Below are 56,732 nucleotides of genomic sequence, written 5' to 3' on the forward strand. Positions count from 1 at the left end.
CTTCGCCCAGCTCGATGGTGGGCATCAGCCGCACCGCGCCGCTCTGCGCGTAGCTGGCCAGCAAGCGCAGCCGCGGGTGCTCGTCGGCGCCGGCGCCGGCCAGGTGGTAGATGGTGCCCTGGTGCGCCTGCACCAGCGGCGTCAGCTCGGTCAGCAGCATCTGGCTGACGGTCTGCAGCTCGCGCTGGCCTTGCAGCATGCCGGTGAACTTGGCGAGGTTGGTCTTCAGCCAGTCCTGCTCGCGGTTGCGCTCCGTCGTCTCGCGCAGGTTGGAAATCATCGTGTTGATGTTGTCCTTCAGCTCGGACACCTCGCCCTTGGCCTCCACCTGAATGGCCCGCGTCAGGTCGCCCTGCGTCACGGCCGTGGCCACCTCGGCAATGGCGCGCACCTGCGTCGTCAGGTTGGCCGCCAGCAGGTTGACGTTGCCGGTCAGGTCCTTCCATGTGCCCGATGCGCCCGGCACGTGCGCCTGGCCGCCCAGCCGCCCATCCACGCCCACCTCGCGGGCCACGTTGGTCACCTGCTCGGCGAAGGTGGCCAGCGTGTCGGTCATGTTGTTGATGGTGTCGGCCAGCGCCGCGACCTCGCCCTTGGCTTGCACCGTGAGTCTCTGCGTCAGGTTGCCGTTGGCCACGGCCGTCACGACCTTGACGATGCCGCGCACCTGCTCGGTCAGGTTGGAGGCCATGAAGTTGACGTTGTCGGTCAGGTCCTTCCACGTGCCGCCCACGCCGGCCACCTTGGCCTGGCCGCCCAGCTTGCCCTCGGTGCCCACCTCGCGCGCGACGCGGGTCACTTCACCGGCGAAGGCATTGAGCTGGTCGACCATGGTGTTGATGGTGTTCTTCAGCTCCAGGATCTCGCCGCTGACGTCCACCGTGATCTTGCGGTTCAGGTCGCCACGGGCCACGGCGGTGGTCACCTCGGCGATGTTGCGCACCTGGGCCGTCAGGTTGGCGCCCATGGTGTTGACCGAGTCGGTCAAGTCCTTCCACGTGCCGGCCACGCCCGGCACCACGGCCTGCACGCCCAGCCGCCCTTCGGTGCCCACCTCGCGGGCCACGCGCGTCACTTCGGACGCGAAGGAGCGCAGCTGCTCCACCATGGTGTTGATGGTTTCCTTCAGCTGCAGGATCTCGCCGCGCACGTCCACGGTGATCTTCTTGGACAAGTCGCCATTGGCCACCGCGATGGTCACCTCGGCGATGTTGCGCACCTGGTTGGTCAGGTTGGAGGCCATGGAGTTGACGTTGTCGGTCAGGTCCTTCCACGTGCCCGCCACGCCCGGCACCTGGGCCTGGCCGCCCAGCTTGCCTTCCGTGCCCACCTCGCGCGCCACGCGGCTCACTTCGGAGGCGAACGCGCCGAGCTGCTCGACCATGGTGTTCATGGTCTCCTTCAGCTGCAGGATCTCGCCCTGCACGTCCACCGTGATCTTGCGGGACAGGTCGCCGCGCGCGATGGCGGTGGCCACGTCGGCGATGTTGCGCACCTGGCCCGTCAGGTTGGACGCCATGGAGTTGACGTTGTCGGTCAGGTCCTTCCACACGCCCGCCACGCCCGGCACGGCGGCCTGGCCGCCCAGCTTGCCCTCGGTGCCCACCTCGCGTGCGACGCGCGTCACTTCGGACGCGAAGGCGCGCAGCTGGTCCACCATGGTGTTGATGGTCTCCTTCAGCTGCAGGATCTCGCCGCGCACGTCCACGGTGATCTTCTTGGACAGGTCGCCGTTGGCCACCGCGACTGTCACGTCGGCGATGTTGCGCACCTGGCCTGTCAGGTTGGAGGCCATGGAGTTGACGTTGTCGGTCAGGTCCTTCCACGTGCCCGCGACGCCGGGCACCTGGGCCTGGCCGCCCAGCTTGCCTTCCGTGCCCACCTCGCGCGCCACGCGGGTCACTTCGCCGGCAAACGCGTTGAGCTGGTCGACCATGGTGTTGATGGTGTCCTTGAGCTCCAGGATCTCGCCGCGCACGTCCACCGTGATCTTCTTGGACAGGTTGCCGTTGGCCACGGCGGTCGTCACCTCGGCGATGTTGCGCACCTGGCCCGTCAGGTTGGAAGCCATGAAGTTGACGTTGTCGGTCAGGTCCTTCCACGTGCCGGCCACACCGGGCACCTGCGCCTGGCCGCCCAGCTTGCCGTCGGTGCCCACCTCGCGCGCCACGCGGCTCACCTCGGAGGCGAAGCCGTTGAGCTGGTCCACCATGGTGTTCAGCGTGTTCTTCAGCGCCAGGATCTCGCCCTTGACCTCCACGGTGATCTTCTTGGACAGGTCGCCGCTGGCCACGGCCGTCGCCACGTCGGCGATGTTGCGCACCTGGCCGGTCAGGTTGGAAGCCATGAAGTTGACGTTGTCGGTCAGGTCCTTCCACGTGCCGGCCACGCCGGGCACCTGGGCCTGGCCGCCCAGCTTGCCGTCGGTGCCCACCTCGCGCGCCACGCGGCTGACTTCCGACGCAAAGCCGTTGAGCTGGTCCACCATGGTGTTGAGGGTGTTCTTCAGCTCCAGGATCTCGCCCTTCACGTCCACCGTGATCTTCTTGGACAGGTCGCCGCCCGCCACGGCCGTCGCCACGTCGGCGATGTTGCGCACCTGGCCCGTCAGGTTGGAGGCCATGGAGTTGACGTTGTCGGTCAGGTCCTTCCAGGTGCCCGCCACGCCGGGCACCTGGGCCTGGCCGCCCAGCTTGCCTTCCGTGCCCACCTCGCGCGCCACGCGGCTCACCTCGCCGGCAAAGCCGTTGAGCTGGTCGACCATGGTGTTGATGGTGTTCTTCAGCTCCAGGATTTCGCCGCGCACGTCCACGGTGATCTTCTTGGACAGGTCGCCGTTGGCCACGGCCGTCGTCACGTCGGCAATGTTGCGCACCTGGGCCGTCAGGTTGGTCGCCATCGCGTTGACCGAGTCGGTCAAGTCCTTCCAGATGCCCGCCACGCCGCGGCCCTGGGCCTGGCCGCCGAGCTTGCCGTCCGTGCCCACCTCGCGCGCCACGCGGGTCACTTCGGAGGCGAAGCCGCCGAGCTGGTCGACCATGGTGTTGATGGTGTTCTTCAGCTCCAGGATTTCACCGCGCACGTCCACGGTGATCTTCTTGGACAGGTCGCCGTTGGCCACGGCCGTGGTCACCTCGGCGATGTTGCGTACCTGGCCCGTCAGGTTGGAGGCCATGAAGTTGACGTTGTCCGTCAAGTCCTTCCACGTGCCTGCCACGCCGGGCACCTGCGCCTGGCCGCCCAGCTTGCCGTCCGTGCCCACCTCGCGCGCCACGCGGCTGACCTCGCCGGCAAAACCGTTGAGCTGGTCCACCATCGTGTTCATGGTGTTCTTGAGGGCAAGAATCTCGCCCTTGACCTCCACGGTGATCTTCTTGGACAGGTCGCCGCTGGCCACGGCCGTCGCCACGTCGGCGATGTTGCGCACCTGGTTGGTCAGGTTGCTGGCCATGGAGTTGACGTTGTCGGTCAAGTCCTTCCATGTGCCGGCCACACCGGGCACGCCGGCCTGGCCGCCCAGCTTGCCCTCGGTGCCCACCTCGCGCGCCACGCGGGTCACTTCGGACGAGAAGCTGTTCAGCTGGTCCACCATCGTGTTGATGGTTTCCTTCAGCTCCAGGATCTCGCCCTTCACGTCCACCGTGATCTTGCGCGAGAGGTCGCCACGCGCGACCGCCGTCGTCACCGTCGCGATGTTGCGCACCTGGGCCGTCAGGTTGGTCGCCATCGCGTTGACCGAGTCGGTCAAGTCCTTCCACGTGCCGGCCACGCCCGGCACCACGGCCTGGCCGCCCAGGCGGCCGTCGGTGCCCACCTCGCGCGCGACGCGGGTCACTTCGGACGCGAACGAACGCAGCTGGTCCACCATGGTGTTGGTGGCTTCCTTCAGCTGAAGAATTTCGCCGCGCACGTCGACCGTGATCTTCTTGGACAGGTCGCCGTTGGCCACCGCGATGGTCACGTCGGCAATGTTGCGCACCTGGGCCGTCAGGTTGCCGGCCATCTGGTTGACCGAGTCCGTCAGGTCCTTCCAGACGCCGGACACACCCTTCACCTGTGCCTGGCCGCCCAGCTTGCCCTCGGTGCCGACCTCGCGGGCCACGCGGGTCACTTCACTCGTGAACACCGACAGCTGCTCGATCATCGTGTTGACCAGCCGCGCCGAGCGCAGAAACTCGCCCTTCAGCTCGCGGCCGTCCACCTCCAGCTCCATGGACTGCCCGAGGTCGCCTTTGGCGACGGCGCCAATGGTGCGCGCGATCTCGGCAGTCGGCCGCACCAGGTCGTCCATCAGCGTGTTGATCGACTCCACCTTGGTGGCCCAGCCGCCCAGAGAACCCGGCAGCGACATGCGGTGCTTGAGCCGCCCTTCCTTGCCCACCGTGGCCGACAGGCGCGACACCTCGGCAGCGATGCGCGCCTCCTGGGCCGTGATCTGGTTGAAGGCAGAGGCGATCTGGCCGTCCACGCCGTCCCAGCTGTTGGGGAGGCGGATCGAGAAATCGCCGTCACGCAGCGCCGACAGCGCGGCCAGGATCTGGCGCGAGCGGGCAGCACCCGGTTCGGCGGCCGTGTCGTGCGCCGCAGCGTCAATGGCGTTGGTGGGGTTGACGCGCTTCTTGCGAGGTTGCTGCGCGGTGGTAACAGTCATGGCCCGCCCAATAGAGAAATGAACAAGGATTCTGCGGCGTGAACGCCCTCGGTTCACTCCGGATGCGCCCGAATCCGCCTCGAAAAAAGTGCTCGCTCAGCGGGAATCGGCGGGGGGTGGATCATCGGCTTCCTGACGCCGAGTTCCAACGACAAATCGAAGACGCTCAGCGCGGTTGCGCGTTGCGCGCATGCTCCACGGCATAGCGGATCAGTTCCGCCTGCCCGTCCAGCTCCAGCTTGCGCTTGATGCTCTGGCGGTGCGCCTCCACCGTGCGCACGCTCAGGTCCAGCTCGCGGGCGATCTGCTTGCTGGAAGCGCCCTGCCCCAGCTTGGACAGGATCTCGCTCTCGCGCGGCGTCAGCACCGGCTTCGGGCTCTGGCCGCGGAACAGCCGCCCCGACACGGCGGCGCTGAGGAAGGTGCCGCCTGCCGCAACCGCGTCGATGGCCGACACGATCTCGGTCGCCGGCGCATCCTTCAACACGTAACCGCGCGCGCCGGCGGTCAGTGCGCGCTGCACGTACTCAGGGTTGTCATACATGCTGAACATCAGCAGCTTGATGGACGGCTGCGCCGCCAGCATGTCGGCGCCCAGCGTGATGCCGTTGCCATCCTTCAAGCCCACGTCCATCAGCACGACATCGGGCGCCGTGCGCGCCAGCTGCGCCAGCGCGTCGGCGCGGCCGCCGGCCTCGCCGACGACCTCGAAACGCGGCACGGCCTGCAGGCGCGCCACCAGGCCCTCGCGCACCATCGGGTGGTCATCGACGATCAGGATGCGGATGGGTGGGGTCATGCGGTAGCGCGGGCGAGGTCGGCGGCCGATAGTTTGACCGCCAGCCGGCTGCCGCGGCCGGGCACGGTGTCCAGGCTCAGCCGCGCGCCCAGCGCATCGGCGCGCTCGCGCATGCTGCGCAGGCCCAGCCCGCGGTCCGCCACCGCCTGGGCGGCGTCGGCATCGAAGCCCTGGCCGTCGTCGTCTATCTCCAGTGCCAGCCCGCCCTGGCGTTCGAAGCGCAGCGTCACGCCCACCGTCGCCGCATGCGCGTGGCGGGCCGCGTTGCTCAAGGCCTCCTGCGCGATGCGGAACAGCGCCGTCTTCACGGCCTCGGGCAGGTCGACCTCCTCGCCCGCGATGACCGCCTCGAAATGCGTGCCGCCGGCCGCGTCGAACTCGCCCGCCAAGTGCTGCAGCGCTGCCGGCAGGCCCAGCGTGTCCAGCAGCGCCGGGCGCAGCGCGTGCGACAGGTGGCGCACCTCGGCCAGCGTGCTGTTCAAGCGCTTCAGCGCCAGCTCCTGCAGCCGGGCGGCCGACGCCGGCTCGTGCTGTGCCGACTCGATCAGCAGCTTGGTCGCCACCAGCGCCTGGCTGACGCCGTCATGCAGCTCGCGCGCAAGCCGCGCGCGCTCGTCCTCCTGGCTTTGCACGACCTCGCGCGCCAGCGCGCGCAGCTTCGCCTCGGCACTGCGGTGCTCGCTGAGGTTCAGCGCCAGCGCGCCGGCGCTGATCAGCGCCACACCGAACACGGCCACCGCGCCCACCCACAACATGGTCGCCGTGATGTTCTGGCGCGCGCCCCGCTCCAGCTCGCCCATCGTCGCCTCGATGCCGTCCAGATACAGGCCCGTGCCCAGCATCCAATCCCACTCGGGCACGGCGACGACATAGCCCAGCTTGGGCGCCAGCAGGCTGCTGGACGGCTTGCGCCACAGGTACTCGACATAGCCACCGCCGGCCTTGGCCTGGGCGATCAGCTGCTGGATCGTCGGCCTGCCCTGCGGGTCGCGCAGTTCCCACAGGTTCTGGCCGATCAGCTCCGGCTGGCGCGAGTGCATCAGCACGTGGCCGTCCAGCGCGTAGACGAAGAAGTAACCGTCACGGCCGTAGTCCAGCGACGACAGGATGGCCAGCGCCCGTTCCTGCCCGCCGGGCTGGCCCAGCAGCGGCTTGACGGTGCTGACGGCCAGGTCAACGTAATGCTTGAGCTCGGTGCGGCGCGCGTCCATGTAGCTGGCGCGCACGAGGGCATGCTCACGCGCCGCCAGCTCGCTCTCCTGCTGGCGCACGGCCAGCGCGATCAGCGCCAGCGACGCCAGCAGCGGCAGCAGTGCGAGCAGGAACAGGCGGCCCCGCAGGGACAGGGCCGCCCAGGCCTTCACGATCAACGGCCCAGCGTCGCAGCGGCAGGCGCCGCCTTGCGCTGGATCGGCTTCCAGCCGTCCAGGCGCTTCAGCACATCCGCAATCGCGGCGTCCAGTTGCGTGTCGTCACCACGGTTGACGGCGGCCGGGTCCAGTTCGACGTCCATGTCCGGCGCCACGCCTTCGTTCTCGATGCGCCACTCGCCTTCCGGCGTGTAGAAGCGGAAATAGGGCACGGTCAGCATGGCGCCGTCGATCAGCGGCGGGTTGGTCGAGATGCCGATCAGGCCGCCCCAGGTGCGCTTGCCGATCAGCGGCCCCAGGCCCACGCGCTTGAACGCGTAGGGCATGAAGTCGCCGCCCGAGCCGGCGTCCTGGTCGATCAGCATGGCCTTGGGGCCGTAGATGGCACCGCCCGGCGTGTCGAACACCAGGCCGTCGCGGTCCTTCCAGCTGCCCAGATACGGCCGCGCCAGCAGCTCGGTCACGTAGTTGGCCGCCTGGCCGCCGCCGTTGCGGCGGTCGTCGACGATCAGCGCCTGCTTGTCGACCTGCGCGAAGAACATGCGGTTGAAGTGCTCGTAGCCCTGGCCGGCGGTGTCGGGCATGTAGACGTAGGCGATCTTGCCGCCGCTCTTCTGATCGACCTTCCTGCGGTTGCCGTCGATCCAGGCCCAGCGACGCAGCTGGCCCTCGTTGGCAATGGGCTCGACCGTGATGTCGCGGCGGCCCTTGCCGGCGGCATCCTGCGCGAGGGTCACAACGACCTGCTTGCCGACGGTGTTCTCCAGCAGCGCATACAGGTTGGTCTTGGCGTCCAGCTCATGGCCACCGATGGCGAGGATGAAGTCGCCCTCCTTCACGCCCAGGCCCGCGACCGCCAGCGGCGAGCGCAGGTTGGGGTTGAGGCGGTCGCCGGCGTACAGCCTGGCGATCTTGTAACGCCCCTGCTCGATGGCGAAGTCCGCGCCCAGCAGGCCCACGGCGACCGGCGCCTCCTGGTGCACGTCGCCGCCGCCCAGGCGGTTGTGGCCCACCTGCAGCTCGGCAATCATCTGCACCAGCAGGTCGTTCAAGTCCTCGCGGCGCTGCACATGCGCCAGCTGCGGCAGGTAGCGGTCGTAGACGGCCTGCCAGTTCAGCCCATGCATGCCGGGGTCGTAGAAGAACTCGCGCTCCATCCACCAGGCCTCGTCGAAGATCTGCTTCCACTCGGCCTTGGGGTCAACGCGGGCGCGCAGGCCCGACAGGTCCAGCGGCTTGCTGTCGCCCTTGTCGTTGGCGTCGCCCACCTCCAGCTTGCCGCCGGCCACGGTAAGCAGCAGCTTCTTGTGGTCTTCGCTCAGCGAATAGTCGGCGATGCCGGTGCGCAGCAGCTTGGGCTTGCGCTCCTCGAAGTCGAAGCGCCACAGCTCGGCCGTCGCGCGGCGTTCGGCCTGCGGCGCCTCGTTGCTGACGCCGGGCTGCGGGCGCTGCAGGTAGTACAGCGCGCCGTCAGAAGCGACGGCCAGGCTGTCGTAGTTGCGCTCGGCCACCGGCAGCGCGACGACGCGGTCGGCCAGTCCGTCGAGGTCGACCTTGATCGGCTTGACGGGCTCGGGCTTCGTGTCGTCCTTCTTGGCGTCGGCGGTCTTCTTGTCGTCCGCCTTCTTGTCATCCTTCTTCGCCTCGTCCTTCTTGGCGTCGTCTTTCTTGTCGTCTTTCTTGCCATCCTCGTCGCCCGCCTTGGGCGCCAGCGGCGACTTGCCGTCGGCCGCCAGCACCAGCGCGTACAGGCCCGCGCGGCGCGGGCGTTCCTGCGTGGACAAGTCCAGGCCGACCTGGCCGGGGCCCGAGTTGATGGAGGCCGTGAAGTACAGGTAATCGCCCTTGGCCGAGAAGGTCGGGTTGCCGACATGGGCCAGGCCATCGGTGACCGCATGGTTGCGGCCCGTCGTCAGGTCGTGCAGCCAGATGCGGCCGAAATAGTTCTCGCCCGAGGTCGTGTAGGCCAGCCAGCGGCTGTCCGGCGAGATGGAGACGGCGTAGCCATCGGCACCGAAGCGGCGCACGTCGGTCGCGATCTTGACCAACTGGCCGCGCTGCGCGCCGGCCGCCAAACCCATGCGGTACAGGTTCAGGTGGTTGTCCTGCAGCACCAGCTGGTGGCCGTCGGGCGACCATTCCTGCAGCGTGAAATAGCCGTCCTTGGGCAGCAGGAAGCGCTCCTTGGCGCCCAGGCCCGTCTGCGCCTGCAGCACCAGCTCATGGCGCATGCCGGGCGCGTCGGAGATGTAGGCGACGCGCTGGCCGTCGGCGCTCCACAGCGCGTCCTTCTCGCGCACGCCGGTGGTCTCGGTCAGGTTGCGCACGCTGCCGTCCTTGACCGGCACCGTGAACACCTCGCCGCGCGCGCTCACCACCACCCGCTTGCCGGTGCTGGACAGCCGCGCCGAGCTCAGCGCCTTGCCGGCGTCCTTCCACTGCGTGCGGGCCTGCGGCGCGGTGCTGGCGAGCTGGATGTCGAGCACCCGAGGCTCACCACCGGCCAGCTCGATCTGCTTGATGCGGCCGCCCGACTCATAGACCAGCGTGCTGCCGACAGCGTCCACGCTGCGCACATCCCACTGCGTCTCCCTGGTGAGCTGGCGCAGCGATTGCGTGGCTGGGTTGAAGGCGAACAGGTTGGCCGCGCCATCGGCGCGGTCGGAGATGAAGACGACTTCGCCGCCCGCCCACACGGGCGCCGAGTCGCTGGCGTTGACGTGGGGGATCTGCTGCCACGTCTGGCTGGCCATGTCCATGACCCAGACCGGCGGCGTCGAGCCGCCACGGCTCTGGCGCCAGCCGCTGGCGCCGGCATAGGCCGCGTTGTAGGGCCGGTAGGCCAGTTGCTTGCCATCGGCGGACCACGATCCCTCGAAGGCGACCGCCTTCATGACCTGCTTCTCGTAGCCGCCGTCGACGCTGACCTCGTAGAGCTGGTTGCTGCGGTTGTTCAGCACCTCGCGCGGCGACGCGAACAACACGCGCTTGCCGTCCGGGCTCCAGCCGCTGACGACGTCCGGCGTCGGATGCCAGGTCAGGCGCCTGGGCGCTCCGCCGTCCAGGCCCACGACGTAGACATCGGTGTTGCCGTCATAGCTGGCCGAGAACGCGATCTGCTTGCCGTCGGGCGAGAAGCGCGGCGCGAATTCGCTGGCCGCGTGGCTGGTCAGGCGCCGGGCATTGCCGCCGGAGCGGTCGGCCAGCCACAGGTCGCCGGCGTAGACGAAGGCCAGGTGGTCCTTGGAGACGGCGGGCTGGCGCAGCATCAGCGTCGGCTCGGCGGCGTTGGCCAGGCCGGAGGTCATCCAGGCGCAGGCCAGAGCAAGGGCAGACCGCGTAAAGCGGGCAAGGCGGGACGGGGACATCGGGATCTCCGACAGAGTCGCAAAACCCACGACTCTAAGTCCCGGGACGCCCCGGTCGGAAAGTCAGCCCGGCGCGCGCTTGAAGCGGCTCTTGATGCCGCCGGCGATGACGACGACGCCCGGGATGAGGATCATGGCCCAGATGATCTTGTCCAGATTGGCCTTGACCCAGGGCACGTTGCCGAACAGGTAGCCGATGAGCGTGATGCCGCACACCCAGAGCACGCCGCCGGTCACGTCGTAGAAGGTGAACTTGCGCCGCGTCATCTGCGCCACGCCGGCCACGAAGGGCGCGAAGGTGCGCAGGAAGGGCATGAAGCGCGCCGCGATCAGCGTGAAGCCGCCGTACTTCTCGTAGAAGGCATGCGCCTTGTCGAACGCGGCCTTGTTGAAGAAGCGCGAGTTCTCCCACTGGAACACGCGCGGCCCGAAGTGGCGGCCTATCGTGTAGTTGCACTGGTTGCCGGCGATGGCCGCCAGCGTCAGCAGGCCCATGGACAGGCCCAGGTCCATCAGCCCCACGCCGCACATCGCACCGACGACGAACAGCAGCGAGTCCCCGGGCAGGAAGGGCATCACGACGACGCCGGTCTCCACGAAGATGATCAGGAACAGCAGCGCGTAGACCCAGGCGCCGTAGGCCTGCACAAAAGTGGCCAGGTGCTGGTCGACGTGCAGAATGAAATCGATGAGGAAGTGAATCAGGTCCATGGCGCGGCATTATCCCGACGCCTCGATGACAGCCTGGGGGAAACGATAATCACCGGGATGGATTCCCCCCTGCCCGAGGTTCCCGCTTCCCGCGCCATCCGCGAACTGCCCGATGAGCTGATCAGCCAGATCGCCGCCGGCGAGGTCGTCGAGCGCCCGGCGTCGGTCGTGCGCGAGCTGGTGGACAACGCGCTGGACGCCGGCGCGCGCAACGTGCTGGTCAAGCTGATGGCCGGCGGCGTGCGCGGCATCGTCGTCGAGGACGACGGCTGCGGCATCCCCGTGGCGCAGCTGCCGCTGGCGCTCAAGCGCCACGCCACGAGCAAGATCGCCTCGCTGAACGAGCTGGAGTCGGTCGCGACCATGGGCTTTCGCGGCGAGGCGCTGGCCGCCATCGCCTCGGTGTCGGAGATGTCGGTCGCCAGCCGCACGGCCGACGCCAACCACGCCCACCGCCTGGACGCCCGCAGCGGCGAGCTGTCGGCCGCGGCCCGGTCGCGCGGCACCAGCGTGGAGGTGCGCGAACTGTTCTTCGCCACGCCCGCGCGCCGCAAGTTCCTGAAGACCGATTCGACCGAGCTGGCCCACTGCGTGGAGGCCGTGCGCCGCCATGCGCTGGCACGGCCTGATGTGGGCTTTGCGATCTGGCACGAGGGCAAGCTGGTCGACCAATGGCGCGCGGCATCCAGCGAGCAACGCATCAGCGATGTGCTGGGCGAAGACTTCATTGCCGAGAGCCGCCCTTTCGGGCTCAGCTTCGGCCCGCTGGCCCTGACCGGTCGCGCCGGGCTGCCCGAGGCCGCGCGCTCGCGCGCCGACCAGCAGTACGTCTGGGTCAATGGCCGCTACGTGCGCGACAAGCTCATCAGCCACGCCATACGCTCGGCCTACGAGGACGTGCTGCACGGCCAGCGCCAGCCCAGCTATGTGCTGTTCATCGAGATCGCACCCGAGCTGGTGGACGTGAACGTGCACCCGACCAAGATCGAGGTGCGCTTCCGCGACGGCCGCGCCATCCACCAATCCGTGCGCCGCGCCTTTGTCGAAGCCCTGGCCCAGTCGCGCAGCGCCGACCCGGCCGGCCCCGACTCGGTGCTGTCGCCGCTGGCCTTCGAGCCGACGATGCCGGCCACGCTCTACGTCGCCGAGTCGCGCCCCAGCTACACGGGCTATGTGCCGCCGGTGCCCGCCTCGGCCGAGCAGGTGCGGCTGTCCCTCGTCGAGCACGAGACGCTGTGGGATCCGGGTCAGGCACAGCCGCCGGCGCCCTCGCCCACCGGCGCGGTCGTGCCCACGCTCAAGCTGCCCGACCAGGACTGGCCGCTGGGCCGCGCCATCGCGCAGATCCAGGGTGTCTACATCCTGGCGGAGAACAAGCAAGGCCTGGTCATCGTCGACATGCACGCGGCCCATGAGCGCGTCGTCTACGAGCGGCTCAAGGCCAAGCTGGGCGCGACGCAGATCGAGAGCCAGCCGCTGCTGATCCCTATCAGCTTTGCCGCCACGGCCGAGGAAGTGGCGGCCGCCGAGCAGCATGCCGCCACGCTGACCCAGCTGGGCCTTGACGTGGCGCCGCTGTCCGCCCGCACGCTGGCCGTGCGCTCGCGCCCGGCGCTGCTAGCCGCCAGCGACCTGGTCGCGCTGACGCGCGAGCTGCTGGCCGAGATGGCGCAGTTCGACGCCAGCTCGGTGCTGCAGCGCGCCCAGCATGAGATCCTGGCCACCATGGCCTGCCACGGCGCCGTGCGCGCCAACCGGCAGCTGACCCTGGACGAGATGAACGCGCTGCTGCGCGACATGGAAGCGACCGAACGCGCCGACCAGTGCAACCACGGCCGCCCCACCTGGCGACAGCTCGACATGCGCGAGCTGGACGCCCTATTTTTGAGAGGCCGCTGAAGCCCGTTATGGCCACCATCACCCTGAAGGGCAAACCCAAGCCCGCCGCTAAGACCCGCAACGCCGAGGGCGAGAAGCGTGCGCCGCTGCGCGGCAAGGGCGTCTCCAAACCCCGGCCCTCGCTGGCCAAGGCGCAGGCCGAACGGGCCGAGCGCGAGGAGCAGTTCCAGAAGGCTCAGGCGCAGCGCAACGAGCGGCCGGCACCCCAGCGGGACGAACGCGCGGCCCGGCCCGGTCCCAAGCCGGGCGGCTTCAAGCCCGAGCGCCCGCCGCAGCGCAGCGAGCCCTTCCGGCGCGACGAGCGCCCCGACCGGCCGCGCGATGAACGCCAGGGCCGCCCCGGTCCCAAACCCGCTGGATTCAACCCCGACCGCTCGCCGCAGCGCGGTGAACCGGTGCGGCGCAACGAGCACCGCGACGAGCGCCCCGCCGACCGCCCGCGCGACGACCGCCCGCCGCGGGTCGACCAGCGCCGCGCGTCCAACCGCGGCCCCGGCTTCGAGCCGCCGCCGCGTCCGCAGCGCCGCCTGAGCCCCGCCCGCGAGATCGACGCCGAGGACGGCGAGCGCCTGTCCAAGCGCATGAGCGAGCTGAAGCTGGCGTCGCGCCGCGAGGCCGACGAGTGGATCGCCGCCGGCTGGGTGCGCGTGAACGGCAAGGTCGCCGTGCTGGGGCAGCGCGTGCTGCCGGACGCGCAGATCGACATCGACCCCGCCGCACGCCAGCAGCAGGCGTCGCTCGTCACGGTGCTGCTGCACAAGCCCATCGGCTACGTCTCCGGCCAGGCCGAGGACGGCTACGAGCCGGCCGTGGTGCTGTTCCAGCCCGAGAACCGCTGGACGGAAGACGCGTCCGGCATCAAGCCCAACGCCGGCCACCACCGCAACCTGGCGCCCGCCGGGCGGCTGGACATCGACTCCACCGGCCTGCTGGTGCTGACACAGGACGGCCGCATCGCCCGCGTGCTGATCGGCGAGGACTCCGACGTCGAGAAGGAATACCTCGTCCGCGTGGAGTACGTGGGCCTGCCCGGTGCCGACCCGGTGCCCGAAGGCACGCTGCCCAACGCCGCGCTGTCGAACAACAAGCTGGCGCTGCTCAACCACGGCCTGGAGCTGGACGGCGAGGCGCTCAAGCCCGCCAAGGTCAGCTGGCAGAACGAGCAGCAGCTGCGCTTCGTGCTGCGCGAGGGCAAGAAGCGCCAGATCCGCCGCATGTGCGAGCTGGTCGGCTTGAAGGTCGTGGGCCTGAAGCGCGTGCGCATCGGCCGCATCCCGCTGGGCCATCTGCCGGTTGGGCAGTGGCGCTATCTCGCTCCATGGGAGAAGTTCTGAACACACCGATTTGCCTGGCCGGCCCGACCGGCTGCGGCAAGACGGCGGCGGCGCTGGCGATCGCCGAGGTGCTGCCGGTCGAGATCATCAGTGTTGACTCGGCGCTGGTGTATCGCGGCATGGACATCGGCACGGCCAAGCCCACGGCCGCCGAGCAGGCCGCCGTGCCGCATCACCTGATCGACATCCTCGACCCGACGGACAGCTACTCCGCCGCCGAGTTCGTGCGCGACACGAAGCGACTGGCTACCGAGATCAGCGCGCGCGGCCGGCTGCCGCTGCTGGTGGGCGGCACCATGCTGTACTTCAAGGCGCTGTTCGATGGCCTGTCGACGCTGCCGCAGGCCGATGCCGAACTGCGCGCCGCCATCGACGCCGAGGCGGCCGAGCGCGGCTGGCCGGCGATGCATGCCGAGCTGGCAAGCCTTGACCCCATCACCGCCGCTCGCCTGGCGCCCAACGACAGCCAGCGCATCCAGCGCGCGCTGGAGGTGATCCGCCTGACCGGCCAGCCGCTCAGTGCGCTGCATGCCGCGTCGCGCCAGGACGACGACATGAAGGGCGTCGACTGGCCGCTGTTCTCGCTGGAGCCCGTAGACCGCGGCTGGCTGCACGCCCGCCTGGCCCAGCGCTTCGAGCAGATGCTGGCCCAGGGCCTGGTCGACGAGGTCAAGGCCTTGCGCGCCCGCGGCAACCTGAGCCTGGCGCTGCCGTCCATGCGCTGCGTCGGCTACCGCCAGACCTGGGAGGCGCTGGATGCCAACGACTTCAAGGACCTGCCGGCGCGCGGCATCGCGGCCACCCGCCAGCTCGCCAAGCGCCAGATCACCTGGCTGCGCAGCATGCCGCAGCGCCGCGTTATCGCCTGCGACGGACCGCAGCCCACGCCCGAGCTGCTTGCGGGCCTGCAGCGCCTGTTCGGTTGATTTCCCTTGCAACCCTTTCGAGACACCGCTAAAGTGATATCACTTTGATTCACTTTTGAGACAGGTCCAACCATGGTCAACCCCTCTCCGTCGCGCGTCACCGTGGCCGAGCGCCCCGCCCGCTCCGGCAATGGCTATCTGATGGCCGTGGTGGGCCTGGCCCTCGGCGGACTGGGCGTGCTGGCGCTGACGCGCGGCCTGCCCATCTACGGCTTGCCCCTGGTGCTGGCCGGCGTGCTGGTGCTGGCGGGCCTGTACATGCTCAACCCCAACCAGGCGGCCGCGCTGACGCTGTTCGGCGCCTACATCGGCAGCGACCGCGGCGCGGGCCTGCGCTGGGCCAACCCCTTCTCGCTGAAGAAGCGCATCTCCCTGCGCGACCGCAACCTCAATGCGCCGGTGCTGAAGGTCAACGACCAGCGCGGCAACCCCATCGAGATCGCCGCCGTGGTCGTCTGGCGGGTGCGCGACACCGCGCAGGCGCTGTTCCAGGTGGACGACTACGAGGCCTATGTGCGCGTGCAGGCCGAGGCCGCCATCCGCCACCTGGCCGCCTGCTACGCCTACGACCATTCGGACGACGCCAGCGAGACCAGCGTGACGCTGCGCGGCGGCCAGGACGCCGTGGCGCTGGCGCTGCGCGCCGAGCTGCAGGCCCGCTTCGCCGATGCCGGCGTGGACGTGCTGGACGCCAAGATCAGCCACCTCGCCTACGCGCCGGAAATCGCCCAGGTCATGCTGCGCCGCCAGCAGGCCGAGGCCATCATCGGCGCCCGGGCCAAGATCGTGCAGGGCGCGGTGACCATGGTGGAGACGGCGCTGCAAGGTCTGAGCGAACGCCAGATCGTCGTGCTGGACGACGAGCGCAAGGCGGCCATGGTCAGCAACCTGCTGGTCGTGCTGTGCTCCGACCGCGAGACGCAGCCGGTGGTCAACACCGGCACGCTGTACACGTGAGCCCCTCGCCCGGCCCCGCGGCGCTGAACGCGCGCAAGCCCAGTCGGTCCCCCGAGGGGACGGCGATGCTTGCTGGCGCGACCGGCAAGCACATCGCCAACGCGGGCCGGCTTGGGAGCGGCCCGGCGCCAGTCCCGCCATACGACGGCGGCATTCAAGTGTTTGACTGATGGCCAGCCCCGACAAGAAGTCCTTCCCGCTGCGCGTAGACCCTGCACTGTGGGCCGAGGTCGAGCGGCTCGCGGCGATGGAGCTGCGCAGCGCCAATGCGCAGGCCGAGCTGTTGCTGCGTGAGGCCTTGAGCCGGCGCGGCATCAAGCTCGCGCCGCCCAAGGGTCGCGCGGCCTCCTCACGCAGTGACCCAGAATCCAGCGCATGAGTCTTCTGAGTGCACGCGGGCTGTCCAAGTCCTATGGTGAGGTCGCGGTTTTTTCCGGCGTGGACCTCGATCTCGCCCCCGGCGAAATCGTCGCGCTGCTGGGCGAATCCGGCAGCGGCAAGTCCACGCTGCTGAACTGCCTGGCGGGGCTGGACGAGGCCGATGCGGGCAGCATCCAGCTTGCCGGGCAGGACCTGCGCGCCATGGACGATGACGCACGTTCGGCATTGCGGCGTCAGCAACTGGGCTTCGTCTTCCAGGCCTTTCACCTGCTGCCGCACCTGAGCGTGGCCGACAACGTCGCGCTGCCGCTGCGGCTGCTGGGCCAGCGCGACGACGGCCGCGTGCAGCAGATGCTGGCCGCCGTCGACCTCGCCCACCTCGGCGCACGCATGCCGCGCCAGCTGTCGGGCGGTCAGCTGCAGCGTGTGGCGATTGCGCGCGCGCTGGTGCACCGGCCGCGGCTGGTGCTGGCCGACGAACCCACCGGCAACCTCGATGCACGGCATGCCGTGGAGGTGCTGGACCTGCTGCGCCGCTGCACGCACGAGGCGGGCGCGGCCTGCCTGCTGGTCACGCATTCGGAGCGCGCGGCCGAGGCGGCGGACCGTCGGCTGCGGCTGGACGCGAACGGCCTGCATGCCGCATGAGACCGGCCGCGAGACCTCACGCATGACCCTGTGGCGCCACTTCTGCTGGCCCGCGTGGCGCGACCAGCCCGGCCGCGTGCTGCTGGCCATCGTGGCCGTCATGCTGGGCGTGGCGCTGGCCTTCGGCGTGCACCTGCTCAACGGTGCGGCGCTGACCGAATTCGCCCGTGCGGCGCGCGGCGTCAACGGCCAGCCGGACATCGTGCTGCGCGCCCGCGCCGGCCCGCTGACCGATGCCGACCTGGCCGAGCTGCTGAACCGCAGCGACGTGGCCGCGGCCAGTCCGGTGCTGGAAGCCCAGGCGCTGTGGCCCGGCCAGGCCGGCCGCGACGGCCGCGCGCTGTCCATCCGTCTGATCGGCCTGGACCCGCTGGCGCTCCTGGCCTCCGCCGCCGGGGCGCGCCCCCTCGCGCCAGAACTGCTGCCCCAGGTGGAAGGCGGCTGGGCCGCGTTGCTGGGTGCGAACACCGTGCACCTGAATGCCGCCGCACGCACGCTGCTGCCGGCCGACGCGACAACGCTGAAACTGCGCCTGCCCGTGCCCGGCAGCGCCACGCCGCGCGACATCGAGCTGACCATCGGCGGCCGTGTGGCTGCCGGCAGCACGCCGCTGGGCGTCATCGACATTGCCGACGCGCAGGCCTTGTTCGGCCGGCTCGGCGCGCTGGACCGCATCGACGTGCAGTTGGTGCCCGGCGTCGATGCCGCCGCCTGGATCGCCCGCCTGCCCGCACGCTGGCGGGCCGCGCCGCCCGACGACGAAGGCGCGAGGCTGGCCGACCTGACGCGCGCCTACCGCGTCAACCTCGGCCTGCTGGCGCTGATGGCCTTGTTCACGGGCAGTTTCCTGGTCTACGCGGTGCTGTCGCTGGCCACCGCGCAGCGCCTGCCGCAGTGGGCGCTGGTGGGCGTGCTGGGCGTGTCGGCGCGCATGCGCTGGCGGCTGATCCTGATCGAGGGCCTGGTCATCGGCGTGCTGGGCACGGCGGCCGGCCTGGTGCTGGGCCTGGGGCTCGCGGCGGCGGCGCTGAAACTGCTGGGCAGCGACCTGGGCTTGCACGGCGCCAGCGATTCGTCGGCCGAGCTGCTGTTCAATCAGCCGCTGCTGCTGCCGGCCGTCGTCTACGCCGCGCTGGGCCTGGCCGCGGCGCTGGTGGCCGCGCTGGCGCCGGCGCTGACGGTGCGCCGCATCGCGCCCGCCCTGGTGCTGAAGGGCCTGGGCCTGCCCGCCAGCCGCACGCTGCCGGCCTGGGCGGGCCTCACGCTGCTGGCCCTGGGTGCGGCGCTGGCCTGGCTGCCGCCGCTGAAATTGGGCACGGGGGGCGACACGCCCATCGCCGCCTACCTGTCCATGCTGTGCCTGCTGATGGGCGGGCTGGCGCTGGTGCCGGCGCTGGTGCGCGGGCTGGGCGCGGGGCTGGCACGACTGCCGGCAACCCGCGGATCAGGGGCGCTGCTGCTGCTGGCCCGCGAACGCAGCCGCGACCAGGCGACCGAGGCGCGCCGCTCGCTGGCCGGTGTGCTCGTCGCACTGGCACTGGCGGTCGCGATGACGGTCATGATCGGCAGCTTCCGCGAGTCGCTGCTGCGCTGGCTGGACGACGCGCTGCCGGCCGACCTGTACGTGCGCAGCACGCTGCGCGGCGCCGACGGCCTGCCCGCCGCGCTGCCACCGGCGCTGCTGGATGCCATCGGCCGCCTGCCCCAGGTTGCGCGCACCGCGCCGCAACGCACGACGCGGCTGCGCCTGGCGCCCGGCGCCGACGCGGTGGCGCTGACCGCGCGCGAGATGGCCACCGGCAGCCTGCCGCTGGTCGAGCGCTGGACCGGCGCTGCCGCGGCCGACGCGTATGCCGTGTGGGTCAACGAGGCCGCGAGGGACCGCGACGGGCTCAGGCCTGGCCGCGTCTTCCAGGCCGAGCTGGTCGACAGCGGCCGCGTCGTCAAGCTGCAGGTGCGCGGCATCTGGCGCGACTACTCCCGCCAGAGCACGGCGCTGTGGATGGCCTTGCCCGACTACCGCCGCGCCAGCGACGACGCGACGTCGACCGAGATGGCATTGTGGCTGGCGCCGGGCCAGACCCTGGACGACACGCGTGCGGCTGTGCGCAAGCTGGCCCAGGACGACGCCGAGATGGCCGCCGCGGGCGAGCTGCGCGCGCTGTCGCTGCAGCTGTTCGACCGCAGCTTCGCCATCACGCTGTGGCTGCAGGCCGTGGCGCTGGCGGTGGGGCTGTTCGGCGTCATCGCCAGTCAGTCGGCGCAGGCGCTGGCGCGCAAGCGCGAGTTCGGCCTGCTGCGCCACCTGGGCCTGTCGCGGCGCCAGCTGATGCGGCTGCTGCTCATCGAGGCCAGCCTGCAAGGCGGCGCCGGCGCACTGGCCGGGCTGGCGCTGGGCCTGGGCCTGAGCGTGGTGCTGGTCTACGTCGTCAACCCGCAGAGCTTTCACTGGAGCATGGAGATGCACTTGCCGCTCGCCCGCCTCGCCGCGCTCGTGGGCCTGGCCTTCGCGGCCGCCGTCGGTGCCTCGCTGCTGGCCGGCCGGCGCGCGCTGGGCGCCGACGCGGTGCGCGCCGTGAGGGACGACGCATGAAGCGCCGCACGCTGCTGCTCGCCGCGCTGCCGCTGCCCGTGCGGGCGGCGCTGAACTTCCCCGCGGACTTCGGCGCCCACCCGCTGCAGGCCATCGAATGGTGGTACCTGACCGGGCTGCTCGGCGACCGCGACGGCGCGCCACCCCGTTTCGGCTACCAGCTGACCTTCTTCCGCCTGCCCGGCCCGGCCGACGCCGAGCACCCCAGCGCGCTCGCGGCCCGGCAACTCATCCTGGGCCATGTGGCGCTGTCCGACCTGGCGGCCAAGCGGCAGCGTCATGGCCAGCGCCTGCTGCGCGCGCTGCCCGGCGCCGTCCACGCCACGGTGGGTGACTGCGACCTGAAGCTGCGCGACTGGATGCTCAAGCGCGATGGCGACGGCCACCGCGCCGCCTTCAGCGGGCCCGGCTTCAGCCTGGAGCTGGAATTGACCACGCCCGAGCTGCCGCTGCTGCAGGGCGACGCGGGCCTGTCGCGCAAGGGCACCAACCCGGCGCAGTTCAGCCACTACTACTCCCGCCCCCAGCTCGCCACGCAGGCCGCGCTGATGCTGGACGGCCAGCGCCACAGCCTCGCCGGCCGCGGCTGGCTGGACCATGAATGGAGCGACAGCGTGCTGGGCAGCGCCGTCGGCTGGGACTGGCTGGGCATCAACCTGCACGACGGCGGCGCGCTGACGCTGTTCCAGCTGCGCCGTAAGGATGGCAGCCGCGACTGGGCCGGCGGTAGCCTGCGCAGGCCGGGCCAGGCCGACCGCAGCTTCGCGCCAGGCGACGTGCAGATGACGCCCACGCGGCACTGGACCAGCCCGACCACCGGCGCGCGCTGGCCCGTCGAGTGGCGGCTGCAGAGCCCCGCCGGCGAGATGCTGCTGGCGGCGGCGTTCGACGCCCAGGAGATCGACGCGAGGCGCAGCAGCGGCCTGGTCTACTGGGAAGGTGTGGCTCGGCTGTTCGACCGCGAAAAACGGCCGTTGGGCGCCGGCTACCTGGAGCTGACGGGCTACGCAGGCAGACCGCCACTTCTGTAGCCCACAATCCGCGCCCCATGGCCTCACATCTCGCCCGCCAGCCCACGCGCCCCACGTTCGGCTGGGACAACCTCGGCGGACCGCGCGCCGCCGGCCTGCCCGCCGTCGACGACCTGCCCCACCAACGGCTGCTGACCAGCGGACGCGCGGCGCTCTTCGCGGCGCTGAAGGCGCTGGGCGTGCAGCCCGGCGACAGCGTGCTGGCCCCCAGCTACCACTGCCCCACGCTGGTGGCGCCGCTGCGCGCGGCGGGTGCGGCGGTGCAGTTCTACCCGCTGGGGCCGGACGGTCTGCCGGCGCTGGACGCGATCGAACCCGCGCCGCGCACACGGGCCGTCGTCGTGGCGCAACTGTTCGGCCTGCCGCGCTCGCTGGCGGCCGTGCGAGCCTGGTGCGACGCACGCGGCATCGCGCTGGTGGAGGACTGCGCGCACAGCTTCTTCGGCCAGGCCGGCGAGCGGCCCGTGGGCCACTGGGGCGACCTGGCAACGGCCAGCGTGTCCAAATTCTTCCCGGTGTCCGAAGGCGGCCTGCTGGCGTCGGCCCGACCGCTGCCCGCGCAGGCACTGCAGCCCGCCGGCGCCGAGCAGCAGGTCAAGGCCTGGGTGGACCTGCTGGAGCGCGCCAGCGAACAGGACCGCCTGACCGGATTGAACACTGCCTTGCGCGGCCTCTTCCGCCTGAAGAACGGCCCGCCGCGCCCGCCGTCGTCGCCCGGCACGCCGCGCGACATGAGCGAGGCCGAGATGATGGTCGACTGCGACCTCGCCCGCAGCGAGCAGGCGCCGCCCGCGCTGACGCGCCGCCTCTTCGGCCTGCCGCGCGGGCGCATCGTCGCCCGCCGCCGCGCCCACTACGACACGCTGTACCGCGCCACGCAACAACTGCCCGGCGCCCGCCCGCTGCTGGGCGCGCTGCCCGCGCAGGCGGCGCCTTATGTGATGCCGCTGTGGGTCGATGAGCCGGAGCCCGTCTATGCCGCGCTGCGTGCCGCCGGTTGCGCGGTGTTCCGCTGGGACCGGGTCTGGCCTGGCGTGCCCGCCTTCCACGACGACCATGGCGCGCGTTGGCGCACCCATGTGTTGCAACTGCTCTGCCACCAGGACTTGAGCGAGCCCATGCTTGCCCACACCTGCGCCGTGCTGAACCGAACCCTGACCTCATGAGTGCCACCACCGATCGCCCCGCGTCCAAGCAAGCCCGCTCCCTCAGCGGCCTGGCGCCCTTCCTGCGCCCCTACCGCGGCAGCATCGTGTTGGCGCTGGTGCTGCTGGTACTGGCCGCGCTGGCCACGCTGGCCTTCCCCATTGCGCTGCGCGGCCTCATCGACGCCGGCTTCGGCGCGGCCAACCCCGGCGAGCGGCTGATGGCGCTGCGCGAGCATTTCCTGGCGATGTTCGGCGTCGGCGTGGCGCTGGGCGTGTTCTCGGCATCGCGCTTCTACATGGTCACGTGGCTGGGCGAACGGCTGACGGCCGACCTGCGCAACGCCGTCTACAAGCACGTGCTGCGCCAGAGCCCTGAATTCTTCGAGACGACGCAGACCGGCGAGGTGCTGAGCCGCATCACCACCGACACGACCGTCGTGCAGACCGTCGTCGGCTCCAGCCTGTCCATGGGCCTGCGCAACATGGTCATGGGCATCGGCGCGCTGGCGATGCTGGTCATCACCAACCCCTATGTGATGGGCCAGGTGCTGGGCATCCTGGTGCTCATCGTCGCGCCGGCGCTGTACTTCGGCCGGCGCGTGCGCAAGCTGTCGCGCGCCAGCCAGGACCGCGTGGCCGACACCTCGGCCATCGCCGCCGAGGTGCTGAACGCCGTCACCGTCGTGCAGAGCTACACGCAGGAGCAGGCCGAGAGCCGGCGCTTCTCCGCCGCCAGCGAAGAGGCTTTCGACACCGCCCGCAAGCGCACCCGCGTGCGCAGCTTCATGGTGGCCTTCATCATCACCGCCGTCTTCGGCGCCATGCTGTGGGGGCTGTACCAGGGCACGCAGGCCGTCATCGCCGGCAAGATCAGCGCGGGTCACCTGGGGCAGACGGTGGTCTACGTGACGCTGCTGGTCAGCAGCGTGGCCGTGCTGGCCGAGGTCTGGGGTGACGTGCTGCGCGCGGCCGGCGCCACGGAGCGCCTCGTCGAGCTGATGGACGCCCGCTCGCCAGTGGCCGACCCGGCAACGCCGAAAGCGCTGAGCACCGCCACCGGCGGCAGCCGCGTGGAGTTCGACGCGATCGGCTTCCACTACCCGTCGCGGCCGCTGACGGCGGCGCTGGACGGCTTGTCGCTGACGGTGCAGCCGGGCGAGACCGTGGCGCTGGTAGGCCCCAGCGGCGCCGGCAAGACGACGGTGTTCCAGCTGTTGCTGCGCTTTTATGACCCGCAGTCGGGCCAGATCCGCCTGAACGGCGTGCCCACGCGCGAGCTGAGCCTGGCCGACCTGCGCACCAACATCGGCCTGGTGCCGCAAGACAGCGTCATCTTCTCGACAACGGCGATGGAAAACATCCGCTACGGCCGCCCCAGCGCGACGGACGACGAAGTCATCGCCGCAGCCAAGGCTGCGTTTGCCGACGACTTCATACGCGCGCTGCCCGAGGGCTATGCCAGCTTCCTGGGCGAACGCGGCGTGCGACTGTCGGGCGGCCAGCGCCAGCGCATCAGCATCGCCCGCGCGATGCTGAAAAACCCGCCGCTGCTGTTGCTGGACGAAGCCACCAGCGCGCTGGACGCCGAAAGCGAACGCGTCGTGCAGGCCGCGTTGGAAGCGGCCATGCAGCACCGCACGACGCTGGTCATCGCGCACCGATTGGCGACGATCCAGAAGGCCGACCGCATCGTGGTGCTGGATGCTGGCCGCATCGTCGACATCGGCCGCCACGACGAACTTGTCGCGCGCGGTGGGCTGTATGCGAAGTTGGCGGCGATGCAGTTTGGGCTGAAGGCCGAGACCGAGTCCGACGCCAAGGACTGAGCTTCAAGCGCGCGGGTCAGTCCGCGCTCTTCGCCAGGCGAGCCACCAGCTTCATGAGCGTGGGAACGCGCTTGCGGCCGTGCATCGCACGCAGGCGCGCCTTGGCCGCGCCGATGTCGAGGCCCACGCACGTGACGATCAGCGGCTTCGTCTCCTCTTCTCGCATCACCTCGAATTGCGTTGACAGGCCAGGCCGGCTCGTCTTGGAGACGCCGACGATTGGCGTGGTGCCGCCCAGGGCTTGAAACAGGTGCTGGCCCAGGCCCGGTGTTTCATCACCATCGAGATGGACGAAACCGTCGATGAGGATGAGCTCCGGTTCCAGCTTGTGCTCGCGCAGCAGCTGCATCACGCAGGGCAGCTCGCGGAGGTCGAGTTCCCCGCGCTCGGGCTTCTCGACATGGGCGATGTGCGACAGGTACGTCTTCGTCGCTTCCGACGCATCCCAGGCGTCGAACGCGACGGCAGCGGCTTGCGCTTGCGCGCCGTTGATATGAACAGCGATGGCGAGTTTCATGAAGGATGTTGAGTGCGATCTTTCTCGCAGTCTCGGTCATCACGTGCCGGAGGCTGAGCCGACAGGCAAGGCCGGAGCCATCGACATGCCAACCGGTCCACGTGGGCTCCTGCAGGGGCTGGGCGCCGCGGGGCATTCATCGCCTGTCGGAGAATGGCGCCATGAGCACCCCGCCCCGCCCTCCCCAGCAATACGAAGACTTCATGCGCCATGTGTTCGAGCATGGCGTGCAAAAGAGCGACCGCACCGGCACCGGCACGCGCAGCGTGTTCGGCCACCAGATGCGCTTCGACCTGGCCCAGGGCTTCCCGCTGGTGACGACCAAGAAGGTGCACCTGAAGTCCATCGTGCTGGAGCTGCTGTGGTTCCTGCGCGGCGACAGCAACGTCAAGTGGCTGCAGGAGCGCGGCGTGACGATCTGGAACGAGTGGGCGCGCGCGGACGGCGACCTCGGCCCGGTGTACGGCGTGCAATGGCGCAGCTGGCCGACGCCGGACGGCGGGCACATCGACCAGATCGCCGACGTCATCAAGACGCTGAAGTCCAACCCGGACTCGCGCCGCATCATCGTCAGCGCCTGGAACGTGGCCGACCTGCCCAAGATGGCGCTGATGCCCTGCCACGCGTTCTTCCAGTTCTACGTGGCCGACGGCAAGCTCAGCTGCCAGCTCTACCAGCGCAGCGCCGACATCTTCCTGGGCGTGCCCTTCAACATCGCGTCCTACGCGCTGCTGACGATGATGCTGGCCCAGCAATGCGACCTGCAGCTCGGCGACTTCATCTGGACCGGCGGCGACTGCCACATCTACGACAACCACGTGGAGCAGGTGCAGACCCAGCTGGCCCGCGAGCCGCGCGCCTACCCGACGATGACGATCAAGCGCAGGCCGGCGTCCATCTTCGACTACGAGTACGAGGACTTCGAGCTGAGCGGCTACGACCCACATCCGGCGATCAAGGCGCCGGTGGCGGTATGAGCCGCATCACGCTGGTCGCGGCGGTGGCACGCGACGGCGCCATCGGCCGCGACAACGCGCTGCTGTGGCATCTGCCCGAGGACATGGCGCGCTTCAAGGCGCTGACCATGGGCAAGCCCGTGGTCATGGGCCGCAAGACCTGGGACTCGATACCGGCTAAGTTCCGCCCCTTGCCAGGGCGGCGCAACCTTGTCGTCAGCCGCCGCGCGACCGACCTGCCCGGCGCCGAGGTCTTCGGCAGCCTGGACGCGGCGCTTGCGGCCTGCGTCGACCCCGAAGTCTGCGTCATCGGTGGCGGCGAGATCTACGCGCTGGCCCTGCCCCGGGCCCACAAGCTGGCACTGACCGAAGTCGATGCCGCCTTCCCCGACGCGGACCGGCATTTCCCCGCCTGGCCGCGGGATCAATTCACCGAAGCCGCCCGCGAGACGCGCACCAGCGCCGCCGGCGTTCGCTTCGATTTCGTCGACTACGTTCTCAAGGATTCTTGATATGTCTTCAGGTGGCTTCCACGTCCACGGCCCGCATGACCACGAGCTGGAGCACGCGGCCCAGCACGAGCCCAAGGGCTTTGCCGGCCAGCTGGCCGTCATCACGGCCATCCTCGCCACCGTCGGCGCGTTCTTCTCGTACATGGGGGGCGCCACGCAGGCCAACGCCGGCCTCTACAAGAACGACGCGGCCATCCGCAAGACCGAGGCCAGCAACCAGTGGAACTACTACCAGGCCAAGAGCAGCAAGCAGAACCTGTCCGAGCTGGCGCTGGACCTGAGCAACAACGAAGAGCAGAAGGCCAAATACCGCGACAAGATCGCCCGCTACGAGAAGGAAAAAGCCGAGATCAAGGCCGCGGCCGAGAAGCTGGAGGCCGAGTCCAAGCACTTTGACGAGCAGAGCGGCGAGCAGATGCACCTGCACCACCGCTGGGCCCAGGCCACGACGGCGCTGCAGATCTCCATCGCGCTGGCCGCCATCACGCTGCTGACCAAGAAGCGCTGGATGGAAGCCGCCACGCTGGCCGCCGGCGCCATCGGCATCGCGCTGGGCGGCGCGGCCTGGCTGCATCTCTGAGTGGACGCACGCGCACCCGAGGACCCGATGGCGTCCTACAAACAGGCCATCGCTGCCCTTGGATCATGGGCTCTCCAGGAGATCGGAGACCACCATGACGCATGCATTCCCATGCTCCCGTCTGGCTGAGATTGCCGAAGCCGCACCCGTCCAGCCTGTGTCGTTTCCGGCGGCTGCGCAGGTCCACGTCATCCGGGTCACCTTGCACCGCATCCGCGAGATGCTGGCGAACCAGAAGGAAGGCGGTCGCGCCGGTGCGCCTGCGACACGGCGCAGGCAACGCTGACACCCAACGGCCTGCGCGGCTCCGGGATCAGGCGCTCGCGCGGCCCAAGGCCTTTTCCATGGCGGCAACCAGCGTCGCCGGCGTGCAGGGCTTGGGCACGACGTCGAGCCCCAGCGCACCCGCCTCGGCCGCGGATTCCGAGTAGCCACTCATCAACAGCACCGGCAGCCGCGGGAAGGCACTCAGGACGTGGCGCGCCAGCGCGAGACCGTTCAAGTTGCCCGGCATCACGATGTCGCTCAGCAGCAGGTCGTAGCGGTCGGCACTGCGCTGCAGCGCCTGCAGGGCCTCGTCGCCGTTGACGGCGTGATGCACCGTGCACCCCAGCGACTCGAGCACCGCCACGCTCGCGCTGGCCACGTCGAGGTTGTCCTCAGCCAGCAGCACGCTCAACGTCAGTGTCTTGCGTGGCGCAATCTCCTGCGCGGCCGCCTCGCTGGGCACCTGGCTGCGCGCGGGAAAGAAGAGTTGAACCTGCGTGCCCTCACCTTCGCGGCTGACGATGTGGACCGCTCCACCGGCGCGCTGGCAGAAGCCGTAGACCTGGCTCAGCCCCAGGCCGGTGCCATGGCCCGCGGGCTTGGTCGTGAAGAAGGGTTCGAAGACCCGCGCGAGATCCTCGGCGCTGATGCCCTCGCCTTCATCGCTGACGGTCACGCGCACGAACGCCCCGGTCAGCCCGGTGGGCACCTCTGCGGCAGTCGCGTCGGCGGCCTCGATCTGCAGCTTGCCGCCGCCGGGCATCGCATCCTTGGCGTTGATGGCAAGGTTCAGCAGCGCCAGTTCCAACTCGGCCACGTCCACCTCGATGGGCGCGGTGAGGGGCGCCACCTCGCCGGCCACGGGCACCGACGCGCCCAGCGCCGGCCGCACCAGCTCCAGGATCGCCGGCAGGCGCTCCTGGAGCCGGATGATCTCGGGCCGGAATGGCTGGCGGCGTGAGAACGACAGCAGTTGCCGCGTCAGCTTGGCGCCGGAGGCGATGGCGTGTTCGATCGACGCCATGGGCCGGCTACCCTGCAGTTGCGGGTGCAGCCTGGCGAGGATGTAGAGGCTGTTGCTGACGATCATCAGCAGATTGTTGAAGTCGTGCGCCACGCCGCCGGTCAGGCGTCCCATCGCCTCCAGCTTCTGTGCCTGCCGCAACGTCTCCTCGACCTGCTCGCGCTGGCGGACCTCGACTCGCAGCTTTTCAGCCGCTTCCAGGGAGCGCCGCGTCTTCTGCAAGGCGACGCGCGCGCTCAGCACGAGCCCGATGGTGACCGGGATCATCAGCGCCGCCAGCAACGCGGCCTGGTGCAGCCAGATGGCGCGGATCGCCGCATCGTCTATCCACGTCGCCACGTAGACCGGGTAGCCGCGCAGCTGGCGCGATGCCAGGAGGCCGCTCACGCCCTCGGGCAGGGACACGGGTTCGGCACGCACCTCGCCGGTCGTCGCCGTGATCTTCATGTGCGAAGGGGTCTTGCCCGGCACGTCGCTCGCGGTCGGTGGCTTGGGCCAGCGCGCCAGCACGGCACCATCGGCACGCAGCAGCGCGATCTTGAGCTCCCCGTCGTTGCCGGTCAGCTCGCGGTAGAACTCGGCGAAGTACTTTGGCGTCATGCTGGCCGACAGGGTGCCGCCGAACTGCCCGGCCGCATGCGACCGGCGCACGCTCATGTCGAAGAACTGCTCCCCCGTGGCACGGCTGGTCAGCAGCTCACTGATGAAGGGCTGCGCGCCATTGGCGCGGTGATGGCTGAAGCTGACGCGGTCGCTGTAGTCGATGTCGCGGGGCGCCGGGAAACGGCGGTCGGTGGCGATCATCCGCCCCGCCGAGCCGATGACGTAGATGCCCTGCATTTGCGGCAGCCCCTCGGTCATGCGGCGCAACTGAGCGTGCAGCACCGCCTCGCGGGCCTGCAGTTGCACGTCAGGCTGGTCGCCCAGCAGGTCCAGCGTGCGGCTGAGCAGGGCCGTGTTGGTCTCGAACACCTTGAGCGCATGCTCTTCGCTGACGCGTGCCGCCCGCTCGATGCGAAAGCCGGCAGTCGCCTTTGCCTGCTGATGCAGGTACCAGATGGCGCCTGCAAACGTCAGCATCGGCAGCACCGCAGCAGCAGCGATGACCGCTTTCAGCCAGACCAGCGTCTCGACGCGTTCATGATTCAACCTCAAGCCTCGCTGGGTAGTTGCTCTCGGGGCGGCCCTGCGCATCCGCCGCCCGCCGGCATCGCGGCAGTCTAGCCGGGCTGCCGGCGCGCGTTGACTGCCCGTCGGGCAAGAAAAAACCCGCCCGGCCTGAGGCCGAACGGGTTCGTCTGGTGGGCGGTGCAGGGTTCGAACCTGCGACCCCTGCCGTGTGAAGGCAGTGCTCTACCGCTGAGCTAACCGCCCGGATTCTTGGCTGCGCATTCAGGTCACCAGAGGCCTGGTGGGCGGTGCAGGGTTCGAACCTGCGACCCCTGCCGTGTGAAGGCAGTGCTCTACCGCTGAGCTAACCGCCCTGACTTGCAGCCCCGCTTTCCGGGAAGCCCGCGATTATGCCACGGGTTGTGCGGGCTCCAGCGAACGCCACTTGCACGCGCCGCCCGCCGCCTTGTCCAGGTCGGCCAGCAGCTTGGCGTGGGCCGCCACTTCGGCTTCGCTGGCGCGCAGCACGGGCAGCTCGAAGCGGCTCAGGTCCACGGCCTCCACGGCGGCGTGGCTGTCGCCACCACCCGAGTCGCCATGCTCGTCCATCAGCAGCGCGTCCTGGCCGCGCGTCAGGCGGATGTAGACATCGGCCAGCAGCTCGGCGTCCAGCAGCGCGCCGTGCAGCACGCGCTTGGTGTTGTCCACTTCCAGGCGGCGGCACAGCGCATCCAGCGAGTTGGCCTTGCCGGGGAACAGGTCGCGCGCCATCAGCAGCGTGTCGCGCACGCCGCCGACATGGTCGGTCAGCACGCCGCGCTTCAGGCGTTTCAGCTCGGCGTTGATGAAGCCGATGTCGAAGGGCGCGTTGTGGATGACCAGCTCGGCGCCGGCCAGGAAGCTCAGCAACTGGTCGACGATCTCCGCGAACTTGGGCTTGTCCGACAGGAAGGCCTCGGTCAAGCCGTGCACGCGCAGCGCATCCTCGTGGCTGGCGCGCTCGGGGTTGATGTACAGGTGCAGGTTGTTGCCGGTCAACTGCCTGTTGAGCATCTCCACGCAGCCGACTTCGATGATGCGGTCGCCCTTGTCGGCGTCCAGGCCGGTGGTTTCGGTGTCGAAGAAGATCTGTCTCATGCGGCCCGCTCGTTGCGTTTGGTGGCCCAGACGAGGATCGCCAACCCGGCCAGGATCATCGGCAGGCTCAGCCACTGGCCCTGGCTCCAGTTCAGCGCGCGCAGGCCCAGGAAGTCGTCGGGCTCGCGGAAGTACTCGGCCGCGAATCGAAACACGCCGTAGCCCATCATGAAGACGCCCGAGATCTGGCCGGGCGCGCGCGGCTTGCGGGCGTAGAACCACAGGATGACGAACAGCAGCAGGCCTTCGCCGGCCGCCTGGTAGAGCTGGGACGGGTGGCGGGCGAGCCCGCCGTCGTTGGCCTGCGGAAAGATCATGGCCCAAGGCAGATCGGCCGGCGCCGGCCGGCCCCACAGCTCGCCGTTGATGAAGTTGCCCAGGCGCACGGCCATGATGCCGGTCGGCACGCAGGGGGCGATCAGGTCGGCCACCTCGAAGAAACCACGCCCGCGCCGGCGCCCGAACAGCCACAGGCCGAACAGCACGCCCAGCAGCCCGCCATGGAAGGACATGCCGCCCTTCCAGACGGCGAACACCTCGGCGAGGTGGTCAACGTAGTAGTCGGGCTTGTAGAACAGGCAATAGCCCAGCCGCCCACCCAGCACGACGCCCAGCACGCCGTAGAACAGCACGTCATCGACATCCGCCCTCGTCCAGCCGACGGCGGCGTGCTGCGGCATGCGCGCACGCTTGGCCGCCAGCCACAGGAACAGGCCGAAGGCGATCAGGTAGGTGATGCCGTACCAGTGCACGGCCAGCGGGCCGAGGCGGATGGCAATGGGGTCGAACTGGGGGTGAACCAGCATGGCTCGGAGGGAAAGCGGAAGCGGCGCGCATCATAGCCAGCGCCCTCCCGCCGGGGCCGGCGGCGGCCTCAGGCCAGGTTGGCCAGCAGCTTCTTCGCTTCGTCGACGTTGCGCGGGTTGGCGCGCTTGTTCTGCACGAAGCGCTCCAGCACGACCTTGGCACCCGCCTTGTCACCCTTGGCGATCAACGCCTGACCCAGGCGATGGTCGATGGGCAGGCGCTCGGCGCCTTCCAGCGCCCGGGCGTGATCCAGCGCCTTGACGGCTTCGTCGACCTGACCCATCTCGGTCAGCACGCGGCCCAGGCCGTACGGCCCGGCCGCGTGGGCGGGGTAGTCGCGCTGCAAGGCCTCAAAGATGCCGCGGGCCTTGGACAGGTTCTTCTGCTCCATGAACTCGAAGCCCAGGCGTGTCCACTGACCCCGCAGCTCGCGGGCCACCGTGCGGTCGTCGCCGGGCCTGGCACTGGCCAGCTCGCGTTCGGCGCCAGCCCAATCCTTGTCGTTCATCGCGAGCATGGCGCGCAACACCTTGGCCTGCTCGGGCTGGCGCGGCTGCACCTCGGCGGCCAGTTCCTTGGCCTTGGGCACGCTGCCGCCGGCAAAGCCCGGCGCCATCAGATAGAACTGCGTCAGGCCGCTGCGCGCCTCGAACAGCTGCGGGTCCAGCTCGACGGCCTTGACGAACTGCTCCTTGGTCTTGGTGGCCAAGCCGGGCATCTTGAAGACGCTGGCCGTCATGGCCTGCTGGCCGTAAACGCGGCCCAGTGCATAGCTGCAGACGGCCTGGGGCCGCTTGTCGGCACAGGCCTGCAACGCCGGTACCGCGGCTTCCAGGCGCGCCCCATCGTTGTCATCCACCGCGGCCAGCGCCAGCGCCACGGCGGCCTGGTCGTCATCCGGCTGCGCCTTCGCGCGGGCCTGGGCCGCACGGGCCAGGTCGGCGGATTTGCCGGCGTCCAGCCAGGCCTGCCACTGCGGGTCCTTCAGCAGGTCGGCTTGCGCGGCACCCGCCAACAGGGTCAGCGCGAGGGGGATGAGACGAAGGGTCATGCAGGGGATCTCCAAAGGGGTGCGCATTGAACGCGAGCACCTCACCTGCCGATGCCCGGGTTTGCACCAATGACTTCAGGCACGGTGGCGCTTCACGTGGTCCACGAAGCGCGCCACGACGGGCGGCGCGTCGGGGCGCCAGATCAGGCTGGTCTCCACCTCGGGCGCACCGGCCATGGCCCGGTAGACCACGCCGGCCCGCTGCAGGCCTTGCAAGCTGGCGGGCACCCACGCCACGCCGATGGCCGCCGACACCAGGTTGATGATGGTCTGCATCTGGATGGCCTCTTGCGCGATGGCCGTGCTGCCGTGGTGGGCCAGGATGGCGTCGTACAGCGACGGCGCCACGTCACGCGGGAAGACGATCAACGGCGCCGCGCGGCATTGGGCGTCGCTGGGCACCTGCTCGCTGCTGGGCAGGGCCAGCACCAGTGGCTCCACGCCCACGGACAGGCGCTCGAACCCGGGCGGCGCCTGGCCCGGCGTGTGGTTGACGAAACCGGCATCGATGCTGCCGGCGGCGAACTCGTGCAGCTGCACGTCCAGCGTCGCCTCGCGCAGCGCCAGTGCCACCTGCGGGCAGGCCTCGCGGAAGGACCGCAACCACTGCGGCAGGCCTCCGAAGCCGACCGTCGACACGAAGCCCAGCCGCAGCCGCCCGGCCAGGCCGTCGGCCACGGCGCGGATCTCGCCGGGCAGCGCGGCCGCGTCGGCCAGCAGCCGCTGTGCGCTGGCCTGCAGCGCCACACCGGCGGGCGTCAGGCGCACGCTGCGGCTGGTGCGCTCGAACAGCGGCGTGCCCAGCTGCGCCTCCAGCTTGCGCACGGCCTGCGTCAGCGGCGGCTGGCTCATGTGCAGGCGTTCGGCAGCGCGCCCGAAGTGCAGCAGCTCTGCAACGGCGAGGAATTGCTGGAGGGGACGCAGCTCGATCATTGATTCACCCGGCATATGAATACACAGTGAACAATATATTTGAAACGCTGACCGTCGCGCGCCACACTTCCGGCTTCACGAGGAACCGACCATGAGCTTCAACCGCCGCAGCAAGAACATCACCGAAGGCGTGGCCCGCGCGCCCAACCGCTCCATGTACTACGGCATGGGCTACCAGGAGAGCGACTTCGGCAAGCCCATGATCGGCATCGCCAACGGCCACTCGACGATCACGCCGTGCAACTCCGGCCTCCAAAAGCTCGCCGACGCCGCCGTCATCGGCCTCAAGGCCGCCGGCGCCAACGCCCAGCTGTTCGGCACGCCGACCATCTCCGACGGCATGGCCATGGGCACCGAGGGCATGAAGTACTCGCTCGTGTCGCGCGAGGTCATCTCCGACTGTGTCGAGACCTGCGTGGGCGGCCAGTGGCTTGACGGCGTCATGGTCATCGGCGGCTGCGACAAGAACATGCCCGGCGGCATGATGGGCATGCTGCGCGCCAACGTGCCGGCCATCTACATCTACGGCGGCACCATCAAGCCGGGCCACTACAAGGGCCAGGACCTGAACATCGTCAGCGTGTTCGAGGCCGTGGGCCAGTTCAGTGCCGGCAAGATGAGCGAGGAAGACTTCTGCCAGATCGAGAAGCGCGCCATCCCCGGCAGCGGCTCCTGCGGCGGCATGTACACGGCCAACACGATGAGCTCGGCCTTCGAGGCGCTGGGCATGAGCCTGCCCTACTCGTCCAGCATGTCCAACGTCGAGGACGAGGTCGTCGAGAACACCAAGAAGGCGGCCGTCTACCTGGTCGAGGCCGTCAAGGCCGACCTGAAGCCGCGCGACATCGTCACGAAGAAAGCCATCGAGAACGCCGTCGCCGTCATCATGGCCACGGGCGGTTCGACCAACGCGGTGCTGCACTTCCTGGCCATCGCCCACGCGGCCGAGGTGGACTGGACCATCGACGACTTCGAGCGCATGCGCAAGAAGATCCCGGTGCTGTGCAACCTCAAGCCCAGCGGCAAGTACCTGGCCGTGGACCTGCACAAGGCCGGCGGCGTGCCCGCCGTCATGAAGGAACTGCTGACCGCCGGCCTGCTGCACGGCGACTGCATCACCATCACCGGCAAGACGGTCGCCGAGAATCTGGCCGACGTGCCGGCGCTGAGCGCCGAGCAAGACGTCATCCAGCCGGTCGCCAAGCCCATCTACGCCGAGGGCCACCTGGCCATCCTGAAGGGCAACCTGAGCCCCGAAGGCTGCGTCGCCAAGATCACCGGCCTGAAGAACCCGGTCATCACCGGCCCGGCGCGCGTGTTCGACGACGAGCAGTCGGCGCTGGCCGCCATCATGGCCAACAAGATCGTGGCGGGCGACGTCATGGTGCTGCGCTACCTCGGCCCCAAGGGCGGCCCCGGCATGCCGGAGATGTTGGCGCCAACGGGCGCGCTGATCGGCCAGGGCCTGGGCGAGAGCGTGGGCCTGATCACCGACGGCCGCTTCTCGGGCGGCACCTGGGGCATGGTCGTGGGCCACGTGGCGCCGGAGGCCTACGAGGGCGGCGTCATCGCGCTGGTGCAGGAAGGCGACGCCATCACCATCGACGCCCACCAGCTGCTGCTGAACCTGAACGTCGACGACGCCGAATTGGCGAAGCGCCGCGCGGCCTGGGTGCAGCCGGCACCGCGCTACACGCGCGGTGTGCTGGCGAAGTTTGCGAAGAATGCGTCCAGCGCAAGCTCAGGCGCGGTGCTCGACCTGTTTGAGTGAATTCCGGGCCGAGCGCCGGGCCGCCCCAAGCCGGCCCGCGTCGGTGATGTGCTGGCGGCTCAACGCCGCAAGCATCGCCGTGCCCTCGGGGGACCGACTAGGCGCGCCCGCGTTCAGCGAGGCGCGACCGGGCGAGGGGCACGTCAGCGCTTTTTCTTCTTGCCGGGCTTGAACTGGCCCAGCCCCTCCATCAGTTGCTCGCGGCGCGCGGCCTTGCGGTCGTCCAGCAGGTCCATGGCCTTCTTCTGCGTGAAGCCGCTGGCGTCCGCCCAGGCCCACCAGACAATGGCCAGCGCAAACGGCGACAGCACGATCAGCCACGCCCAGAAGTCGTCCTTGCTGAACTGCACCCAGCCGCCCAGGCGCAGTACGATGAAGAGCACGCCGATCAACACGAATGCCATGCGGCATCTCCTTCAGATATCTTTGCAACCACTGTAGTCCAACGCCCCCGAAAGGTTCGCATGAAAGTCCTGATCCTCAGCCTCGCCCTGATTGCCCCCGCCGCTTTCGCCAATCAGGAGCTGGCACAGAAGAAAAATTGCATGGCCTGCCACGCGCTGGACAAGAAGCTGGTCGGCCCGGCCTACAAGGACGTGGCGGCCAAGTACGGCAAGGACAAGGATGCCGTCAAGAAGCTGGCCGAAAAGATCGTCAAGGGCGGCAAGGACGTCTGGGGCCCCGTGCCCATGCCCCCGAACACGCAGGTCAGCCCGGCCGAGGCCGAAACGCTGGCCAAGTGGGTGTTGACGGTCAAGTAAGCCGTCTCACCGCCCAAGACAGGCCCTGCGGGGCCTGTTTCTTTTGGTGGGTCGCTCAGGAAGGCCGCTTCACGCCCACGTCACAGGCGCTGCCAAGAATCGCGGCGCGCAGGCCGTTCTGCGCGTCCTATCGGCATCGCCCCATGACCACCTCCCGCTTCCCGAATCGCGCCGCAGTCGCGACCGCCGTCGTTGCCCTGTTCGCCGCGCCGATGGCCCACGCCGCCTCGGCGTCGCTGGAAGGCTGGGCGCTGATGCCCGCCAACACGTTTGCGGACGGCCCCACCTCCGGCCAATTCGCCAGCGGCGCCGGCGGCAACCCGCTGCCGCTGCTGAACAAGCAGCCGGTGCAAGGCTTCTCGGCCGTGCTGGCCGGCCCGACGGCGGGCAGCTACCTCTTCATGCCCGACAACGGCTTCGGCGCCAAGGAGAACTCGGGCGACGCGCTGCTGCGCATGTACGCCGTCACGCCTGACTTCAAGACCGCCACGGGCGGCACCGGCACCGTCTCGGCCGCCAACTTCAAGACCGGCGCGGCGATGGCTGGCTTCACCAGCGGCAGCTACATCGGCCTGTCGGACCCGAACAACCTGCTGTCGATCAAGGTGCAGGCCGACTACAGCCGCTACTACAACAGCGCCACCAACCCGCTGGTGGACGCCAGCATCCGCTCCAACCGCCTGCTGACCGGCGCCGACCTGGACATCGAGTCCGTGCGCAAGGACAAGAACGGCAACCTGTGGTTCGGCGACGAGTTCGGTCCCTACCTGGTCAAAACCAATGCCAACGGCGAAGTGCTGCGCCGCGAGATCGGCATGCTGGGCGTGGCCTCGCCGCAGAACCCTGCCGTCGTCAACGGCACCATCAGCGCCACGCTGGGTCGCTCCAACGGCTTCGAGGGCATGGCCATCAACACGAACGGCGACCGCCTCTACACGCTGCTGGAGGGCACCGTCACGGGCGACGCGGCCAAGACGCTGCGCATCAACGCCTTCGACGTCAACGCCGAGACCTACACCGGCCAGCAGTGGAACTACAAGCTCGACGCCGCCGGCACCAACATCGGCGACATGACGGCGATCAACGACCACGAGTTCCTGATCATCGAGCGCAACGGCGCCACGGCCACCGGCGGCGGCACGCCGTTCAAGAAGATCTTCAAGATCGACCTGAACCAGCTGGACGCCAGCGGCAACGTCAGCAAGACTGAAGTGGTCAACCTGATGGACATCGCCGACCCGCACGACCTGAACGGCGACGGCAGCAGCGCCTTCACCTTCCCGTTCACGACCATCGAGAGCGTGCTCATCCTGGACGCCCACACGCTGCTGGTCGCCAATGACAACAACTATCCCGGCATCGGCGGCCGCAACCTGGGCTCGGACAACACCGAGTTCCTGAAGATCCATCTGGACCAGGCCCTGAACGTGTCGGCCGTGCCGGAGCCGGCCAGCATGGCGATGCTGCTGGGCGGCCTGAGCGTCATCGGCCTGAAGCTGCGCCGCCGTCCGCGCGCCTGAGGCAGCCGCCCGCCGCAGCGGGCCATTGCATGCACGGTGCCGTTCGCGGTACACAGGCTGCCAGCGTGACCTTTGCAGGAGCAGCAGCATGGACAGATTCACGGGCGGTTGCCTGTGCGGCAACGTCCGCCTCGTGGCATCAGGGCGCCCCTACCGGGTCGGCCTGTGCCACTGCCTGGACTGCCGCAAGCACCACGGCGCCCTCTTCCACGCGTCCGCGATCTTCCCTGAGGAAGCGGTGACGATAGAGGGCGAGACCCGCGACTACGCCGGGCGGCATTTCTGCCCCCGCTGCGGCTCGTCCGTTTTCGCGCGCAGCGCCGACGAGGTCGAGGTGAACCTCGGCTCGCTGGACGCGCCGGACCAGCTGACGCCGACCTACGAAAGCTGGATCGTGCGCCGCGAGTCCTGGCTGCCGGCGTTTGCGCTCACCCGGCGTTACGAGCACGACCGCGACGCGACGAGTCGCTTCGAGGGCTAGGCGGTCGCTCGCCCAGTGCCTAGCAATAGGTCTGCTCCGGCAGCAGCCGCGTCGGCGCCAGGCCGGTGGCGCGCCGCATTTCCCTGACGAAATGGGACTGGTCGTAGTAGCCGGCGCCGATCGCGACATCCGTCAGCGTCATGTCCGCGGCATAGCTCAGCACCGCGGATCGCAGACGCGCCGCCCGCGCAAAGCGTTTGGGGCTGACGCCGACAGCGGCAGTGAAGCGCCGCTCCAGCGTGTCGACGCTGGTGCACAGTGACTGCGCCAGCGCGGCGATGCGGACCTCTGCCGGCGCCGCGCGGATGTGATCCACGGCCGCGACCACCATCGCGTCGACCCCGGGACCGGCGGCCAGGCGGGCGGCGACATGGGCCTCCAGCACCGTCATGCGTGCCGCGTCATCCGGTGCGCTCTCCAGGCGTGCCGCGAGGACTTCCAGCTCGCGGAGCGGCCACAGCGTCGCGAGGTCTCTCGTGGTGGCGGCCAGGCCTCTTGCGTCAACGCCCAGCGCCGACGCCGCCGCGGGGTGCAGATGGGCCAGCACGAGACAGCCCTGAGGCTCCGTGCACACCGTGCGCGAACCGCAATGGACGCCCGTCAACGTGAAGCGCGGCAACCGCGCCCAGGTCGCACCGCACAGCACGTGTGCCACGCCGCTAAGGCGAACGCCGAGGCTGATGCGGCTCTCGGCCACCAGCGTGCGCTGGCTGCGCTGCGTCGTGCGCAGCACCGCCAGGCCTTCGATGAGGCCGTCGGGGCGGGAGGCGAGGGATTGATCGAGCTGCATGCCGGACTGCGGAAATCGTCCAATCGCCCGAAGGGGCGCGCAGGCATTCTGCGGGCATCGCAACACTCACGAGAACCCGCCATGCCCGTCTTCGCTTTCCTCTACCACCCCAGACGTTCGCTGAACGCGGCCGAGCTTGCCGATCGCGCCCAGCGCATCCGCCACTGGGCGCTGGGGCTGCGGGAAGCCGGCCAGGCGCTGGTGGTGTCCGCCTTTGACGACGCGGCCTGCCTGCTCAAGCACGACGGCGAACTGGACCAGGCGCACGAATCGACGCTGGCCGGTTGCACGCTGGTCAGCGCCGCGGACCTCGCCGCCGCATTGGCGCTGGCGCGGGACTTTCCCGGGCGGGCCTTCGGCACCGACGTGGAGGTGCGGCCGGTCAAGACCTTTCTGCCGCCGCTGAACTCAGCTGCTCAACAGGCCTGACCGAGCCGTCCAAGGCTACAACCACCCCGGTCAGTAAGCCTGACCGAGCTGTTCCAGGATGGCCGGGTTCTCCAAGGTCGACGTGTCCTGCGTGACGCTCTCGCCCTTGGCCACCGACCTCAGCAAGCGCCGCATGATCTTGCCCGACCGCGTCTTGGGCAGGTTGTCGCCGAAACGGATGTCCTTGGGCTTGGCGATGGGGCCGATCTCCTTGGCCACGTGGTCACGCAGCTGCTTGGCGATCGCCTTGGCCTCGTCACCGGTCGGGCGGGCGCGCTTCAGCACGACGAAGGCGCAGATGGCCTCGCCGGTCGTGTCGTCCGGGCGGCCCACGACCGCGGCCTCGGCCACCAGCTCCGTGCAGCTGACCAGCGCGGACTCGATCTCCATCGTGCCCATACGATGGCCCGACACGTTCAGCACGTCGTCGATGCGGCCGGTGATCGTGAAGTAGCCCGTCTCGGCGTCGCGGATGGCACCGTCGCCGGCCAGGTAGTAGCCCTTGAGCTCGGCCGGGTAGTAGCTCTTCTTGAAGCGCTCGGGGTCGCCCCAGATCGTGCGGATCATCGACGGCCACGGCTTCTTGACGACCAGGATGCCGCCCTGGCCGTTGGGCATGTCGTTGCCGGTCTCGTCGACGATGGCCGCCGTGATGCCCGGGAAGGGCAATGTGCAGGAGCCCGGCACCAGCGTCGTCACGCCGGGCAGCGGCGTGATCATGTGGCCGCCGGTTTCGGTCTGCCAGAAGGTGTCGACGATGGGGCAGCGCTTGCCGCCCACGTGCTCGTAGTACCACTCCCAGGCGGCCGGGTTGATGGGCTCGCCCACCGAGCCCAGCAGGCGCAGGCTGGTCAGGTCATAGCTCTTGGGATGCACGGCCGCATTGCTCTCCGCCGCCTTGATCAGCGAGCGGATGGCGGTGGGCGCCGTGTAGAAGATCGTGACCTTGTGCTTCTGGATCATCTGCCAGAAGCGGCCGGCGTCCGGGTAGGTGGGCACGCCCTCGAAGACGATCTCCGTGCCGCCCAGCGCCAGCGGGCCGTAGGTGATGTAGCTGTGGCCGGTGACCCAGCCGATGTCGGCCGTGCACCAGAAGATGTCGTCGTCCTTCAGGTCGAAGGTCCACTTGGTCGTCAGCGCCGCGTGCAGCAGATAGCCGCCGCTGCTGTGCTGCACGCCCTTGGGCTTGCCGGTGGAGCCCGACGTGTACAGCAGGAACAGCGGGTGCTCGGCCTCCACCCACTCGGGCGTGCAGCTGGTGGATTCGGCCGACATCAGGTCGTGCAGCCACACGTCGCGGCCGTCCATCCAGCTGACCTTGCCGCCGGTGCGCTTGTAGACGATGACGTCCTTCAGCGTCGGGCAGGCGCCGCCTTCCAGCGCCTCGTCAACGATGGCCTTCAGCGGCAGCGCCTTGCCGCCACGCAGCTGCTCGTCGGCGCAGATCAGCGCCACGGCGCCGGCATCCTGCACGCGGTCGCGCAGGCTCTGGGCCGAGAACCCACCGAACACGACCGAGTGCGTCGCGCCGATGCGCGCGCAGGCCTGCATGGCCACCACGCCCTCGACCGACATGGGCATGTAGATGACGACGCGGTCGCCCTTCTGGATGCCGCGGCCCTTGAGCGCGTTGGCCAGCTGGCAGACCTTGACCAGCAGCTCGGCGTAGCTCACGGGGGTCACCGTGCCGTCGTCGGCCTCGAAGATCAGCGCCGTCTTGTCGCCCTTGCCGGCCTCGACGTGGCGGTCCAGGCAGTTGTAGGACACGTTGAGCTTGCCGTCCTCGAACCACTTGAAGAACGGCGCATCGCTGTCGTTCAGCGTCTTCGTGAACGGTGTCTGCCAGCTCAGCAACTCGCGGGCCTGGCGGGCCCAGAAGCCGGCGTAGTCCTTGTCGGCCTCGGCCACCAGCGCGGCGTAACCGGCCTCGCCCTTCACATGGGCATTGGCGACCCACTCGGGGCTGGGAGCGTAGGTGTTCAGCGTGCTCATCGGTGTCTCCTCGTTTGGCTGCTTGGCGCGCACTGTGCGAGGAGTCACTGACGAAGCCCTTACTCTCGGCTGTCCGCCTCCGTCGTGGCTCGGCGCCTGAGCCGGGCCACCAGCCCCAGGGCGGTCAGCGCCAAGCCGACGCTGCCTGGCTCCGGCACGCTTGCGATCTGCAGATTGTCTACCGATAGCGCACCGTCGAAGCTGTCCGTGCGAATCCTCAATTCATCGAAGACGATGTCCCGGAAACCATAGAAATTGACCGGGTCCAGCAGCGCCGATGCCGCAACGGCCGCTTCGACCAGGCTGCCCTGGAAATAGGCCTCGAAGGTGGACACGCCACCGTCCGCCGTCACCAGCGCGAACGCCGCGGCCGTGATCGGCGCCAGGAAATGGATGGTGAAGCCGTCGTCATGGCCGATGCCGGCCTGGTAGTTGCCAACCCGGTTGCCGCTCATGTTCGGCCACAGCGGGTTCACGTCGGCGTTGGCGAAGGCGGCCTCGAAACGCAGGCCCAGGCCGAGGAACTGATCGGTGACGCTCTGGTTGTGCGCCAGCGGCGCGGATTCGAAGTCGACGGTTCGGTGGGGCTCGGCCAGCCCACCGCCGTTGTGGATGAAGTCGGCCCGCGCCGCGCCAGCGAGCAAGGCCAGCGTGGTGAGGACGGCCGCGGGCAGCCGCCGCGTTTGCGCTTGAATCATCAGGAACTCCCTTCAGGTTGACATTGGCGGGGCCATCGCCCCGTCCCTCTTCAAGACGGGCTGCGCCGCCGGATCCGGACACACCCCCCAAGTTCAAGGGCGCGGCCGCACGACCATGCGGGGCGGCGCCGCGAAAGGCTTGAATCCCATCGCCTCGTAAAGCTCGGCCGGCGCATAGGCCACCCGCCCCTGGATGACCAGGCTGGCGCGGCGCAGCGCGGCGATGTCCTGCGCAGGGTCGCCCTCGACCAGCAGCAGGTCGGCCGCGTAGCCGCGCGCGATGCGGCCGCGCTCGGCCGACGCCCCCGCCACGCGGGCGCCGTTCCAGGTGGCGATGCGCAGCACCTCCGGCGCCGGAATGCCGGCCTTTACGTAGAGCGCCAGCTCGCGGTGCAGGCCCAGGCCCGCGACGCCATCCGTGCCCGCCACCAGCGGCACGCCGGCGCGGTGCATGTCGCGTGTCAGCGCCAGCAGCTTGGCGTAGGAGGCGCGATAGGCCGCCAGCTTGTCGCCCGCCAGGTCCATGGGCGCCGAACGGATCTGGCGCTGCCACAGCACCGGCAGGTGGTCGCCCACGCCGCCAAGCACAGGGTCGGGCTCGCCCTGTGCCTGGGTGAACATCGCCTCGAAGGTCACCAGCGTCGGGTCGACGACGACACGACGCTCGCGCAGCAGCGCAATGAAGCGGCGCACCGCCGGGCTGGCCAGGTCGACGTTGCGGGCATCGCTGCCCACGCGGTCGAAGCGCAGCAGCGTGCGGCTGTCGTCACCGGGCCGGCTGACGAAGTTCAGCATGACCTGGTTGATGTGCGTCAGCTCCTCGTAGCCGGCGCGCACTGCCTGCTCGGCCAGCATGAAGGCCGGCACGTGGCCGCTGACGTGCAGGCCCAGGCCGCGGGCCTTCTCGGTCAGCGGCTTGACCCAACCGGGCTTGATCGAGTTGTAGAGCTTGATGCCCACGTAGCCGTGGCAGGCATACCAGCTCACGGCGTCCAGCGCGTCGTCCAGCGTCTCGGCGACGATGCCGTTGCGCGCCGAGTAGGGGCTCTTGCCCTCGATGAAGCCGGCCGCGTGCACGTTGGGCCCGATGACCTCGGCACGCTCGATGCGGCCGCGCAGGCGCTGCAGCTCGGCGTTGTCGTTGCCGGGGTCGCGGATGCTGGTGACGCCGCCGGCCAGGTGGGCCAACGCGTCCTCGCTCCACAGGTGGGCATGCATGTCCCACAGGCCCGGCAGCAGCGTCTGGCCGCGCCCGTCGATGGCGCGCTCGGGCAGCACCCGCAGCGCGCCCGGTTCGGTCACGGCATCGATGCGCCCGTGAGAGATCCACACATCGCTGGGGCCCCGCATGCGCGCGGCGGGGGCGTCGAACCAGCGCACATTGCGGATCAACGTGACGCCGTCCAAAGGCCTGGCCAGGCGCCGCCGCAGCTCGACCAGGCGCTCATCGGCAGCCTGCTGCTGGCGGGCCAGCAGGGCGGGCACCAGGGCCTCGGCGCCCTTCTCCACCACCGCCCAGCCGGGCCAGGTGATGGCGAACAGCGCGTGGCCGGCATCGTCGCGCACCCAGTAGTACCAGGGCTGGGCGTCCGCACCAGTGACGGCCACCAGCGCCAGCGCTCCGGTCGCGGCATCCGGCGTCAGCCGGGCCAGGATCTCGGCGCGAACCTTCAGGCCACCGAGCGTGCTGGCGCGGCCCTCGGGCTGGGCCAGCAGCATGCTCACGAAGGCGCCGTAGTAGCCCGGCGAGGCCTCAAGCGGCACGAAGACAAAGTCCTCCGCCGCCGGCATGGCGCCGCTGTCGGCACGCGAACGCCAGCGCGCCCGTGCATCGACGACATCGAAGTCCTCGGTGATCTCGGCCCCCAGCGTGCTGCGGCCCCGGCCCCGATAGTCGCGCGGCGCGCCATTGGCGGCGAGGCGAAAACTCTCCTTCACGTCCGGGCCGCGTCCGTTGTCGCGGTAGCTGTAGTCGGTCTCGATGCGGCCGTCGGCCTGAATCTGCACGCGCAGATGGCCGGCGACATGGTCCTGGGTCAGCACCGTGTAGTCGGCGGCCTGCGCGCCGGCCACGGCGAGCAGCGACACCAGCAGGCCGCGCCAGCGCGGCGCGTTCATGCCGGGCTCCCGGCACGCCTGCGCAGCGACCGACCGAACAGGGCCAGCAGCCCCAGCGGCAGCAGTGCCAAGGACTGCGGCTCCGGCACGGCAGCGGTCATCGCGCTGCTGGACACGGTGAAGAAAAGCCGCACGTCGCGACCGGCCGGCAGCGTCACCAGGTCATCGAAGCTGCCCGATCCGGCACGGCTGGCACTGGTGGGCACGGGGCCCGCGTCCAGGCTGAGACCCAAGGTCCGGGCGTCATCGAACAACACCTGGTTCGAGCCCGGGTCGTACAGCCGGATATTGGCGAACACGGCGGCGTCGACCGAGTCGCCGGCCTGCTGCACGGCTGCACTGAGGCCCAGCAGGTAGTCGCCCGTCACGCGGACCTCGCCGCCGGCTGCCGAATGCAGCACCAGCATCCAGCTCGCGTTGCTGGCGTCGAAACGGGCGCTGCCGGTGTTCACGCGGCTGTACTGGGCGGCGATCAGCTGCGCGCCGCCCAGGTCGACCTGGCCCGACAGCTGCCGGCCAAGGCCCGCGTCGACGCGACTGGCCTGCAGGCCGGGCAGCACGCTGGCGGTGTCGGACGCGCCCATGACATAGGGCGTGCCGCCCGGCGTGGGCACCACGTTGTCGGCGAACAGGATGCTGGCCTCGTGACCGGCCACGCTGAACTGCGTGCCCGGCTGCGCGGTGATGTCCACCGAACGCCAGTCGATCTGCGCCAAGCCTGTGGCGGCGCTGTCGGCCTGCACCAGCGATGCCGTCAGCAGCAAAGGCGCGGCAGCGGCAACGCGCCGCAGTGAGTGAAATGGCTTCATGAGTCCTCCGTGAGGGGTTGGCGGCAGGCCTGCACCTGCCTACCCTCACGGACGCACCGACCGGCCCAAACCGGACAACCGCACGGCGACTCAACTGCCCAGCAACACCCCCAGCAGCAGCCGCGCCTTGTCCCAGTCGCGACGCACGGTGCGATCGGTGAGCTGCAGCGCCTCGGCGATCTCGGCGTCGCTGTAGCCGCCGAAATAGCGCATCTCGACCACCTGGGCGAGACGCGGTTCGGCAGCAGCCAGCGCATCGAGCGCCTCGTGCACCTTCAGCACCTCCTCCTCGCCCGCCGGCGTGCTGTCGGCGATGTGGGTATCCAGCGTCAGCCGGGTCAGGTCGCCGCCGCGGCGCTGGGCCTGGCGCTCGCGCACGGCGTCGATGATGACGGAGCGCATCACCCGCGAGGCGTAGGCGAAGAAGGCGCGCCGGCTGGCCGGCCGCAGCCGGCCGCTGCCCAGGAAGCGCAGATAGCTCTCGTGCACCAGCACCGTCGTGTCAAGCACCGTGTTGCGCCCGCCGTCGCGCAGCCGCGAGCGGGCGAGCTTGCGCAGCTCGTCATAGGCGGCGGCGAAAAGCCGGTCCTGCGCACCGGGGCTGCAGGCGTTGACCTGCTCGATCAGGGTTTCGATGGCGTCGTCTGGCACGACGCGCATGCTGCCAGTGCAGCGGCCGGGTGGGCATCATCCGGACTGGGGATGTCCGCTCTGGCCACGGGCCTGCGTCTGACCTAGCGTGCGAACCCAATGAAAAGAGCGCAACGATGCTGACCCCGGAGGACATGAGCCGGCTGAGCCGACTGCTCGACGAAGCCCTGGCGCTGGCGCCGGAGCGCCGCGAAGCCTGGCTGGCGGCCCTGCCGCCGGACGCCGCCCACCTGGCGGCACCGCTGCGCGACATGCTGTCGCGCGCCCCCAGCCCCCTGACGTTGCCGCGCCTGGGCGCCTGGGAGGGCGAAGACCCCGCCGCCGTGCACGCCGGCGACCGCATCGGCCCCTATCGCCTCATCGAGGAGATCGGCCGCGGCGGCATGGGCAGCGTCTGGCGTGCCGAGCGCGCCGACGGCAGCTACCAGCGTGAAGTGGCGCTGAAGCTACCGCGGCTGACCTGGGGCACCGGGCTGGCGCGGCTGATGGCCCAGGAGCGCGACATCGGCGCGATGCTGGAGCACCCCAACATCGCCCGCCTGTACGACGCCGGCATCGACGCGCGCGGCTGGCCCTATCTTGCGCTCGAGCTGGTGGCCGGCAAGCCCATCGACGCCTGGTGCCGCGAGCACGGCCTGGGCGTCAGCGAGCGCCTGGCGCTGCTGCTGCAGGTCATGCGCGCCGTCGGCTACGCGCACGGCCGGCTGGTCGTGCACCGCGACATCAAGCCCTCCAACGTGCTGGTCACGCCAGACGGCCAGGCCCATCTGCTGGACTTCGGCATCGCCAAGCTGCTGTCCGAGGCCGCCGTCGGCGCCGGCCTGACGCAAACGGCCGAGCGCCGCCTGACGCCGCACTACGCCTCGCCCGAGCAGCTGCGCGACGAACCCGTCACGGTGGCCACCGACGTCTACAGCCTGGGCGTGCTGGCGTTTGAGCTGCTGACCGGCCACACGCCTTACCGCCTCGCGCGCGCCACGCGCGCAGCCTGGGAGGAGGCGATGCTGGCCGACGAACCGGAACGCGCCAGCGGCCGCTGCGAGGACCCCACGATGGCGCGCGAGCTGCGCGGCGGCCTCGACGCCATCCTCGCCAAGGCGCTGAAGCGTGACCCGGCCGAGCGCTATGCCAGCGTCGACGCCTTCGCCCAGGACGTGGAGCGGCACCTGCGCGGCGAGCACGTGCTGGCACAGCCGGACAGCGCCTGGTCGCGCATCGGCCGCACGCTGCGCCGCCACCGGCTGGCGTTCACCACCACGGCCGTCGTCGTCGCGGCGCTTGCCGTGGGCGGCGGCCTGGCGCTGCGCCAGGCCCAGCGCGCCGAGCTGGCGGCACAACGCCAGCGCGTCGTCACCGGCTTTGCGGCGGCACTGCTGCGCGCCGACCAGGCCGCCTTCTTCGCCCGCACGGATTCGCGCCGCCCGACGCCGGAGCTGACGTTGGCCGACAGCGCCAAGCTGATCCAGCAGCGCTTCTCCGCCGAACCCGAACTGCAGGCCGACCTGCTGGGCGCCGTGGCGCAGATCTTCCTTGAGATGGACCGGCCGGAGCTGGCCGTCGAACACGCCAGGCGCCAGCACGAGGTGCTGCAACGCGCCGGCGCCGGCCCCGAGGCCCTGGCGGCGGCCCGGCTGCTGGCCGCCGAAGCCTGGCTGGCCGCCTACCGCTGGACGGAAGCCGACGCCGCCGCGCAGGAGGCGCTGACCCTGGCCGGCCGCGACGACACGCGGTTGCGCGCCGAGGCGCTGGCGGCCATCGCCCAGGCCGCCTGGGCTGTGGGCCATGCCGACGCCGCGCAGGCCGCGCTGCAGCAGGTGGAGGCCTTGCTGCCCGCCCAGCCGGCCGGCTCGACGGCAGCCGCCCGCGCCCAGGCCCTGCACGGCGAGATGGCCGAGCACGCCTACCAGCACGCCGCAGCGGACGAGCATCTCGGGCGCAGCGTCGCGCTGGCGCTCGCCGCACAGGGCGAGACATCGCCGCTGCTGCACCGGCTGCGCCAGCTCGCCGCACAGAGCATGATCGACCATGGCCAGACGGCGGCTGCGGCGCCGCTGATCGACGCCGTCGTCAACAACCTCCATGCGCGCGGCGGGCCGGCCATCATCGAGGCCCGCATCATGCAGGCCGAATACGCGCTGGCACGCTATCGCGCGGGCCTGGCCCAACACCTCGAAGCCGAGCAGGCCGCCGAGTCCGCTGCAGCGCTGATCCAGGCCCAACCGGACCCACCACAGGCTCAGCTGCTGCGCCTGAACCTGCTGCGCAGCCGGTTGGCCTTCGCGCATGGCGACATGGACCGCGCGTGGGATGTGCTGCACGAAAGCTTCCCCTCGCCCTGGCAGGGACCGCGCTCGTCGCAGAAGCATTGGCAGCGCCTGCACTGGACCGCCGCCGACATCTCGTCGTCCGTGGGGGCCTCGTACGGCCACACGCACGAGACGCAGAGCTATTGGCACAAGCTCGTCCAGAACGCACAGATGCGTCCGCCCGACGAGGCCGGCGACCTGGCGCGCCAGGGCCTCGGGATGGCGGCCTCCGGTCATGCCGAGGAAGCCTTGCAGAAGCTGGACCGCGCGTCGCTGACACCGGCGGCACGCGCCATGCTGGCCTGGGTGAAGGCCCAGGTCCTGCTCGATCTGGGTCGCCCCGCCGACGCGGCGGCGGCCGTGAAAGGGCTCTCGCCCGGGCCTACGCCGGATCTGCCGCCCGAACGCTTCACCACGGACGCCGTCGCAGCCCAGCTCGACTGCGCCCAGGGCCGCCCGGCTGTTGGGCGTGGCAAGCTCGTCGCGCAGGCCGAGGCACTGCTGCGCGACCGCAACCCCGCCGCGCCGCGCCCGGCCTGGCTGCACGCCCAGGCCGGCCTGTGCGCGCTGGCCGCGGGCGACCGCGCTGGCGCCGTCGCACTGGCGGCCACAGCCCGCCAGGCCTTCAAGGCCCAGCCCAACGTCGCGGCCTACTTCAAGCAGCCCTTGCAGAAGCTGGAGGCCGCACTGCAGCGCCGCTGACACGGGTCATCCCTAGAATCCGCCCGCTACCCGCTGCACCCCAAGGATTCGATGACCACCCCGCTGCGCCCCCTGCCCCGCCTGATCTTCGCCAGCCGCTGGCTGCAACTGCCGCTGTACCTGGGCCTGATCCTGGCCCAGGCGGTCTATGTCTTCCAGTTCTGGACCGAGTTGGTGCACCTGATCGAGGCCGCCTTCGGCGACCAGCATGCGCTGGAGATCCTGGTCAAGAGCATTGGCTACAAGAGCACCGCCATCAAGGACGCGGCCGACCACGTCATCGGCTACGAGCCGATCACCAAGCTCAACGAGACCGTTCTGATGCTGGTCGTGCTGGGCCTGATCGACGTCGTCATGATCTCCAACCTGCTGATCATGGTCATCGTCGGTGGCTACGAGACCTTCGTGTCGCGCATGGAGCTGGATGGCCACCCCGACCAGCCCGAGTGGCTGAGCCACGTGAACGCGTCGGTGCTGAAGGTCAAGCTGGCCACGGCCATCATCGGCATCAGCTCCATCCACCTGCTGAAGACCTTCATCAACGCCGACAACTACGCCGAGAAGACGCTGATGTACCAGACCATCATCCACGTCGCCTTCCTGCTGTCGGCCATGGCCATCGCGTTCACGGACAGGTTGCTGCCGCAGCCGCCCCACGGCGACAAGCACTAACGCCCGACCATCTGCCCCGGCACCACCCACGCGTCGAACTGCTCGGCCGTCACGTGGCCCAGTGCCAGCGCCGCCTCGCGCAGGCTGCTGCCGTCCTTGTGCGCCTTCTTGGCGATCTGGGCGGCCTTGTCGTAGCCGATGTGGGTGTTCAGCGCCGTCACCAGCATCAGTGAGCGTGACACCAACTCGCCGATGCGCCCCTCGTTGGGCGTGATGCCCACCGCGCAGTGCTTGTCGAAGCTGGCCATGCCGTCGGCCAGCAGGCGCACGCTCTGCAGGAAGTTGTGGATGACCATCGGGCGGAACACGTTCAGCTCGAAATTGCCGGACGCGCCGCCGATGTTGATGGCCACGTCGTTGCCCATGACCTGCGCCGCCAGCATGGTCACCGCCTCGCTCTGCGTCGGGTTGACCTTGCCCGGCATGATGGACGAGCCCGGTTCGTTCTCCGGGATGCTGATCTCGCCGATGCCGCTGCGCGGGCCGCTGGCCAGCCAGCGCACGTCGTTGGCGATCTTGGTCATGCTGGCGGCGAGCGTCTTCAGCGCGCCGTGGGCGTGCACCAGCGCATCGCACGACGCCATGGCCTCGAACTTGTTGGGCGCGCTGACGAAGGGCTGACCGGTCAGCCGTGCCAGTTCGGCGGCGACCGCTTGCGCATAGCCCTTGGGCGCGTTCAGGCCGGTGCCCACGGCCGTGCCGCCCAACGCCAGTTCGTACAGATGCGGCAGCGCGGCCAGCACGTGGCGCTCGCCGTGGTTCAGCTGCGCGACCCAGCCCGAGATCTCCTGCCCCAGCGTCAGCGGCGTCGCATCCTGCAGGTGGGTGCGGCCGATCTTGACGATGTCGTCATAGGCCTCGGCCTTCTGCTGCAGCGTCGTGCGCAACGCACGCAGCGGCGGCAGCAGGCGCTCCACCAGCGCCTGCACGGCGGCCACATGCATGGCGGTGGGGAAGACATCGTTGCTGCTCTGACTGCGGTTCACGTCGTCGTTGGGGTGCACCAGGCGCCCCTCGCCGCGCTCGCCGCCCAGCAACTCGCTGGCGCGGTTGGCCAGCACCTCGTTGACGTTCATGTTGGTCTGCGTGCCCGAGCCCGTCTGCCAGACGACGAGCGGGAACTCGTCCACGTGCAGCCCGTTGATGACCTCGTCGGCCGCGGCCACGATGGCGTCAGTCTTCTTGGCGTCCTGCAGGCCCAGCGCCTGGTTGACGACGGCAGAGGCCCGCTTGACCTTGGCCAGCGCGCGGATCAGCTCGGGCGCCTGGCGCTCGCCGGAGATGTCGAAGTTCTGCAGCGAGCGCTGCGTCTGCGCGCCCCACAGCCTGTCGGCCGGCACCTCGATGGGGCCGAAGGTGTCGCGCTCGATGCGTGTGTTCATCACTGGGCTCTCGGTTGATCGGGATCGACAGCCAGCATAGGCGTGATGAGAACCCTTCTCATCTGTGAGGCCACCGATAATTCGCGTCGCCCGTCATCCCATCCCGCTTCGCAAAATGACCGCCACGATCCGCCAGCAAGACCTCATCGACAGCGTCGCCGCCGCACTGCAGTACATCTCGTACTACCACCCGGCCGACTACATCACCCATCTGGCTCGCGCCTACGAGAGCGAGGCCTCGCCCGCCGCCAAGGACGCGATCGCCCAGATCCTCACCAACAGCCGCATGTGCGCCGAAGGCAAGCGCCCCATCTGCCAGGACACCGGCATCGTCAACGTGTTCCTGAAGATCGGCATGGACGTGCGCTGGGAAGGCTTCAGCGGCAGCATCGAGGACGCCATCAACGAAGGCGTGCGCCAGGGCTACCTGAACCCCGACAACAAGCTGCGCGCGTCGGTGCTGGACGACCCCATCTTTGCGCGCAAGAACACCAAGGACAACACGCCCGCCGTCGTGCAGATGGAGCTGGTGCCCGGCAACACGGTGGACGTCATCGTTGCGGCCAAGGGCGGCGGCAGCGAGAACAAGAGCAAGGTCTACATGCTCAACCCCGGCGACGACATCGTCGACTGGGTACTCAAGACCGTGCCCACGATGGGCGCCGGCTGGTGCCCGCCCGGCATGCTGGGCATCGGCGTCGGCGGCACGGCCGAGAAGGCCGCGCTGCTGGCCAAGCAGGCGTTGATGGAAGACATCGACATGTACGAGCTGCTGCAGCGCGGCCCGCAGAACAAGCTCGAGGAGATGCGCATCGAGCTGTACGAGAAGGTCAACGCCTTGGGCATCGGTGCGCAGGGCCTGGGCGGCCTGACGACGGTGCTGGACGTGAAGATCAAGACCTTCCCGACACACGCGGCCAGCAAGCCCATCGCGATGATCCCGAACTGCGCGGCCACGCGTCACGCGCACTTCGTGCTGGACGGCAGCGGCCCCACCTATCTGGAGCCGCCCAGCCTCGACCTGTGGCCCGACGTGAAGTGGGCGCCCGACTACAACAAGAGCAAGCGCGTGGACCTCAACACGCTGACGCCCGCCGACGTGGCGAGCTGGAAGCCCGGCGACACGCTGCTGCTGAACGGCAAGATGCTGACTGGCCGCGATGCCGCGCACAAGCGCATCCAGGACATGCTGGCCAAGGGCGAGCCGCTGCCGGTGGACTTCACCAACCGCGTCATCTACTACGTCGGCCCGGTGGACCCGGTGCGCGATGAAGTGGTCGGCCCCGCCGGCCCGACGACGGCCACGCGCATGGACAAGTTCACCGACATGATGCTGGCCAAGACCGGCCTCATCGCCATGGTGGGCAAGGCCGAACGCGGCCCCGTCGCCATCGAATCCATCAAGAACCACAAGAGCGCCTACCTGATGGCCGTGGGCGGCTCCGCCTACCTGGTCAGCAAGGCCATCAAGGGCGCCAAGGTCGTCGGCTTCGAAGACCTGGGCATGGAGGCCATCTACGAGTTCGACGTGGTGGACATGCCGGTGACCGTGGCCGTGGACGCCAGCGGCACCAGCGCGCACATCACCGGCCCGGCGGAGTGGAAGCAGCGCATCGCCAGCGGCAAGGCCGTGGCGATTCCGGTCGCCGCAGGCTGAGCCTCGCCGTTCCTATCGCTTGGGCGCTGAGCCACCGGGAGGTGGCGGCGGCGGCCGGTCGCCCATGTCCTTGGGCCGGCAGGCCAGTGGCCGTCCTTCCGGCGCCCAGCAACTGCCCTTCACGGTGCGGCCTTCGTGCGTGAAGCTGCAGTCCGCGCCGGCCTTGGCCGTCTTGCAGGCGGCCAACGCCTCGGGCGGCGGGCCATGGTGACCGGGCGGCGGGCCGCCCTGAGGCTGGGCGCCCGCACTCAAGGCGACCAGCAGGCTGCAAAGCAGCAGAGGCTTCATGTCGTTCTCCAGGGGGATGACAGGTGGCATCTTGCCGCCAGACTGCGCGCCGACTGTGGAGATCGACTCCACAATGCCGGCGCCCATTCACTCCGCTGCCGACATGATCGAGATCCGCCCTGTCCTGCCGACCGACCGCGCTGCCTGGCAGCCTCTCTGGGACGGCTACAACGCCTTCTACGGCCGCGCGGGTGACACCGCGCTGCCGGCCAACATCACCGACACCACCTGGGCGCGCTTCCTCGACGCCGCCGAGCCCATCCACGCGCTCGTCGCCGTGGACGGCGACGGCAGGCTGCTGGGCCTCGTGCACTACCTCTTCCACCGCAGCAGCAACCGCATCGAGCCGGTCTGCTACCTGCAGGACTTGTTCACCGACGCCGAGGCCCGCGGCCGCGGCGTCGGCCGGGCGCTGATCGAGGCCGTCTACGCCGCCGCGCGAGCCGCCGGCACGCGGCGTGTCTACTGGCACACGCAGAACGGCAACGCCACCGCGCGAGCCCTCTACGACCAAGTTGCGCAGCACCTCGGCTTCATCGTCTACACGCATGACGTCGCCTGACGCCGGAGGAGCCCGCATGCGCTTTTTCCCCGCCATCGTCCTCCTGCTGGTGTTGGGCGCCTTGTCCCCACCCGCCAGGGCCCAGTCGCCGGCGGCCACCTGCACGCTCGCGCCGGTCAGCGGCGAACTGCGCGAGCTGACGTCGGCCGGCCGCACGCGCACCTACCGCCTTTTCGTGCCGCCGGCCATGGTGGGCCGAACCCAGCTGCCGCTGGTCCTTGACCTGCATGGCACGGGCGGCACCGCGGCCGGCCGCGCCAAGGAAAGCGCGTTCGAAACGCTGGCCGCCCGCGAGGGCTTCGCGGTGGCCACGCTGCAGGCCGAGGACTCGCGCTGGAACGTCCCCGTCTTCACGCCGCGCGCGGACGACGTGCAGTACGTGTCCGACGTCATCGATCACGTGGCCGCCCGCGTCTGCATCGACCCGGCGCGCGTCCATGCCACCGGTTTCTCCGGCGGCGGGCGCATGTCGTCGCTGCTGGGCTGTCGGCTGAACCAGCGCATCGCGGCGATCGCGCCGGTCGGCGGGCTGCGTTGGACGGGCCCCTGCCCGGGCCGCGCGGTGCCGGTCCTGTCCGTGCACGGCCTGGCCGACCTGACCAACCCCTACGAGGGTCACGCCGACCGCGGCGGCGAGTGGGTGGAGAGCGTGCCGGAGGCCCTGGCCGGCTGGGCGACGCACAACCGCTGCCAACCCAAGCTGCTGCAGGACAGGCAAGCGGGCGCGCTGCAGACGCTGCGCTACGGCGGCTGCGAGAGCAGCGCCGAGGTCCGGCTGCTGCGCATCGACGGCATGGGCCACATCTGGCCCCGCACGGAGATCGATGCGACCGACGCGATCTGGCAATTCTTCAAGGCCCACCCGCTACAGTAGTTCGAGCTCACGAAAGACGCCCATGCCCGCTATCCGCGCCTATGCCGCCCACACCGCCGGCGGCCCGCTCCAACCCTTCGACTTCGACCCCGGCCCGCTGGGCGACGAGGATGTCGAGATCACCGTCGAGCACTGCGGCGTCTGCCACTCCGACCTGGCGATGATTGACAGCGAGTGGTTCCCGGCCAGCTACCCCGTCGTGCCCGGCCATGAGGTCGTGGGGCGCATCACGGCCCTGGGGCCACGCGCCAAGGGCCGCCAGCTGGGCCAGCGCGTCGGCGTGGGCTGGCACACGGGCAGCTGCAGCCACTGCAACTTCTGCATCGGTGGCGAGCAGCACCTGTGCGGCAAGCGTCAGCAGACGCTGATCGGCCGCCACGGCGGCTTTGCCGACCGGCTGCGTTCGCATTGGAGTTGGGCCATCCCGCTGCCCGACGCGCTGGACCCGGCCGCGGCCGGACCGCTGATGTGCGGCGGCGGCACGGTCTTCCTGCCGTTCGTGCTGCATGCCATCAAGCCCACCGACCGCGTCGGCGTCGTCGGCATCGGCGGCCTGGGCCACATCGCCGTCAAGTTCGCGCGCGCCTGGGGCTGCGAGGTCACCGCGTTCACCTCGTCGCCGTCCAAGCGCGATGAGGCGCTGGCGCTCGGCGCGCACAAGACCGTCTCCAGCGTCGACAAGGCCGAGCTGAAGGCCGCCGCCGGCAGCCTGGACTTCATCCTCATCACCGTCGGCGCCGCGCTGAACTGGGATGCGCTGCTGGCCACGCTGGCGCCCAAGGGCCGCATGCATCTGGTGGGCGTCGTCACCGAGGCGATGAGCATCCGCAGCGGCGGCCTGCTGAGCTGGCAGAAGGGCCTGTCCGCCTCGCCCACGCCGCCGCCCTCGGTGCTGGCGACGATGCTGGAGTTCTCCGCGCGGCACCAGATCCTGCCGCAGGTGGAGCGTTTCCCGATGAGCCGCGTCAACGAGGCGCTGGATCACCTGCGCAGCGGCAAGGCCCGTTATCGGGTGGTGCTGGACGCGGACTTCGCCTAAGCCGCGACCCGCAGCACCAGCTCAGCCACCTCGTCGACCAGGCCGCGGATGGGCGCGCCCGACTCGATGCAGCCCAGTACCAGCTCATGGACGCCGCCGATGACCGCGACGGCCATCGCGTCGGACAGCATGCGGCCCGCACGGGGCTGGGCGTTGATGATCTCGCGCATCAACGCGGCAATCGCGCCATGCGCGCGACGCCGCGCGGCCAGCCCGGGCATGCCAAGGTGGAAGACCTCGATCAGCAGGGTCCGCGTCAGCGGCGGGCTCGCGTCCATCGTCGACAGATAGGCGCTCAACGCGCCGCGGGTCTGCTCCTGCCAGGGGCGTGAGGGGTCAACGGCCGCCGCGAGCACGCGCAGGCATTGCTGGTTGGCAGCTTCGTAGAGCGCCAGGAAGCAGGCGTCCTTGCTGTCGAAATGTTCGTAGAAGGTGCGGCGCGATACCGCCGCCTCGGCCACGATGTGGGCGATGGTCAGCTCGCCGTAGCACTTGGTGGCCAGCGCCTGGGCCAGCCCCTGGATCAGCCGGGTCCGGACGGCTGTTTCCGTGGAAGGTTCAACCTGCATGCGCGAATGGTACTTGACGGTACCAAGCGCCATCGCTATGGTCCGGTACTGGCAAGTACCAACGGAGCAAGCCTTGAGCGATCTCGTGATTCGTCGTCTGCTGATCGACATGGAAATGCCGATCGAACGCCTCTGGTGCGACGGCGACGCATTCCGCACTGCATTCCTGAACGCGCTGTCGATGAGCTTCCCCGTGGGCGAGCAGTTCTTCATCGACGCCGTGCGCGCCGGCTTCAAGGCATTGCCCGAGGCCAGCCAGAGCGAGTTCCGCGCCGAGGTCCAGGGCTTCCTGGGTCAGGAAGCGACGCACCGCCGCCTGCACGGGCTGTACAACGACCATCTGGAACGCCTGGGGCTGGAAAACCGATGGGCGACTCGCGCGCTGGAACGGCAGGCGCTCTTTGTGGACGCCGATCCGCGGCATGCGCTGGCGGTCACGGCAGCCTACGAGCACTTCACCGCGGTGTTTGCCGACTGGATCCTGCGCCGCCCCCATTGGCTGGGACGGCGCGACCCCAGGCTGGCCACACTGTGGCTGTGGCACAGCGCCGAGGAGTCCGAGCACCGCAGCACCGCCTTCAACCTGTACCGCGCGCTGGGCGGTGACGATGTCTGGCGGCTGCGCTGGTTCCGCAAGGTGAGCCTGATCTTCGTCGGCGACGTGCTGCGCCAGACCGCGCACAACCTGAGGCGCGAGGGTCAGCTCTGGCGCTGGCGCACCTGGGCGAGCGCGGCAGCCTTCCTGTTCGGGCGCGGCGGTCTCGTGCGCTGCAGCTTCAAGCCCTGGCGCGACTACTTCCGCCCGCGCTTCCAACCCAGCGACCACGACGCCCAGGCCTCACGGGCCTGGCTGGAAGCCAATCAGGCCCTCTATCAGCCGGTGGGAGTCGCCGCGCCCTGAGCGCCGGCCTGCGGCGCCGACTTCGGCGGATGCTGCACCTGCTGCGGGTAGGGAATATCCACACCCAATTGCTTCAGCGTGCGCCAGATCGCCAGGTTCACGTCCGAGCGCACGCCGCCGCTGCCGTTCTCGGGGTCCATGATCCAGAAGTAGATGGTGAGCTCCAGGCCGCTGTCGGCGAAACGGCTCAGCTGCACCGACGGCCCCGGGTCGCTCAGCACGCGCGGCACCTCGACGAGGGACGTGGCCAGCGACTTCATGACGCTCTCGACATCGCAGTCGTAGTCCACCTGGACGACGGTGGACAGCAGCACCCGCGGGTCGCCCAGCGACGAGTTCTCGACGCGCTGCGTGATCAGGATCTCGTTGGGCACGATGGCTTCCTTGCCACCCAGCGAGCGGATCACCGTGTAGCGCGTCTTGATGTCGGTGACGCGGCCCTCGAAGCCGTCCACCTTGACCATGTCGCCGATGCGCAAGGAGCGCTCGGCCAGGATGACGAAGCCGCTCACATAGTTGGCCGCCAGCTTCTGCAGGCCGAAGCCCAGGCCGACGCCTAAAGCGCCGCCCAGCACGCCCAGCGCCGTCAGGTCGATGCCCGCGGCCGACAACGCGAACAGCAGGCCGACGAAGAGCAGCAGCGCGCGGATGGCGCTGGCGGCGATCTTGCGCATGGACAAATCCATGGACTCGCGCCGCAGCAGCCTGGACTCGATGGCCGCCGACACCCACAGCGCCAGCACCAGCACCAGCGCCGCCGTCAGGCCGCCCTCGATGAGGTTGCGCAGCGTCAGCCTGACGGTGCCGAACTTCCAGCCAATGTCGTCCAGCTCGTCCAGGATCACGGGCAGCAGACCGGTGATCCACAGCACGGCGCCTATCCACACCAGCCAGGAGCCGATGCGCTCCACCAGCTTGATCAGCGCCGAGTCCGGCCAGGCCGCCGCCAGCACGCGGGCGATGACGCGGATGACGGCCAGCGACACCAGCACCGGCAGCGCCAGCTTGAACAGCGCCGGCGCCAGCCCCCACAGCGGCAGCAGGCGGCGCGCGCCGAAGGCAAAGGCCAGCGCCAGCAGCGGGAACAGCGCGCCGTCCAGCACGTTGCGGCCGAACAGCACGCTGTTCTCCCGCCGCGTGATGGCGCGCGACAGCGCCCAGCTCAGCAGTGCCGCCAGCGCCAGGCAGCCCAGCAGCAGCGCCCATTCGGCCAGCGCGTCGGCG

48 protein-coding genes and 2 tRNA genes (2 of these 50 cut by a window edge) are annotated in these 56,732 nt (G+C 69.8%); 26 read left to right on the forward strand and 24 right to left on the reverse strand.

Annotated elements, in window-relative coordinates:
- The 5 genes from AC1D29_RS27080 to AC1D29_RS27100 form a co-directional block, all read right to left on the reverse strand.
- Window positions 1–4,651: the 5' portion of a HAMP domain-containing protein gene (locus tag AC1D29_RS27080; protein WP_477903405.1), read on the reverse strand. The gene continues 2,495 nt to the left of window position 1, outside the view; the window shows 4,651 of its 7,146 coding nt (coding positions 1–4,651); the start codon lies at window positions 4,649–4,651; its stop codon lies beyond the left edge, outside the window.
- A gap of 166 nt (window positions 4,652–4,817) precedes the next feature.
- The gene (locus tag AC1D29_RS27085) at window positions 4,818–5,450 is read right to left on the reverse strand and encodes a response regulator transcription factor (protein WP_477903407.1); all 633 of its coding nucleotides are present in this window, start codon (window positions 5,448–5,450) and stop codon (window positions 4,818–4,820) included.
- Window positions 5,447–6,814, reverse strand: a complete 1,368-nt coding sequence (locus tag AC1D29_RS27090; protein WP_477903546.1) for a cache domain-containing protein — start codon at window positions 6,812–6,814, stop codon at window positions 5,447–5,449. Before AC1D29_RS27090 ends, AC1D29_RS27085 begins: the two co-directional genes overlap by 4 nt.
- A 2-nt stretch (window positions 6,815–6,816) precedes the next feature.
- Entirely contained in the window at window positions 6,817–10,128 is a 3,312-nt protein-coding gene (locus tag AC1D29_RS27095) for a S41 family peptidase (RefSeq protein WP_477903409.1), read from the reverse strand.
- Between the two features lie 123 nt (window positions 10,129–10,251).
- Entirely contained in the window at window positions 10,252–10,899 is a 648-nt protein-coding gene (locus AC1D29_RS27100) for a DedA family protein (protein WP_477903411.1), read from the reverse strand.
- A 57-nt stretch (window positions 10,900–10,956) separates the two neighbouring features.
- Here AC1D29_RS27100 and mutL point away from each other — a divergent pair, with 57 nt between their 5' ends.
- The 10 genes from mutL to AC1D29_RS27150 all read left to right on the forward strand — a co-directional run bounded on the left by mutL (window position 10,957) and on the right by AC1D29_RS27150 (window position 23,642).
- Window positions 10,957–12,798, forward strand: coding sequence for a DNA mismatch repair endonuclease MutL (mutL, locus tag AC1D29_RS27105; protein ID WP_477903413.1), 1,842 nt, complete (start codon window positions 10,957–10,959; stop codon window positions 12,796–12,798).
- Between the two features lie 8 nt (window positions 12,799–12,806).
- Window positions 12,807–14,132: a pseudouridine synthase gene (locus AC1D29_RS27110; protein WP_477903415.1), complete on the forward strand. Its 1,326-nt coding sequence runs from the start codon at window positions 12,807–12,809 to the stop codon at window positions 14,130–14,132.
- A complete protein-coding gene (gene miaA / locus AC1D29_RS27115) occupies window positions 14,117–15,058 on the forward strand; it encodes a tRNA (adenosine(37)-N6)-dimethylallyltransferase MiaA (protein ID WP_477903417.1) in 942 nt (313 codons plus the stop codon). The genes AC1D29_RS27110 and miaA overlap by 16 nt, the downstream gene beginning before the upstream one ends.
- A gap of 72 nt (window positions 15,059–15,130) precedes the next feature.
- Window positions 15,131–16,015 carry an SPFH domain-containing protein gene (locus tag AC1D29_RS27120; protein WP_477903419.1) on the forward strand — a complete coding sequence of 295 codons (885 nt, stop codon included), beginning with the start codon at window positions 15,131–15,133 and terminating at the stop codon, window positions 16,013–16,015.
- Between the two features lie 169 nt (window positions 16,016–16,184).
- Window positions 16,185–16,394: a type II toxin-antitoxin system antitoxin gene (locus tag AC1D29_RS27125; RefSeq protein WP_477903421.1), complete on the forward strand. Its 210-nt coding sequence runs from the start codon at window positions 16,185–16,187 to the stop codon at window positions 16,392–16,394.
- A complete protein-coding gene (locus AC1D29_RS27130; RefSeq protein WP_477903423.1) occupies window positions 16,391–17,044 on the forward strand; it encodes an ABC transporter ATP-binding protein in 654 nt (217 codons plus the stop codon). Before AC1D29_RS27125 ends, AC1D29_RS27130 begins: the two co-directional genes overlap by 4 nt.
- Window positions 17,034–19,637: an ABC transporter permease gene (locus tag AC1D29_RS27135; protein ID WP_477903425.1), complete on the forward strand. Its 2,604-nt coding sequence runs from the start codon at window positions 17,034–17,036 to the stop codon at window positions 19,635–19,637. Before AC1D29_RS27130 ends, AC1D29_RS27135 begins: the two co-directional genes overlap by 11 nt.
- Window positions 19,634–20,668, forward strand: coding sequence for a lipocalin-like domain-containing protein (locus AC1D29_RS27140; RefSeq protein ID WP_477903427.1), 1,035 nt, complete (start codon window positions 19,634–19,636; stop codon window positions 20,666–20,668). Before AC1D29_RS27135 ends, AC1D29_RS27140 begins: the two co-directional genes overlap by 4 nt.
- Before the next feature lie 17 nt (window positions 20,669–20,685).
- Window positions 20,686–21,834: a DegT/DnrJ/EryC1/StrS family aminotransferase gene (locus tag AC1D29_RS27145; protein WP_477903429.1), complete on the forward strand. Its 1,149-nt coding sequence runs from the start codon at window positions 20,686–20,688 to the stop codon at window positions 21,832–21,834.
- Window positions 21,831–23,642 (forward strand): ABC transporter transmembrane domain-containing protein, encoded by a 1,812-nt coding sequence (locus AC1D29_RS27150; RefSeq protein WP_477903431.1) that lies wholly within the window; start codon window positions 21,831–21,833, stop codon window positions 23,640–23,642. The genes AC1D29_RS27145 and AC1D29_RS27150 overlap by 4 nt, the downstream gene beginning before the upstream one ends.
- 16 nt (window positions 23,643–23,658) lie before the next feature.
- Here the strand turns inward: AC1D29_RS27150 and AC1D29_RS27155 are convergent, their stop codons facing one another.
- Entirely contained in the window at window positions 23,659–24,159 is a 501-nt protein-coding gene (locus AC1D29_RS27155; RefSeq protein WP_477903433.1) for an endonuclease V, read from the reverse strand.
- A gap of 161 nt (window positions 24,160–24,320) precedes the next feature.
- Here AC1D29_RS27155 and AC1D29_RS27160 point away from each other — a divergent pair, with 161 nt between their 5' ends.
- From AC1D29_RS27160 to AC1D29_RS27175, 4 genes are all read left to right on the forward strand, one after another.
- On the forward strand, window positions 24,321–25,136 hold the full coding sequence (locus AC1D29_RS27160) for a thymidylate synthase (RefSeq protein WP_477903435.1): 816 nt from the start codon (window positions 24,321–24,323) through the stop codon (window positions 25,134–25,136).
- A complete protein-coding gene (locus tag AC1D29_RS27165) occupies window positions 25,133–25,627 on the forward strand; it encodes a dihydrofolate reductase (RefSeq protein WP_477903437.1) in 495 nt (164 codons plus the stop codon). The genes AC1D29_RS27160 and AC1D29_RS27165 overlap by 4 nt, the downstream gene beginning before the upstream one ends.
- Before the next feature lies 1 nt (window position 25,628).
- Complete coding sequence (locus tag AC1D29_RS27170) at window positions 25,629–26,207, forward strand: DUF4337 domain-containing protein (protein WP_477903439.1); 579 nt, start codon at window positions 25,629–25,631, stop codon at window positions 26,205–26,207.
- Window positions 26,208–26,301: 94 nt separating this feature from the next.
- Window positions 26,302–26,493 carry a hypothetical protein gene (locus AC1D29_RS27175; RefSeq protein WP_477903441.1) on the forward strand — a complete coding sequence of 64 codons (192 nt, stop codon included), beginning with the start codon at window positions 26,302–26,304 and terminating at the stop codon, window positions 26,491–26,493.
- Between the two features lie 27 nt (window positions 26,494–26,520).
- Here the strand turns inward: AC1D29_RS27175 and AC1D29_RS27180 are convergent, their stop codons facing one another.
- The 7 genes from AC1D29_RS27180 to AC1D29_RS27210 all read right to left on the reverse strand — a co-directional run bounded on the left by AC1D29_RS27180 (window position 26,521) and on the right by AC1D29_RS27210 (window position 32,536).
- Window positions 26,521–28,647 (reverse strand): hybrid sensor histidine kinase/response regulator, encoded by a 2,127-nt coding sequence (locus AC1D29_RS27180; protein WP_477903443.1) that lies wholly within the window; start codon window positions 28,645–28,647, stop codon window positions 26,521–26,523.
- Between the two features lie 150 nt (window positions 28,648–28,797).
- Window positions 28,798–28,872, reverse strand: a tRNA-Val gene (locus AC1D29_RS27185).
- A 35-nt stretch (window positions 28,873–28,907) separates the two neighbouring features.
- Window positions 28,908–28,982, reverse strand: a tRNA-Val gene (locus AC1D29_RS27190).
- 34 nt (window positions 28,983–29,016) lie between these two features.
- Window positions 29,017–29,745: a DNA polymerase III subunit epsilon gene (dnaQ, locus tag AC1D29_RS27195; protein ID WP_477903445.1), complete on the reverse strand. Its 729-nt coding sequence runs from the start codon at window positions 29,743–29,745 to the stop codon at window positions 29,017–29,019.
- Window positions 29,742–30,551: a prolipoprotein diacylglyceryl transferase gene (lgt, locus tag AC1D29_RS27200; protein WP_477903447.1), complete on the reverse strand. Its 810-nt coding sequence runs from the start codon at window positions 30,549–30,551 to the stop codon at window positions 29,742–29,744. The genes dnaQ and lgt overlap by 4 nt, the downstream gene beginning before the upstream one ends.
- Before the next feature lie 68 nt (window positions 30,552–30,619).
- A complete protein-coding gene (locus tag AC1D29_RS27205; protein ID WP_477903449.1) occupies window positions 30,620–31,603 on the reverse strand; it encodes a tetratricopeptide repeat protein in 984 nt (327 codons plus the stop codon).
- Window positions 31,604–31,678: 75 nt separating this feature from the next.
- Entirely contained in the window at window positions 31,679–32,536 is an 858-nt protein-coding gene (locus AC1D29_RS27210) for a LysR family transcriptional regulator (RefSeq protein ID WP_477903451.1), read from the reverse strand.
- A gap of 91 nt (window positions 32,537–32,627) precedes the next feature.
- Here AC1D29_RS27210 and ilvD point away from each other — a divergent pair, with 91 nt between their 5' ends.
- Window positions 32,628–34,307 carry a dihydroxy-acid dehydratase gene (gene ilvD, locus AC1D29_RS27215; RefSeq protein ID WP_477903453.1) on the forward strand — a complete coding sequence of 560 codons (1,680 nt, stop codon included), beginning with the start codon at window positions 32,628–32,630 and terminating at the stop codon, window positions 34,305–34,307.
- Between the two features lie 143 nt (window positions 34,308–34,450).
- On the opposite strand, the gene AC1D29_RS27220 is transcribed toward ilvD, so the two are convergent.
- Window positions 34,451–34,711, reverse strand: coding sequence for a TIGR04438 family Trp-rich protein (locus AC1D29_RS27220; RefSeq protein WP_477903455.1), 261 nt, complete (start codon window positions 34,709–34,711; stop codon window positions 34,451–34,453).
- A 60-nt stretch (window positions 34,712–34,771) separates the two neighbouring features.
- On the opposite strand from AC1D29_RS27220, the gene AC1D29_RS27225 reads away from it, so the two are divergent.
- The 3 genes from AC1D29_RS27225 (at window position 34,772) to AC1D29_RS27235 (ending at window position 37,069) form a co-directional block, all read left to right on the forward strand.
- The gene (locus AC1D29_RS27225) at window positions 34,772–35,068 is read left to right on the forward strand and encodes a c-type cytochrome (RefSeq protein WP_477903457.1); all 297 of its coding nucleotides are present in this window, start codon (window positions 34,772–34,774) and stop codon (window positions 35,066–35,068) included.
- A 143-nt stretch (window positions 35,069–35,211) separates the two neighbouring features.
- Entirely contained in the window at window positions 35,212–36,588 is a 1,377-nt protein-coding gene (locus AC1D29_RS27230) for an esterase-like activity of phytase family protein (protein ID WP_477903459.1), read from the forward strand.
- Between the two features lie 88 nt (window positions 36,589–36,676).
- Entirely contained in the window at window positions 36,677–37,069 is a 393-nt protein-coding gene (locus AC1D29_RS27235; RefSeq protein WP_477903461.1) for a GFA family protein, read from the forward strand.
- A gap of 19 nt (window positions 37,070–37,088) precedes the next feature.
- Here AC1D29_RS27235 and AC1D29_RS27240 read toward each other — a convergent pair whose 3' ends face one another.
- Window positions 37,089–37,859 (reverse strand): AraC family transcriptional regulator, encoded by a 771-nt coding sequence (locus tag AC1D29_RS27240; protein WP_477903463.1) that lies wholly within the window; start codon window positions 37,857–37,859, stop codon window positions 37,089–37,091.
- 81 nt (window positions 37,860–37,940) lie between these two features.
- Here AC1D29_RS27240 and AC1D29_RS27245 point away from each other — a divergent pair, with 81 nt between their 5' ends.
- A complete protein-coding gene (locus AC1D29_RS27245; RefSeq protein WP_477903465.1) occupies window positions 37,941–38,288 on the forward strand; it encodes a hypothetical protein in 348 nt (115 codons plus the stop codon).
- A 30-nt stretch (window positions 38,289–38,318) separates the two neighbouring features.
- On the opposite strand, the gene acs is transcribed toward AC1D29_RS27245, so the two are convergent.
- From acs to AC1D29_RS27270, 5 genes are all read right to left on the reverse strand, one after another.
- A complete protein-coding gene (gene acs / locus AC1D29_RS27250) occupies window positions 38,319–40,280 on the reverse strand; it encodes an acetate--CoA ligase (RefSeq protein WP_477903467.1) in 1,962 nt (653 codons plus the stop codon).
- Window positions 40,281–40,339: 59 nt separating this feature from the next.
- Window positions 40,340–40,978 carry a hypothetical protein gene (locus tag AC1D29_RS27255; protein WP_477903469.1) on the reverse strand — a complete coding sequence of 213 codons (639 nt, stop codon included), beginning with the start codon at window positions 40,976–40,978 and terminating at the stop codon, window positions 40,340–40,342.
- 93 nt (window positions 40,979–41,071) lie between these two features.
- Window positions 41,072–43,096 carry an amidohydrolase family protein gene (locus tag AC1D29_RS27260; RefSeq protein WP_477903471.1) on the reverse strand — a complete coding sequence of 675 codons (2,025 nt, stop codon included), beginning with the start codon at window positions 43,094–43,096 and terminating at the stop codon, window positions 41,072–41,074.
- On the reverse strand, window positions 43,093–43,905 hold the full coding sequence (locus AC1D29_RS27265; protein ID WP_477903473.1) for a hypothetical protein: 813 nt from the start codon (window positions 43,903–43,905) through the stop codon (window positions 43,093–43,095). Before AC1D29_RS27265 ends, AC1D29_RS27260 begins: the two co-directional genes overlap by 4 nt.
- 90 nt (window positions 43,906–43,995) lie before the next feature.
- Window positions 43,996–44,565: an ECF-type sigma factor gene (locus tag AC1D29_RS27270; RefSeq protein ID WP_477903475.1), complete on the reverse strand. Its 570-nt coding sequence runs from the start codon at window positions 44,563–44,565 to the stop codon at window positions 43,996–43,998.
- 107 nt (window positions 44,566–44,672) lie between these two features.
- Here AC1D29_RS27270 and AC1D29_RS27275 point away from each other — a divergent pair, with 107 nt between their 5' ends.
- Together AC1D29_RS27275 and AC1D29_RS27280 are read left to right on the forward strand one after the other, a co-directional pair.
- Entirely contained in the window at window positions 44,673–47,564 is a 2,892-nt protein-coding gene (locus AC1D29_RS27275; protein WP_477903477.1) for a protein kinase domain-containing protein, read from the forward strand.
- Between the two features lie 51 nt (window positions 47,565–47,615).
- Window positions 47,616–48,236, forward strand: coding sequence for a TIGR00645 family protein (locus AC1D29_RS27280; protein ID WP_477903479.1), 621 nt, complete (start codon window positions 47,616–47,618; stop codon window positions 48,234–48,236).
- Here the strand turns inward: AC1D29_RS27280 and fumC are convergent.
- Complete coding sequence (gene fumC / locus AC1D29_RS27285) at window positions 48,233–49,618, reverse strand: class II fumarate hydratase (protein ID WP_477903481.1); 1,386 nt, start codon at window positions 49,616–49,618, stop codon at window positions 48,233–48,235. The genes AC1D29_RS27280 and fumC overlap by 4 nt on opposite strands.
- 115 nt (window positions 49,619–49,733) lie before the next feature.
- On the opposite strand from fumC, the gene AC1D29_RS27290 reads away from it, so the two are divergent.
- Window positions 49,734–51,275, forward strand: coding sequence for a fumarate hydratase (locus tag AC1D29_RS27290; protein ID WP_477903483.1), 1,542 nt, complete (start codon window positions 49,734–49,736; stop codon window positions 51,273–51,275).
- Window positions 51,276–51,287: 12 nt separating this feature from the next.
- Here the strand turns inward: AC1D29_RS27290 and AC1D29_RS27295 are convergent, their stop codons facing one another.
- The gene (locus AC1D29_RS27295; protein WP_477903485.1) at window positions 51,288–51,563 is read right to left on the reverse strand and encodes a hypothetical protein; all 276 of its coding nucleotides are present in this window, start codon (window positions 51,561–51,563) and stop codon (window positions 51,288–51,290) included.
- Window positions 51,564–51,666: 103 nt separating this feature from the next.
- On the opposite strand from AC1D29_RS27295, the gene AC1D29_RS27300 reads away from it, so the two are divergent.
- The 3 genes from AC1D29_RS27300 to ahr are packed head-to-tail and all read left to right on the forward strand — an operon-like array spanning window position 51,667 to window position 54,038.
- Window positions 51,667–52,125, forward strand: a complete 459-nt coding sequence (locus tag AC1D29_RS27300) for an N-acetyltransferase family protein (protein WP_477903487.1) — start codon at window positions 51,667–51,669, stop codon at window positions 52,123–52,125.
- Between the two features lie 16 nt (window positions 52,126–52,141).
- A complete protein-coding gene (locus tag AC1D29_RS27305) occupies window positions 52,142–52,999 on the forward strand; it encodes a CE1 family esterase (protein ID WP_477903489.1) in 858 nt (285 codons plus the stop codon).
- 22 nt (window positions 53,000–53,021) lie between these two features.
- Window positions 53,022–54,038, forward strand: a complete 1,017-nt coding sequence (ahr, locus tag AC1D29_RS27310) for an NADPH-dependent aldehyde reductase Ahr (RefSeq protein ID WP_477903491.1) — start codon at window positions 53,022–53,024, stop codon at window positions 54,036–54,038.
- On the opposite strand, the gene AC1D29_RS27315 is transcribed toward ahr, so the two are convergent.
- Window positions 54,035–54,607, reverse strand: a complete 573-nt coding sequence (locus AC1D29_RS27315; RefSeq protein ID WP_477903493.1) for a TetR/AcrR family transcriptional regulator — start codon at window positions 54,605–54,607, stop codon at window positions 54,035–54,037. The two genes, ahr and AC1D29_RS27315, sit on opposite strands and share 4 nt — an antisense overlap.
- A gap of 73 nt (window positions 54,608–54,680) precedes the next feature.
- On the opposite strand from AC1D29_RS27315, the gene AC1D29_RS27320 reads away from it, so the two are divergent.
- On the forward strand, window positions 54,681–55,508 hold the full coding sequence (locus AC1D29_RS27320) for a metal-dependent hydrolase (protein WP_477903548.1): 828 nt from the start codon (window positions 54,681–54,683) through the stop codon (window positions 55,506–55,508).
- Here the strand turns inward: AC1D29_RS27320 and AC1D29_RS27325 are convergent.
- On the reverse strand, window positions 55,481–56,732 hold the 3' portion of the coding sequence (locus AC1D29_RS27325; protein ID WP_477903495.1) for a mechanosensitive ion channel family protein. It continues 56 nt past the right edge of the window; 1,252 of the gene's 1,308 nt are visible here — the last part of the coding sequence; its start codon lies off the right edge, out of view; its stop codon occupies window positions 55,481–55,483. The genes AC1D29_RS27320 and AC1D29_RS27325 overlap by 28 nt on opposite strands.

This window comes from Roseateles sp. P1_C6 (genome assembly GCF_056406315.1).

Coding starts and splice junctions, on each gene's coding strand:
- AC1D29_RS27240 (WP_477903463.1), bottom strand. CDS start 37,859: ATGCAGCTCGATCAATCCCTCGCCTCCCGCCCCGACGGCCTCATCGAA.
- AC1D29_RS27100 (WP_477903411.1), bottom strand. CDS start 10,899: ATGGACCTGATTCACTTCCTCATCGATTTCATTCTGCACGTCGACCAG.
- AC1D29_RS27145 (WP_477903429.1), top strand. CDS start 20,686: ATGGCCTCACATCTCGCCCGCCAGCCCACGCGCCCCACGTTCGGCTGG.
- AC1D29_RS27155 (WP_477903433.1), bottom strand. CDS start 24,159: ATGAAACTCGCCATCGCTGTTCATATCAACGGCGCGCAAGCGCAAGCC.
- AC1D29_RS27260 (WP_477903471.1), bottom strand. CDS start 43,096: ATGAACGCGCCGCGCTGGCGCGGCCTGCTGGTGTCGCTGCTCGCCGTG.
- AC1D29_RS27265 (WP_477903473.1), bottom strand. CDS start 43,905: ATGAAGCCATTTCACTCACTGCGGCGCGTTGCCGCTGCCGCGCCTTTG.
- AC1D29_RS27205 (WP_477903449.1), bottom strand. CDS start 31,603: ATGACCCTTCGTCTCATCCCCCTCGCGCTGACCCTGTTGGCGGGTGCC.
- AC1D29_RS27210 (WP_477903451.1), bottom strand. CDS start 32,536: ATGATCGAGCTGCGTCCCCTCCAGCAATTCCTCGCCGTTGCAGAGCTG.
- AC1D29_RS27270 (WP_477903475.1), bottom strand. CDS start 44,565: ATGCGCGTCGTGCCAGACGACGCCATCGAAACCCTGATCGAGCAGGTC.
- miaA (WP_477903417.1), top strand. CDS start 14,117: ATGGGAGAAGTTCTGAACACACCGATTTGCCTGGCCGGCCCGACCGGC.
- AC1D29_RS27275 (WP_477903477.1), top strand. CDS start 44,673: ATGCTGACCCCGGAGGACATGAGCCGGCTGAGCCGACTGCTCGACGAA.
- AC1D29_RS27300 (WP_477903487.1), top strand. CDS start 51,667: ATGATCGAGATCCGCCCTGTCCTGCCGACCGACCGCGCTGCCTGGCAG.
- AC1D29_RS27170 (WP_477903439.1), top strand. CDS start 25,629: ATGTCTTCAGGTGGCTTCCACGTCCACGGCCCGCATGACCACGAGCTG.
- AC1D29_RS27295 (WP_477903485.1), bottom strand. CDS start 51,563: ATGAAGCCTCTGCTGCTTTGCAGCCTGCTGGTCGCCTTGAGTGCGGGC.
- AC1D29_RS27135 (WP_477903425.1), top strand. CDS start 17,034: ATGCCGCATGAGACCGGCCGCGAGACCTCACGCATGACCCTGTGGCGC.
- AC1D29_RS27130 (WP_477903423.1), top strand. CDS start 16,391: ATGAGTCTTCTGAGTGCACGCGGGCTGTCCAAGTCCTATGGTGAGGTC.
- AC1D29_RS27305 (WP_477903489.1), top strand. CDS start 52,142: ATGCGCTTTTTCCCCGCCATCGTCCTCCTGCTGGTGTTGGGCGCCTTG.
- acs (WP_477903467.1), bottom strand. CDS start 40,280: ATGAGCACGCTGAACACCTACGCTCCCAGCCCCGAGTGGGTCGCCAAT.
- AC1D29_RS27220 (WP_477903455.1), bottom strand. CDS start 34,711: ATGGCATTCGTGTTGATCGGCGTGCTCTTCATCGTACTGCGCCTGGGC.
- fumC (WP_477903481.1), bottom strand. CDS start 49,618: ATGAACACACGCATCGAGCGCGACACCTTCGGCCCCATCGAGGTGCCG.
- AC1D29_RS27085 (WP_477903407.1), bottom strand. CDS start 5,450: ATGACCCCACCCATCCGCATCCTGATCGTCGATGACCACCCGATGGTG.
- mutL (WP_477903413.1), top strand. CDS start 10,957: ATGGATTCCCCCCTGCCCGAGGTTCCCGCTTCCCGCGCCATCCGCGAA.
- AC1D29_RS27235 (WP_477903461.1), top strand. CDS start 36,677: ATGGACAGATTCACGGGCGGTTGCCTGTGCGGCAACGTCCGCCTCGTG.
- AC1D29_RS27095 (WP_477903409.1), bottom strand. CDS start 10,128: ATGACCTCCGGCCTGGCCAACGCCGCCGAGCCGACGCTGATGCTGCGC.
- AC1D29_RS27120 (WP_477903419.1), top strand. CDS start 15,131: ATGGTCAACCCCTCTCCGTCGCGCGTCACCGTGGCCGAGCGCCCCGCC.
- AC1D29_RS27290 (WP_477903483.1), top strand. CDS start 49,734: ATGACCGCCACGATCCGCCAGCAAGACCTCATCGACAGCGTCGCCGCC.
- AC1D29_RS27140 (WP_477903427.1), top strand. CDS start 19,634: ATGAAGCGCCGCACGCTGCTGCTCGCCGCGCTGCCGCTGCCCGTGCGG.
- AC1D29_RS27255 (WP_477903469.1), bottom strand. CDS start 40,978: ATGATTCAAGCGCAAACGCGGCGGCTGCCCGCGGCCGTCCTCACCACG.
- dnaQ (WP_477903445.1), bottom strand. CDS start 29,745: ATGAGACAGATCTTCTTCGACACCGAAACCACCGGCCTGGACGCCGAC.
- AC1D29_RS27125 (WP_477903421.1), top strand. CDS start 16,185: ATGGCCAGCCCCGACAAGAAGTCCTTCCCGCTGCGCGTAGACCCTGCA.
- AC1D29_RS27280 (WP_477903479.1), top strand. CDS start 47,616: ATGACCACCCCGCTGCGCCCCCTGCCCCGCCTGATCTTCGCCAGCCGC.
- ilvD (WP_477903453.1), top strand. CDS start 32,628: ATGAGCTTCAACCGCCGCAGCAAGAACATCACCGAAGGCGTGGCCCGC.
- AC1D29_RS27175 (WP_477903441.1), top strand. CDS start 26,302: ATGACGCATGCATTCCCATGCTCCCGTCTGGCTGAGATTGCCGAAGCC.
- AC1D29_RS27315 (WP_477903493.1), bottom strand. CDS start 54,607: ATGCAGGTTGAACCTTCCACGGAAACAGCCGTCCGGACCCGGCTGATC.
- AC1D29_RS27225 (WP_477903457.1), top strand. CDS start 34,772: ATGAAAGTCCTGATCCTCAGCCTCGCCCTGATTGCCCCCGCCGCTTTC.
- lgt (WP_477903447.1), bottom strand. CDS start 30,551: ATGCTGGTTCACCCCCAGTTCGACCCCATTGCCATCCGCCTCGGCCCG.
- AC1D29_RS27150 (WP_477903431.1), top strand. CDS start 21,831: ATGAGTGCCACCACCGATCGCCCCGCGTCCAAGCAAGCCCGCTCCCTC.
- AC1D29_RS27160 (WP_477903435.1), top strand. CDS start 24,321: ATGAGCACCCCGCCCCGCCCTCCCCAGCAATACGAAGACTTCATGCGC.
- AC1D29_RS27165 (WP_477903437.1), top strand. CDS start 25,133: ATGAGCCGCATCACGCTGGTCGCGGCGGTGGCACGCGACGGCGCCATC.
- ahr (WP_477903491.1), top strand. CDS start 53,022: ATGCCCGCTATCCGCGCCTATGCCGCCCACACCGCCGGCGGCCCGCTC.
- AC1D29_RS27110 (WP_477903415.1), top strand. CDS start 12,807: ATGGCCACCATCACCCTGAAGGGCAAACCCAAGCCCGCCGCTAAGACC.
- AC1D29_RS27230 (WP_477903459.1), top strand. CDS start 35,212: ATGACCACCTCCCGCTTCCCGAATCGCGCCGCAGTCGCGACCGCCGTC.
- AC1D29_RS27245 (WP_477903465.1), top strand. CDS start 37,941: ATGCCCGTCTTCGCTTTCCTCTACCACCCCAGACGTTCGCTGAACGCG.